General features: G+C 70.8%; 50 protein-coding genes, 1 tRNA gene, 5 pseudogenes and 1 riboswitch (1 of these 57 running past the window's edge). Of the genes and pseudogenes, 42 read left to right on the forward strand and 14 right to left on the reverse strand.

The genetic code is table 11. The features are described 5' to 3' along the window. The 5 genes from BLU79_RS44430 to BLU79_RS44450 form a co-directional block, all read left to right on the forward strand. A partial coding sequence (locus BLU79_RS44430; RefSeq protein WP_177001430.1) for a flavodoxin-dependent (E)-4-hydroxy-3-methylbut-2-enyl-diphosphate synthase occupies nt 1-725 on the forward strand: 725 nt, incomplete at its 5' end. 31 nt (nt 726-756) lie between these two features. After that, nucleotides 757-2,664: a 1-deoxy-D-xylulose-5-phosphate synthase gene (gene dxs / locus BLU79_RS44435; RefSeq protein WP_093911758.1), complete on the forward strand. Its 1,908-nt coding sequence runs from the start codon at nt 757-759 to the stop codon at nt 2,662-2,664. After that, complete coding sequence (locus tag BLU79_RS44440) at nt 2,661-4,046, forward strand: aspartate aminotransferase family protein (protein ID WP_093911759.1); 1,386 nt, start codon at nt 2,661-2,663, stop codon at nt 4,044-4,046. Before dxs ends, BLU79_RS44440 begins: the two co-directional genes overlap by 4 nt. A gap of 153 nt (nt 4,047-4,199) precedes the next feature. Then, on the forward strand, nt 4,200-4,829 hold the full coding sequence (locus tag BLU79_RS44445) for a helix-turn-helix domain-containing protein (protein WP_093911816.1): 630 nt from the start codon (nt 4,200-4,202) through the stop codon (nt 4,827-4,829). Then, complete coding sequence (locus BLU79_RS44450) at nt 4,826-4,945, forward strand: DUF6126 family protein (protein ID WP_037796732.1); 120 nt, start codon at nt 4,826-4,828, stop codon at nt 4,943-4,945. Before BLU79_RS44445 ends, BLU79_RS44450 begins: the two co-directional genes overlap by 4 nt. Before the next feature lie 27 nt (nt 4,946-4,972). Here the strand turns inward: BLU79_RS44450 and BLU79_RS44455 are convergent, their stop codons facing one another. Then, nucleotides 4,973-5,770 carry a tyrosine-protein phosphatase gene (locus BLU79_RS44455; RefSeq protein ID WP_093911760.1) on the reverse strand — a complete coding sequence of 266 codons (798 nt, stop codon included), beginning with the start codon at nt 5,768-5,770 and terminating at the stop codon, nt 4,973-4,975. A 180-nt stretch (nt 5,771-5,950) separates the two neighbouring features. On the opposite strand from BLU79_RS44455, the gene BLU79_RS44460 reads away from it, so the two are divergent. The 6 genes from BLU79_RS44460 to BLU79_RS44485 all read left to right on the forward strand — a co-directional run bounded on the left by BLU79_RS44460 (nt 5,951) and on the right by BLU79_RS44485 (nt 14,320). After that, the gene (locus BLU79_RS44460; protein ID WP_093911761.1) at nt 5,951-8,038 is read left to right on the forward strand and encodes an alpha-galactosidase; all 2,088 of its coding nucleotides are present in this window, start codon (nt 5,951-5,953) and stop codon (nt 8,036-8,038) included. A 283-nt stretch (nt 8,039-8,321) separates the two neighbouring features. After that, a riboswitch (cyclic di-AMP (ydaO/yuaA leader) is annotated at nt 8,322-8,503 on the forward strand. Between the two features lie 4 nt (nt 8,504-8,507). Continuing rightward, nucleotides 8,508-9,473: a LysM peptidoglycan-binding domain-containing M23 family metallopeptidase gene (locus BLU79_RS44465; protein ID WP_093911762.1), complete on the forward strand. Its 966-nt coding sequence runs from the start codon at nt 8,508-8,510 to the stop codon at nt 9,471-9,473. Between the two features lie 222 nt (nt 9,474-9,695). Continuing rightward, complete coding sequence (locus BLU79_RS44470) at nt 9,696-10,778, forward strand: GDSL-type esterase/lipase family protein (protein ID WP_093911763.1); 1,083 nt, start codon at nt 9,696-9,698, stop codon at nt 10,776-10,778. After that, entirely contained in the window at nt 10,778-12,691 is a 1,914-nt protein-coding gene (locus tag BLU79_RS44475) for a rhamnogalacturonan lyase family protein (protein WP_177001431.1), read from the forward strand. Before BLU79_RS44470 ends, BLU79_RS44475 begins: the two co-directional genes overlap by 1 nt. Continuing rightward, nucleotides 12,675-13,391, forward strand: coding sequence for a DUF6250 domain-containing protein (locus BLU79_RS44480; protein ID WP_093911764.1), 717 nt, complete (start codon nt 12,675-12,677; stop codon nt 13,389-13,391). Before BLU79_RS44475 ends, BLU79_RS44480 begins: the two co-directional genes overlap by 17 nt. Nucleotides 13,392-13,501: 110 nt before the next feature. Next, nucleotides 13,502-14,320 (forward strand): SGNH/GDSL hydrolase family protein, encoded by an 819-nt coding sequence (locus BLU79_RS44485; RefSeq protein WP_177001432.1) that lies wholly within the window; start codon nt 13,502-13,504, stop codon nt 14,318-14,320. A 140-nt stretch (nt 14,321-14,460) separates the two neighbouring features. Here BLU79_RS44485 and BLU79_RS44490 read toward each other — a convergent pair whose 3' ends face one another. Both BLU79_RS44490 and BLU79_RS44495 read right to left on the reverse strand, forming a co-directional pair. Next, nucleotides 14,461-15,081, reverse strand: a complete 621-nt coding sequence (locus BLU79_RS44490) for a TetR/AcrR family transcriptional regulator (RefSeq protein WP_177001433.1) — start codon at nt 15,079-15,081, stop codon at nt 14,461-14,463. A gap of 71 nt (nt 15,082-15,152) precedes the next feature. Then, on the reverse strand, nt 15,153-16,331 hold the full coding sequence (locus tag BLU79_RS44495) for a Glu/Leu/Phe/Val dehydrogenase dimerization domain-containing protein (RefSeq protein WP_093911766.1): 1,179 nt from the start codon (nt 16,329-16,331) through the stop codon (nt 15,153-15,155). Nucleotides 16,332-16,520: 189 nt separating this feature from the next. Here BLU79_RS44495 and BLU79_RS44500 point away from each other — a divergent pair, with 189 nt between their 5' ends. Together BLU79_RS44500 and BLU79_RS44505 are read left to right on the forward strand one after the other, a co-directional pair. Continuing rightward, the gene (locus BLU79_RS44500) at nt 16,521-17,696 is read left to right on the forward strand and encodes an MBL fold metallo-hydrolase (protein WP_093911767.1); all 1,176 of its coding nucleotides are present in this window, start codon (nt 16,521-16,523) and stop codon (nt 17,694-17,696) included. A 53-nt stretch (nt 17,697-17,749) separates the two neighbouring features. After that, nucleotides 17,750-18,587 (forward strand): annotated as a pseudogene (locus BLU79_RS44505) (IS5 family transposase). 9 nt (nt 18,588-18,596) lie between these two features. Here the strand turns inward: BLU79_RS44505 and BLU79_RS44510 are convergent. Further along, entirely contained in the window at nt 18,597-18,827 is a 231-nt protein-coding gene (locus BLU79_RS44510; protein ID WP_093911768.1) for a bacteriocin immunity protein, read from the reverse strand. Between the two features lie 58 nt (nt 18,828-18,885). On the opposite strand from BLU79_RS44510, the gene BLU79_RS44515 reads away from it, so the two are divergent. Continuing rightward, a complete protein-coding gene (locus BLU79_RS44515; RefSeq protein WP_256333726.1) occupies nt 18,886-19,260 on the forward strand; it encodes a transposase in 375 nt (124 codons plus the stop codon). Here the strand turns inward: BLU79_RS44515 and BLU79_RS44520 are convergent. Continuing rightward, a complete protein-coding gene (locus tag BLU79_RS44520) occupies nt 19,250-19,834 on the reverse strand; it encodes a DinB family protein (protein ID WP_093911770.1) in 585 nt (194 codons plus the stop codon). The two genes, BLU79_RS44515 and BLU79_RS44520, sit on opposite strands and share 11 nt — an antisense overlap. A gap of 182 nt (nt 19,835-20,016) precedes the next feature. Next, nucleotides 20,017-21,330, reverse strand: a complete 1,314-nt coding sequence (locus tag BLU79_RS44525) for an MFS transporter (protein WP_093911771.1) — start codon at nt 21,328-21,330, stop codon at nt 20,017-20,019. A gap of 89 nt (nt 21,331-21,419) precedes the next feature. Here BLU79_RS44525 and BLU79_RS44530 point away from each other — a divergent pair, with 89 nt between their 5' ends. Continuing rightward, nucleotides 21,420-22,400: a winged helix-turn-helix domain-containing protein gene (locus BLU79_RS44530; protein WP_093911772.1), complete on the forward strand. Its 981-nt coding sequence runs from the start codon at nt 21,420-21,422 to the stop codon at nt 22,398-22,400. A gap of 9 nt (nt 22,401-22,409) precedes the next feature. On the opposite strand, the pseudogene BLU79_RS49595 reads toward BLU79_RS44530, so the two are convergent. Continuing rightward, nucleotides 22,410-22,736, reverse strand: a pseudogene (locus tag BLU79_RS49595) (IS5/IS1182 family transposase); the annotation flags it as partial. Between the two features lie 213 nt (nt 22,737-22,949). Further along, nucleotides 22,950-23,129, reverse strand: a pseudogene (locus BLU79_RS44540) (IS5/IS1182 family transposase); the annotation flags it as partial. Nucleotides 23,130-23,784: 655 nt separating this feature from the next. Here BLU79_RS44540 and BLU79_RS44545 point away from each other — a divergent pair. The 6 genes and pseudogenes from BLU79_RS44545 to BLU79_RS44570 all read left to right on the forward strand — a co-directional run. Further along, nucleotides 23,785-25,461, forward strand: a pseudogene (locus BLU79_RS44545) (ATP-binding protein); the annotation flags it as partial. A gap of 983 nt (nt 25,462-26,444) precedes the next feature. Next, nucleotides 26,445-26,879, forward strand: a complete 435-nt coding sequence (locus tag BLU79_RS44550; RefSeq protein ID WP_003996239.1) for a roadblock/LC7 domain-containing protein — start codon at nt 26,445-26,447, stop codon at nt 26,877-26,879. Between the two features lie 2 nt (nt 26,880-26,881). Further along, nucleotides 26,882-27,253: a DUF742 domain-containing protein gene (locus tag BLU79_RS44555; protein WP_093911774.1), complete on the forward strand. Its 372-nt coding sequence runs from the start codon at nt 26,882-26,884 to the stop codon at nt 27,251-27,253. Next, a complete protein-coding gene (locus tag BLU79_RS44560; protein ID WP_093911775.1) occupies nt 27,231-27,830 on the forward strand; it encodes a GTP-binding protein in 600 nt (199 codons plus the stop codon). Before BLU79_RS44555 ends, BLU79_RS44560 begins: the two co-directional genes overlap by 23 nt. Nucleotides 27,831-27,891: 61 nt before the next feature. Then, the gene (locus BLU79_RS44565; protein ID WP_093911776.1) at nt 27,892-28,470 is read left to right on the forward strand and encodes a GAF domain-containing protein; all 579 of its coding nucleotides are present in this window, start codon (nt 27,892-27,894) and stop codon (nt 28,468-28,470) included. 58 nt (nt 28,471-28,528) lie between these two features. Beyond that, on the forward strand, nt 28,529-29,122 hold the full coding sequence (locus BLU79_RS44570; protein ID WP_093911777.1) for a TetR/AcrR family transcriptional regulator: 594 nt from the start codon (nt 28,529-28,531) through the stop codon (nt 29,120-29,122). A 13-nt stretch (nt 29,123-29,135) separates the two neighbouring features. On the opposite strand, the gene BLU79_RS44575 is transcribed toward BLU79_RS44570, so the two are convergent. The 3 genes from BLU79_RS44575 to BLU79_RS44585 are packed head-to-tail and all read right to left on the reverse strand — an operon-like array spanning nt 29,136 to nt 31,296. Then, nucleotides 29,136-29,741 carry a GOLPH3/VPS74 family protein gene (locus BLU79_RS44575; protein ID WP_093911778.1) on the reverse strand — a complete coding sequence of 202 codons (606 nt, stop codon included), beginning with the start codon at nt 29,739-29,741 and terminating at the stop codon, nt 29,136-29,138. Beyond that, the gene (locus BLU79_RS44580; RefSeq protein ID WP_177001435.1) at nt 29,738-30,997 is read right to left on the reverse strand and encodes a YbfB/YjiJ family MFS transporter; all 1,260 of its coding nucleotides are present in this window, start codon (nt 30,995-30,997) and stop codon (nt 29,738-29,740) included. Before BLU79_RS44580 ends, BLU79_RS44575 begins: the two co-directional genes overlap by 4 nt. Beyond that, nucleotides 30,994-31,296, reverse strand: a complete 303-nt coding sequence (locus BLU79_RS44585; RefSeq protein ID WP_093911779.1) for a muconolactone Delta-isomerase family protein — start codon at nt 31,294-31,296, stop codon at nt 30,994-30,996. The genes BLU79_RS44580 and BLU79_RS44585 overlap by 4 nt, the downstream gene beginning before the upstream one ends. A gap of 135 nt (nt 31,297-31,431) precedes the next feature. On the opposite strand from BLU79_RS44585, the pseudogene BLU79_RS44590 reads away from it, so the two are divergent. The 11 genes and pseudogenes from BLU79_RS44590 to BLU79_RS44640 form a co-directional block, all read left to right on the forward strand. Further along, nucleotides 31,432-32,067, forward strand: a pseudogene (locus BLU79_RS44590) (LysR family transcriptional regulator); the annotation flags it as partial. Between the two features lie 236 nt (nt 32,068-32,303). Then, entirely contained in the window at nt 32,304-33,332 is a 1,029-nt protein-coding gene (tdh, locus tag BLU79_RS44595) for an L-threonine 3-dehydrogenase (RefSeq protein WP_093911781.1), read from the forward strand. A 54-nt stretch (nt 33,333-33,386) separates the two neighbouring features. Continuing rightward, complete coding sequence (locus tag BLU79_RS44600; RefSeq protein ID WP_093911782.1) at nt 33,387-34,580, forward strand: glycine C-acetyltransferase; 1,194 nt, start codon at nt 33,387-33,389, stop codon at nt 34,578-34,580. 36 nt (nt 34,581-34,616) lie between these two features. After that, a complete protein-coding gene (locus BLU79_RS44605; protein ID WP_093911783.1) occupies nt 34,617-35,519 on the forward strand; it encodes a LysR family transcriptional regulator in 903 nt (300 codons plus the stop codon). Between the two features lie 46 nt (nt 35,520-35,565). Next, entirely contained in the window at nt 35,566-36,153 is a 588-nt protein-coding gene (locus tag BLU79_RS44610) for a helix-turn-helix domain-containing protein (protein ID WP_093911784.1), read from the forward strand. After that, nucleotides 36,150-36,683 (forward strand): GNAT family N-acetyltransferase, encoded by a 534-nt coding sequence (locus tag BLU79_RS44615; RefSeq protein WP_256333722.1) that lies wholly within the window; start codon nt 36,150-36,152, stop codon nt 36,681-36,683. Before BLU79_RS44610 ends, BLU79_RS44615 begins: the two co-directional genes overlap by 4 nt. 30 nt (nt 36,684-36,713) lie before the next feature. Then, complete coding sequence (locus BLU79_RS44620; RefSeq protein WP_177001436.1) at nt 36,714-37,073, forward strand: MmcQ/YjbR family DNA-binding protein; 360 nt, start codon at nt 36,714-36,716, stop codon at nt 37,071-37,073. A 123-nt stretch (nt 37,074-37,196) separates the two neighbouring features. Continuing rightward, a tRNA-Pro gene (locus BLU79_RS44625) sits at nt 37,197-37,270 on the forward strand. Between the two features lie 242 nt (nt 37,271-37,512). Beyond that, nucleotides 37,513-38,946, forward strand: coding sequence for a tetratricopeptide repeat protein (locus tag BLU79_RS44630; RefSeq protein WP_093911786.1), 1,434 nt, complete (start codon nt 37,513-37,515; stop codon nt 38,944-38,946). A gap of 106 nt (nt 38,947-39,052) precedes the next feature. Then, complete coding sequence (locus BLU79_RS44635) at nt 39,053-40,972, forward strand: serine/threonine-protein kinase (RefSeq protein WP_093911787.1); 1,920 nt, start codon at nt 39,053-39,055, stop codon at nt 40,970-40,972. A gap of 118 nt (nt 40,973-41,090) precedes the next feature. Then, nucleotides 41,091-41,879, forward strand: a complete 789-nt coding sequence (locus BLU79_RS44640) for an FHA domain-containing protein (RefSeq protein ID WP_093911788.1) — start codon at nt 41,091-41,093, stop codon at nt 41,877-41,879. A 15-nt stretch (nt 41,880-41,894) separates the two neighbouring features. On the opposite strand, the gene BLU79_RS44645 is transcribed toward BLU79_RS44640, so the two are convergent. Beyond that, a complete protein-coding gene (locus BLU79_RS44645) occupies nt 41,895-43,877 on the reverse strand; it encodes a serine/threonine-protein kinase (protein ID WP_093911789.1) in 1,983 nt (660 codons plus the stop codon). A gap of 224 nt (nt 43,878-44,101) precedes the next feature. Between BLU79_RS44645 and BLU79_RS44650 the strand changes: the two genes are divergently transcribed. The 6 genes from BLU79_RS44650 (at nt 44,102) to BLU79_RS47970 (ending at nt 51,610) form a co-directional block, all read left to right on the forward strand. Next, complete coding sequence (locus BLU79_RS44650) at nt 44,102-44,884, forward strand: polysaccharide lyase family 7 protein (protein WP_093911790.1); 783 nt, start codon at nt 44,102-44,104, stop codon at nt 44,882-44,884. 70 nt (nt 44,885-44,954) lie between these two features. After that, nucleotides 44,955-46,067, forward strand: a complete 1,113-nt coding sequence (locus BLU79_RS44655; protein WP_093911791.1) for a serine/threonine-protein kinase — start codon at nt 44,955-44,957, stop codon at nt 46,065-46,067. Between the two features lie 114 nt (nt 46,068-46,181). Next, nucleotides 46,182-47,402 carry a hypothetical protein gene (locus BLU79_RS44660; RefSeq protein WP_093911792.1) on the forward strand — a complete coding sequence of 407 codons (1,221 nt, stop codon included), beginning with the start codon at nt 46,182-46,184 and terminating at the stop codon, nt 47,400-47,402. A 57-nt stretch (nt 47,403-47,459) separates the two neighbouring features. Then, entirely contained in the window at nt 47,460-47,987 is a 528-nt protein-coding gene (locus BLU79_RS44665; protein ID WP_093911793.1) for a hypothetical protein, read from the forward strand. A gap of 21 nt (nt 47,988-48,008) precedes the next feature. Continuing rightward, entirely contained in the window at nt 48,009-50,507 is a 2,499-nt protein-coding gene (locus BLU79_RS44670) for an Hsp70 family protein (protein ID WP_093911794.1), read from the forward strand. Between the two features lie 23 nt (nt 50,508-50,530). Further along, nucleotides 50,531-51,610 carry a tetratricopeptide repeat protein gene (locus BLU79_RS47970; RefSeq protein WP_143052587.1) on the forward strand — a complete coding sequence of 360 codons (1,080 nt, stop codon included), beginning with the start codon at nt 50,531-50,533 and terminating at the stop codon, nt 51,608-51,610. Between the two features lie 8 nt (nt 51,611-51,618). On the opposite strand, the gene BLU79_RS44680 is transcribed toward BLU79_RS47970, so the two are convergent. Then, complete coding sequence (locus tag BLU79_RS44680; protein ID WP_256333724.1) at nt 51,619-53,388, reverse strand: ATP-binding SpoIIE family protein phosphatase; 1,770 nt, start codon at nt 53,386-53,388, stop codon at nt 51,619-51,621. A gap of 20 nt (nt 53,389-53,408) precedes the next feature. Next, entirely contained in the window at nt 53,409-54,053 is a 645-nt protein-coding gene (locus tag BLU79_RS44685) for a class I SAM-dependent DNA methyltransferase (RefSeq protein WP_256333727.1), read from the reverse strand. A 260-nt stretch (nt 54,054-54,313) separates the two neighbouring features. Between BLU79_RS44685 and BLU79_RS44690 the strand changes: the two genes are divergently transcribed. From BLU79_RS44690 to BLU79_RS44705, 4 genes are all read left to right on the forward strand, one after another. Beyond that, complete coding sequence (locus BLU79_RS44690; protein WP_093911797.1) at nt 54,314-55,402, forward strand: S-(hydroxymethyl)mycothiol dehydrogenase; 1,089 nt, start codon at nt 54,314-54,316, stop codon at nt 55,400-55,402. Further along, on the forward strand, nt 55,402-56,031 hold the full coding sequence (locus BLU79_RS44695; RefSeq protein WP_093911798.1) for an MBL fold metallo-hydrolase: 630 nt from the start codon (nt 55,402-55,404) through the stop codon (nt 56,029-56,031). The genes BLU79_RS44690 and BLU79_RS44695 overlap by 1 nt, the downstream gene beginning before the upstream one ends. A gap of 195 nt (nt 56,032-56,226) precedes the next feature. Continuing rightward, nucleotides 56,227-56,589, forward strand: a complete 363-nt coding sequence (locus tag BLU79_RS44700) for a bifunctional 3-phenylpropionate/cinnamic acid dioxygenase ferredoxin subunit (RefSeq protein WP_093911799.1) — start codon at nt 56,227-56,229, stop codon at nt 56,587-56,589. Then, a protein-coding gene (locus BLU79_RS44705; protein ID WP_093911822.1) for an NAD(P)/FAD-dependent oxidoreductase crosses the window boundary here: on the forward strand, nt 56,586-57,671 show its 5' portion. It continues 78 nt past the right edge of the window; 1,086 of the gene's 1,164 nt are visible here — the first part of the coding sequence; its start codon is at nt 56,586-56,588; its stop codon lies off the right edge, out of view. Before BLU79_RS44700 ends, BLU79_RS44705 begins: the two co-directional genes overlap by 4 nt.

Raw genomic sequence — 57,671 nt, forward strand, 5'->3', positions numbered from 1 at the left:
CGCTGGACCGGCGTCTGCTGCAGAAGTACGGCAAGGCGACGCCCGAGGCCCTGGTCGAGTCGGCCCTGTGGGAGGCGTCGCTCTTCGAGGAGCACGACTTCCGGGACATCAAGATCTCGGTCAAGCACAATGACCCGGTCGTGATGATCGAGGCGTACCGCCAGCTGGCCGCGCAGTGCGACTACCCCCTCCACCTCGGTGTGACGGAGGCGGGCCCGGCGTTCCAGGGCACGATCAAGTCGGCGGTCGCCTTCGGGGCGCTGCTGGCGCAGGGCATCGGCGACACGATCCGCGTCTCCCTGTCGGCCCCGCCGGTCGAGGAGGTCAAGGTCGGCATCCAGATCCTGGAGTCCCTGAACCTCAGGCAGCGCGGCCTGGAGATCGTCTCCTGCCCGTCCTGCGGCCGTGCCCAGGTCGACGTCTACAAGCTGGCCGACGAGGTCACGGCCGGCCTGGAGGGCATGGAAGTGCCGTTGCGCGTGGCCGTCATGGGATGTGTGGTCAACGGCCCCGGCGAGGCCCGCGAGGCGGACCTCGGCGTCGCCTCCGGCAACGGCAAGGGCCAGATCTTCGTCAAGGGCGAGGTCATCAAGACCGTCCCCGAATCCAAGATCGTCGAGACGCTGATCGAAGAGGCGATGAAGATCGCCGAGCAGATGGAGCAGGACGGGGCCGCATCGGGCGCCCCCGCCGTCACGGGGAAACCGGCAGTGACGGTGAGTTGAACCAAGGCACGGACCGAGAGGGGGCCCGAGCGTGACGATTCTGGAGAGCATCCGGGGACCACGCGACCTGAAGGCGCTGTCCGAGGCGGAACTCGGTGAACTGTCCGACGAGATCAGGGAGTTCCTGGTGCACGCGGTCGCCAGGACCGGCGGACATCTCGGGCCCAACCTGGGGGTGGTGGAACTCTCCATCGCACTCCACCGGGTCTTCGAGTCACCGGTCGACCGCATCGTCTGGGACACCGGTCACCAGAGCTACGTACACAAGCTTCTGACGGGACGTCAGGACTTTTCGAAGCTGCGGGGCAAGGGCGGCCTGTCCGGGTATCCCTCGCGCGAGGAGTCCGAGCACGACATCGTCGAGAACAGCCACGCCTCCACCGCGCTCGGCTGGGCCGACGGGCTCGCCAAGGCCCGTCAGGTGCAGGGGGACAAGGGGCATGTCGTCGCGGTGATCGGCGACGGGGCGCTGACCGGCGGCATGGCCTGGGAGGCGCTCAACAACATCGCGGCGGCCAAGGACCGGCCGCTGATCATCGTCGTCAACGACAACGAGCGGTCGTACGCGCCCACCATCGGGGGCCTCGCCAACCACCTGGCCACCCTGCGCACGACGGACAGCTACGAGAAGGTCCTGGCCTGGGGGAAGGACGTGCTGCTGCGGACCCCGCTCGTGGGCAGCACGATCTACGAGTCCCTGCACGGGGCGAAGAAGGGGTTCAAGGACGCCTTCGCGCCGCAGGGCATGTTCGAGGATCTCGGGCTGAAGTACGTCGGTCCGATCGACGGGCACGACATCGGGGCAGTCGAGTCCGCCCTGCGCAGGGCCAAGCGCTTCCACGGGCCGGTGCTGATCCACTGCCTCACGGAGAAGGGGCGCGGCTACGAACCCGCCCTCGCCCACGAGGAGGACCACTTCCACACCGTCGGCGTGATGGACCCGCTGACCTGCGAGCCGCTCGCCCCCTCGAACGGGCCGTCCTGGACCTCGGTGTTCGGCGACGAGATCGTGCGGATCGGCGAGGAGCGGGAAGACGTCGTGGCGATCACGGCGGCCATGCTGCATCCCGTCGGTCTTGGCAAGTTCGCGGAGCGGTTCCCGGACCGGGTCTGGGACGTCGGAATCGCCGAGCAGCACGCGGCCGTGTCGGCTGCCGGGCTCGCCACGGGCGGGGTGCATCCGGTCGTCGCCATCTACGCCACGTTCCTGAACCGCGCCTTCGACCAGTTGCTGATGGACGTCGCGCTGCACCGCTGCGGAGTGACGTTCGTGCTGGACCGCGCCGGCGTCACGGGCGCCGACGGGGCCTCCCACAACGGCATGTGGGACATGTCGATCCTCCAGGTCGTGCCAGGCCTCAGGATCGCCGCCCCGCGCGACGCGGACCAGCTGCGGGCGCAGCTGCGCGAGGCCGTGGCCGTCGACGACGCGCCGACGCTCGTACGGTTCCCGAAGGAGTCGGTCGGGCCGTCGATCCCGGCGGTCGACCGGGTGGGCGGGCTGGACGTGCTGCACCGGGACGCGGGCGAACCGGACGTCCTGCTGGTCGCCGTCGGCGTGATGGCTCCGGTGTGCCTCCAGGCTGCCGAACTGCTGCAGGCACGCGGCATCAACTGCACCGTCGTCGACCCCCGTTGGGTCAAACCGGTCGACCCCGCGCTCGCGCCCCTCGCCGCACAGCACCGGCTGGTGGCCGTCGTCGAGGACAACAGCCGGTCCTCCGGAGTCGGCGCCGCCGTGGCGCTGGCGCTGGGCGATGCCGAAGTCGACGTGCCCGTACGGCGGTTCGGCATCCCGGAGCAGTTCCTCGCGCACGCCAAGCGGGGCGAGGTGCTGGCCGACATCGGGCTCACGCCCGTGGAGGTCGCCGGACGGATCAGCGCGAGCCTCGCCCTCAAGGAGGCCGAGGTCGTGTCAGTCAAGGAGAAGGCCGAATGACCACGGAGTTCGACCTCGGCAGACTCCTCGCCGAGCGCGGAGCCGAGCGCTACGAGCTGCACAGCAGGTACCTCAACCACCAGCTCCCGCGCATGCTGCACACCATCGGCTTCGACAAGGTCTACGAGCGGGCCGAGGGCGCCTATTTCTGGGACGCCGACGGCGACGACCACCTGGACATGCTCGCCGGATTCGGGGTGATGGGGCTGGGGCGCCACCACCCCGTCGTCCGCAAGGCGCTGCACGACGTCCTCGACGCCTCCCTCGCCGACCTCACCCGCTTCGACTGCCAGCCGCTGCCCGGGCTGCTGGCGGAGAAGCTGCTCGCGCACAGCCCCCACCTGGACCGGGTGTTCTTCGGCAACAGCGGGACGGAGGCGGTGGAGACCGCGCTGAAGTTCGCGCGGTTCGTCACCGGGAGGCCGCGGATCCTGTACTGCGACCACGCCTTCCACGGGCTGACCACGGGCTCCCTGTCCGTGAACGGCGAGTCCGGCTTCCGGGACGGCTTCGCCCCGCTGCTGCCGGACACGGCCGTCCCGCTCGGCGATCTCGACGCCCTGGCAAGGGAGTTGAAGAAGGGGGATGTGGCGGCGCTCATCGTCGAGCCGATCCAGGGCAAGGGGGTGCACGAGGCCCCGCCCGGATATCTGCGGGCCGCCCAGGAACTGCTGCACCGGCACAAGGCGCTGCTCATCGCCGACGAGGTGCAGACGGGTCTTGGCCGGACCGGCGACTTCTACGCCTACCAGCACGAGGACGGTGTCGAGCCGGACCTGGTGTGCGTGGCCAAGGCGCTGTCCGGCGGGTATGTGCCGGTGGGCGCGACCCTCGGCAAGGACTGGATCTTCAAGAAGGTCTACTCGTCGATGGACCGTGTACTGGTCCACTCGGCGAGCTTCGGGTCCAACGCGCAGGCCATGGCGGCCGGGCTGGCCGTGCTGTCCGTCATCGAGAACGAGCAGATCGTCGCGAACGCGAGGGCGACCGGGGAGCAGCTGAAGTCCCGGCTCGCGGCGCTGATCGACAAGTACGAGCTGCTCGCCGACGTCCGCGGCCGGGGCCTCATGGTCGGCATCGAGTTCGGCCGTCCCGACTCACTGAAGCTGCGCAGCCGTTGGGCCATGCTGCAGGCCGCGCGCAAGGGCCTCTTCGCCCAGATGGTCGTCGTACCGCTGCTGCGGCGGCACCGGATCCTCACCCAGGTCTCCGGCGACCACCTGGAGGTGATCAAGCTGATCCCGCCGCTGATCATCGGGGAGCGGGAGGTGGACCGGTTTGTGGACGCCTTCACGGATGTGATGGATGACGCGCACAGTGGCGGCGGGCTGATGTGGGACTTCGGGAAGACACTGATCAAGCAGGCGGTCGCCAACCGGTGAGGGCCGGGTAGCGGGTCCTGGCGCGCCCGCGGTCGTAGCATGCCTGCTTTTGCCTCTGAGGCAAGAAATTTGCCGCAGAGGCAAGGCTGCGGCTGAATGGAGCGCATGAGCTCTCCCGAGACCGAGCCACGGCCGGGGGCCGAACGGCCGCCCATGGCCGAGCCGGAGCCCGATGCCGAGCCGACGGATGGGCCGGCCGAGGCCCTGCCCGTCGTCGCGCCCCAGCTCCGTGCCCTGCGGCGCCGTGCCTCCCTCACCCTGGAGGCCGCGGCGCGTGCCGCAGGGCTGTCGCCCGCCCATCTCTCCCGACTGGAGACCGGGCAGCGCCAGCCCTCGCTGCCGATGCTGCTCGCGCTCGCGCGTATCTACGGTACGACCGTATCCGAGCTGCTCGGCGAGACGGTGGCCGACCGGGACGCCGTCGTGCGGGCCGCGGACATGGAGCCGACCGCGGCGGGCGGTTGGACGTACTGGCAGGCGGGCGCGCCCGGGCGCGGGATGCAGGCCCTGCGCGTCCATGTGCCGTACGGCTCGCAGGGCGACATCGTGCGCGTGCATCCCGGTGAGGAGTGGCTCTACGTCCTCGAAGGGCGGCTGCGGCTGCGGCTCGGGGACACCACGCACCGGCTCGCGCCCGGCGACAGCGCGCACTTCGACTCGCTCACCCCGCACCGCATCGCCGCCCTGGACCGGGGCGGGGTCGAGCTCCTCTTCGTCCACACCCTGCTGCAGAGCCCCACGGCCACCCTGTGCCTGGGCCCCACCCCTGGAGAGATGCCATGAGCGACCTGGAGGAGAAGTTCCCGCGTGCCCTGTGGGTGCGGCTCATCATCTATATCGCGGTGGGGCATGTCTTCGCCGCCTTCATCTACCTGCTGTTCGAGGTGGGCGCGAAGTAGCCGTGGGAAGCCAGGCGGCGGTCCGCGTCAGTCGAGCAGCCGCTCCCGCAGTAGCTCCCGGGCCTCCGGGGCGATCCGCAGCCCCTGCTCCAGGTAGGTGTCGACGCCGCCCCACGTCTCCTCGATCGTCTCGAAGGCCGCCGTCAGATACTCGGCCCGTGCGTCGAACAGGGGGCTGAGCAACTCCATGACCTCGGGGGAGTAGGCCGAGGCGTCGCCGCTGCTGCGGTGCACCTTGTAGCGGCGGTGCTTGGCGTTGGACTCCAGGTAGTCCGCGATGATCGCCTCGCGCTCGACGCCGAGGGCGAGCAGCGTCACGGCGATGGACAGCCCGGCGCGGTCCTTGCCGGCCGCGCAGTGCATCAGTGCGGGGACGCTGTCCTCCACGAGCGCGTGCAGCACCAGGGAGTGCTCGGCGGTGCGCTCCTTGATGATCGTGCGGTACGAGGCGATCATCCGGCCCGCCGCTTTGCCGTCGGCGAGGATCTCCCGCAGCTGGTCGATGTCGCCGTCGCGGACCATCCGCCAGAACTCCGCGCCGTCCGCGGGGTCGCTCAGCGGCAGGTTCACATTGCGCACGCCCGTCAGCTCGACGTCCGGCCCTTCGAGCTTCTGGTCCGCCGCGTTGCGGAAGTCGAAGATCGTGTGCAGGCCCAGGGAGTCGAGGAAGGAGGCGTCCTGCTCGGTCGCGTGCGCGAGATGGCCGCTGCGGAACAGCACTCCGTACCGCACCCGCCGTCCGTCCACGGTCGGCAGGCCGCCCACGTCGCGGAAATTGCGGACTCCGGCCAGCTCGGGCTCGGTCGACGGGATCTGCTGCGTCACGGGGGCTCCTCCCAGTCGGCCCCGCCGGCGCGGCTCGACGGTGCCGCCGACGGGGTGCGCTCTCGACCATACGACATGGATTCCTGGGGCAATGAGTTATCCACAGGCGTTGCATCGGAGGCCCGTGCCCCTTGATGATGTTGGTGCTTGAGTGGACCTGTTCGAATATGTGAGGGCCTGATGCTGGAGATCTCCGACCGCGGACGCACCTGGGTTCTTTCCGGGCCGACCAGCAGTTACGCCCTCCATCTCACGGAGGCCGACGAACTGCTGCACCTTCACTGGGGCCCACGGATCGCGCTAGCCGACGCCGAGGAGCTGGCCGCACGCCCGCTGCCGGAGTACCGGGGCTTCGAGTCGCAGCTCGACGGGCACGAGGAGTACCCGGTCGAGGGCGGCCCCCGCTTCGTCCGGCCGGCCCTGTCCGTGCGCACCGAGGAGGGGCGCGGCACCGAGTGGACCTTCGAGGCGTACGAGTCCGGGGGCGCCGAGGGCGCCCAGGGCGAGGAGCTGCGGCTGCGGTTCCGGGACGGCGGGCTGGCCATCACGCTGCACTACCGGATGCGCGACGACGTCGTGGAGCGCTGGGTGACCCTGGACAACCAGGGGCCCGACCTGGAGCTGCTGCGCGCCGACTCCGCCGCCTGGACCCTGCCCGACCGGGAGGACTGGCGGCTGTCCCAGCTGCACGGACGCTGGGCCGCGGAGTCCCGGCTGACGCGGTCGTCCCTCACCTACGGTGAGAAGGTCATCGGCAGCCGCCGCGGCCACACCGGGCACCCGCTCCTGCCATGGGTCGCGCTCGACACCGACGCCACCGAGGAGCGCGGTGAGGTGTACGGCTGCGCCCTCGCCTGGTCGGGGTCCTGGCGGATCGCGGTGGCCCAGCTGCCGGACGCGCGCGTGCAGATCACCGGTGGGGTCGGGCACGACGACTCGGGTCTGCTGCGGCTGGCGGCGGGGGAGTCGTTCGTGACGCCTGTCTTCGCCGGGTTGTGGAGCGACGGCGGCTTCGGGGGCGCGAGTCGGGCCTGGCACGCCTACCAGCGCGCGTATGTGATCCCGGACGCCGATCGGGACCGGCCCGTGCTCTTCAACTCCTGGGAGGCGACGGAATTCGACATCTCCGAGGAGCAGCAGGGCACCCTCGCGCGGCGGGCCGCGGCGATCGGCGTCGAGCTGTTCGTCGTCGACGACGGCTGGTTCGGGGCGCGCACCAGCGACCGCGCCGGGCTCGGCGACTGGACACCCAACCCGGACCGCTTCCCGTCGGGCCTCAAGCCCCTCGCCGACTACGTGCACGCTCTCGGCATGCAGTTCGGCATCTGGGTCGAGCCGGAAATGGTCAATCCGGACAGCGAGCTGTACCGAGCCCACCCGGACTGGGCGCAGTACCAAACGGGGCGAAAGCGGACGGAATTCCGCAATCAACTCGTACTGAACCTCGCTCGCGACGACGTCCAGGACTATCTCTGGAAGCGGCTGGACGGGCTCCTCTCCAGTGCCCCGATCGACTACGTGAAGTGGGACTTCAACCGCTGCTTCAGTGATGCGGGCTGGCCCGGTGAGCCGTATCCGCAGCGGCTCTGGGTCGACCATGTGCGCGCCTTCTACACTCTGTTGGACCGGCTGCGGGCCGCCCACCCGGGCGTCGCCTTCGAGTCCTGCTCGGGTGGTGGCGGCCGGATCGATCTGGGCGTGCTGAGCCGTACGGACCAGGTGTGGACCTCCGACAACACCGACCCGCTCGACCGGCTCGCCATCCAGGACGGCTTCAGCCAGATCCATCCGGCGCGGGTCATGGCCGCATGGGTGACCGACAGCCCGAACACCCAGCTCAACGGCCGGGTCAGCTCGCTCCGGTTCCGGTTCGTGAGCGCCATGGCAGGGGTGCTCGGCGTCGGCGGTGACCTGACGCAATGGGCCGAGGAGGAGCTTGCCGAGGCGCGGGAATGGGTGGAGCTCTACAAGGAGATCCGGCCCCTCGTGCAGCGCGGGGACCTCTACAGGCTGCGGCCCCCGAGGGGCGGGCTGAGCGCGGTGCAGTACGTGCTCGGCGACGAGACGGTCGTCCTCGCCTGGCTCCAGGCGCAGAGCTACGGCGAGGCCGTGCCGGCGCTGCGGCTGCGTGGACTCGATCCGGCAGCATCGTACGAATGCCGCGAAACGGGCGAAGTTCACCGAGGTGCCGTTTTGCTGCATCACGGACTTCGCGCCGATTTGCGCGGTGACCTCGATGCGACGGTTATCCGCCTGCGTCGCATCTAGGGTTTCTGTCCGAATTGGCGCCTTCATTCCAACTCGCTCTGAAGCAAAGGGAGCTGGAGCGGTGTCACGTGAGGAGCGTCATATTCGTGACCGTGCGTCGCTCGTCATGTTCACGTAATTCACATGCTTTTCAAGGGGTTTTGAGTCGGGCGACGTACCCATAATTCACGCAGGGTCACCGGTAATTCCCACAAGGGATCAACAGGAACGCATTCGGACGGAACCTCTCACTTGTTCCCATGCGTCTTCCTCGCTTACGTTCGCCACCAATCCGGACGGACGCCTAATCCTGCCGCCGACTGGATCCCGCGCAAACTCACCCGTGTACGGCAGGAGCGGGGGACCCACAGGTAGAACCGCCTGTTCCGGTCTCCGGAACGGCTTGGGGTCAAGTCGCGTCCCCACGCGACCGGGCATCTCCAGCCCGCACCCGACAGCTCACCTCGCAGGCGCCGGAGAGGAATTCGCCATGCCCGCGAAGGGTAAGCACCGCCGCCCGAAGTCCCTGCGCTTCACCCGCTCCATAGCCGTCGCCGGAACCGGCGGAGCCGCTCTCGCTCTCCCGCTCATCGGGGCCACCGGCGCCCACGCCGCTCCCGTGCAGTCCGTTTCGGAAAAGGCCGTTCAGACTCTGCCTGCCGCCGACAAGAAGGTGGCCGAGAAGAAGGCCGCCGAGAAGAAGGACGCGGACCGGAAGACGGGTACGCGGACGTATTCGGTGAAGGTCGGTGACTACCTTTCGAAGATCGCGAACGAGCAGAACGTCAGCGGTGGCTGGAAGAAGCTCTACGCCGACAACCGTGAGGCCGTCGGCGAGGACCCGTCGCTGATCCACCCCGGTCTGAAGCTCAGCATCGGTGGCAAGAAGGCCGCGACGAGCGCCCCCAAGTCGCCGTCCGCTTCCTCGCCTTCTTCCTCCTCCTCTGCGCCGTCGAAGTCGTCCGCGGATGCGTCCACGGATTCGTCCGCCTCGAAGTCCTCCGCGTCGACGACGACCAAGGCTGCCCAGAGCGCCGACACCACCAGCGGCTTCAGCGCCCCCCTGTCCACGGCCGCCGTCGGCACCGCGTACAAGGTGGCGGGCAGCATGTGGTCCAGCGGCTACCACACCGGCGTCGACTTCTCCGCCGCGACCGGTACCCCGCTGAAGGCGGTCGGCGCGGGCACCGTCGTCTCCGCCGGCTGGGGCGGCGCGTACGGCAACCAGGTCGTCATTCAGCTCGCCGACGGCTATTACGCCCAGTACGCCCACCTTTCCTCGCTCTCCGTCTCGGCCGGCCAGACCGTGACCGCGGGTCAGCAGATCGGCCTCTCCGGTGCGACCGGCAACGTGACCGGCCCGCACCTGCACTTCGAGATCCGCACCACGCCGGACTACGGCTCGGACGTGGACCCGGTCGCCTACCTCCGCTCCAAGGGCGTCGCCATCGGCTGACCCTCCGCCGACTGCCTCGTCTGACGCACGACCGAAGGCCGGACCCCGATCCCCGGGTCCGGCCTTCGGTGTGTTCGGGTGCGTCTGTTCATGATCGCGACATTGCGATCTTGTGGCAGGCGTGTCCGGAGCGTCGACAGTGCGGGGAGAGTGAGGACACAGTGGTCTCCGTAGCGCTGCAAGCGCTTTCCATGCAGCTTTTCATGGCCTACGGAGGTCCCCGTGCCCGGCGTCGACCGACGCACTGTCAGCAAGGGCAGACACACGTTCCTGACGGCGGTGTTGGTCTCCGGGCTGGTCGCGGGCGGTGTGCAACCCGTCATGGCGTACGGCGACCCGAATCTCGTCAGGCCGGATGACGCACGCTTCATCTACGAGGGCCACTGGGGCCGGAGCTCGGAGGCTGCGACCACGATCAACTCCGGCTCCCGGCTGAGCTTCCGCTTCACCGGCGAGAGGGTCCACGCTCTCTTCGACGTCGCGTCGATCACCGTGCCCGCGCAGATCTACGTCTCGGTCGACGGCGGTCCGAAGCGGCTGTACGCCGTCGACCGGAGCGACCTGGAGATCGCGGCGGAGGGGAGCGGCCCGCACCGGGTGGAGATCTCCGTCAAGGACGTGTTCTCCCGGGTCAACCGGTGGACCCCGCCGCTGGAGACGGGTGTCGTTCTGACCGGCCTGCGACTCGAAGGCAGAGGGCGTCTGCTGCCCCAACCCGCGCGCCAGAAGCGGACCTTGGCCTTCTACGGCGACTCCATCACCCAGGGCGTCATGGCCCTGTGCGAGGTCAACACCTCCGACTGCGCCGACGGTACGGCCGCCTACCCCACCCTCGTCGCCGACGCCCTGCGCGCCTCGCTCACCCAGGTCGGCTTCGGGCGACAGGGCGTGATCCAGACCGGCAACGGCGGAGTGCCGGCCGCGCAGGACGCGTACGGCTGGAACTACGCGGGCTCCAAGGCGGATCCGGACCTCGAGGCCGACGTCATCGTGGTCAACCAGGGCACCAACGACGCGGTGTACGGCTCCGCCGAGTTCCGTGCCGCCTACCGCGCCTACCTCGACAGGCTGCGGTCCGCCGCGCCGCACGCCCGGATTCTCGCGCTGCGCCCCTTCAACGGCACGCACGCCGACGACATCGCCGCCGTGGTCGACGAACTCGCCGACCGGAACGTCGAGTTCGTCGACACCACGGACTGGCTCTCCCTGTCGGGCGGGGACTTCAACGGGACCGTCCACCCCAGCGTCCAGGGCCACCGCAAGGTGGCCGACCGACTGATCGCCCTTCTCGCAAAGGAGCTCTAGTGCACGCCAACCGACAGTTGCACGCCAACCGACGTCGAAGAATCGGCGCCGTCGCCGCGGCGGCCCTGCTGGCCGGGCTGTTCTCCGCGCCCGCCGGTCACGCCGCCGAGCCGCGCCGGACCGTGGAGAACCTCGACCGCGGACTGGTCGCCGTACCGTCCGGCGAGGGCACCTTCCTCAGCTGGCGCCTGCTCGGCACCGAGTACGCGCGGCACGGCAATGCCATCGCCTTCAACGTGTACAAGAACGGGCGCCGACTGAACCGGGCGCCGGTCATCAACTCGACGACGTACCAGGACAACACCCGCGGTACGGGCACCTACACGGTGCGAGCCGTGATCAACGGCCGGGAGAGAAAGGCGAGTTCGTCCGCCCTCGACTTCTCGCGGGGCTACGCCGAGATCCCGCTCACCACCGCCGACGGTTACAGCGTGCAGCACGCCTGGCCCGGCGACCTCGACGGCGACGGACGCTACGAACTCGTCGTAAGCCGCCTCTCCCAGGCCCGAGACAAGCCCGACCTGCTGGAGGCGTACACCCTCACCGGTGAGCGGCTGTGGCGCGTGGACCTCGGACCCGGCTCGTACACCCAGGCGGGCGGCAACGGCGCCAACGACCCCGCGCCCGCCGCGATCAGCGGTTCGACGGCGATCGGCGGATACCGCAACGACGACAACGTCACCGTGTACGACCTCGACAGCGACGGGAAGGCCGAGGTGCTGGTGCACACGGCCGACGGGACGACCTTCGCGGACGGGGCGACGGTCACCGCCTCCTCGCCCGCGAATCAGTTCGTCTCGGTGATCGACGGCGCGACGGGTACCGAGCGCGCCCGGCAGCCCGTCCCCGACGACTTCGTCGCGGACGGCCCCTCCGGCGGTCACTTCGGCATCGCCTATCTCGACGGCCAACACCCGAGCCTGGTCACCAAGTTGGTCACGCGGGTCGGTGCCAAGCGCGGCGCCTTCCGGATCCTCTTGCAGACCTGGGACTTCGACGGCACGGACCTGACCCGCCGTTGGAAGTACGTCGTTCCGTCCGGCAGCGGCGCGACCGGCTTCCACCAGATCCGCACCGTCGACGTCGACCAGGACGGCACGGACGAGATCGCCGACGGCAACTACGTCGTCGGCAGCGACGGCACCCTGCGCTACGTCGTCGACGGCGCCGGACACGGCGACCGCTTCCACATCGCCGACCTCGACCCCGACCGCCCCGGCCTGGAGGGCTTCGCCATCCAGCAGGCGGAGCTCGGCGTCCTACCGAAGTTCCCCTGGTACTACTACGACGCCGACACCGGAGAGCGCCTGGTGACCGGGCAGCATCCGGCGGACTGGGAGAACGACACCGACATCGACGTCGGCCGCGGCAGCACCGGCGACATCGACCCGGACCACCCCGGCTACGAGTACTGGACCTCCACCGCCGACGTCACCGCTCCCGGTGCGGGCGTCTACAACGTCCAGGACGGCAAGGTCTCCACGACCACGCCGAGCGTCAACTTCCGTATCTGGTGGGACGGAGACAAGGCGTCAGAACTTCTCGACTACACGCACGTCGAGAAGTGGAACCCGGCCACCCAGTCCAGCGCGAAGATCTTCAACCCGTCCGGTGTCGTGTCGGGCGCCCGCAACGCCACCCCCTTCTACGGCGACCTCGTCGGCGACTGGCGCGAGGAGATCCTCGCCGAGACCGCCGACCACACCGCCCTGCGCCTCTACACCACCACCGAGCCGACGAAGACGCGCCTCTACACGCTCGCCCAGAACCCCGAGTACCGCCTCGGCTGGACCGTGCGCGGCTATCTGCAGTCGACGTACACCGACTACTACCTCGGCACCGAGACCCGTCGCGTGCCGAAGCCCTCGATCACCCTCCCGGAAGGAGCCGTCTCCCGTGACGACCACGCGTAGAGCCTTCGGAGCCCTCGCCGCCGGCGCCGCTCTGGCCGCCCTCGCCCCCGCGACCACCGCGAGCGCGACGCCCCGCCATCGCCGGCTGATCGCCCACGACGACTTCCGGCACGGGCTCGGTCAGTGGGCCGTCGAACTCGAGAAGGGCGGCAGCGTCACCGCCGTGCGCGGAGTCCTGGAGGTCGACGTGCCCGCGGGTGCGACGATCTGGTTCAAGAAGCGGCTGGAAGGCCCGTACGTCATCGAGTACACGGCCACGCCCATATCGGCGGGCGGCGTCAACGACCGCGTCTCCGACCTCAACAACTTCTGGAACGCCACCGACGTCCGCTCCCCGGACGACCTCTTCGCCACCCAGCGGGGCGGGGCACTGGCCGAGTACGACTACCTCAGAACCTACTACGCCGGCTACGGCGCCAACACGAACACCACGACCCGGCTGCGCCGGTACGTCGGTGAGGCCGGGGTCCGTCCGCTGATCTTCGACTACACCGAGCCGCTGCTCGTGGCGAACGAGCCCAACAGGGTCCGGATCGTCTCCGACGGTCCCACCGTGCGGTGGTGGAACAACGGGCGGCTCGTCTTCGACTACACCGACCCCGAGCCGTACACCGGTGGGCACTTCGCCTTCCGGACCACATGGAGCCATTTCCGGTTCAGCGGCTTCCGGGTGTGGCGGTTGAGCCCACAACACCCCTGATCAGAGGCTTATTCCGGGTTTGGTCAACACTTTAGGAGTGGCTTATCTCACCGCCCGTCAACCCTTCCTTACGGTCGCGTAGGTCACATTCGAAGGTGAATCATGCCGGTGTGGCAGACGATTCGAAGAGTGACAGCAGATCAGAGATCGGGTCGTACGTTGCGGTGGGGGACAGCTTCACCGAGGGCGTCGGCGACCCCGGCCCCGACGGGGCGTTCGTCGGCTGGGCCGACCGGTTCGCGGTACTGCTCGCGGACCGGCGGCCCGAGGGCGACTTCGATTACACCAACCTCGCCGTGCGCGGCAAACTGCTCGACCAGATTGTCGAGGACCAACTTCCGCAGGCCGTCGAACTGGCCCCGGACCTGGTCTCCTTCTGTGCGGGCGGCAACGACATCATCCGGCCCGGCACCGACCCCGACGAGGTGGCCGAGCGCTTCGAGCGGGCGATCACCCGGCTCACCTCAGCGGTCGGCACCGTCATGGTGACGACCGGATGCGACACCCGTGGCGTGCCCGTGCTGAAGCATCTGCGCGGCAAGATCGCCACCTACAACGGTCATGTGCGGGCCATCGCCGACCGGTACGGCTGTCCGGTGCTCGACCTGTGGTCCCTGAAGACCGTCCAGGACCGTCGGGCCTGGGACGGCGACCGGCTCCACCTCTCTCCGGAAGGGCACACGCGCGTGGCGCTGCGCGCGGGCCAGGTCCTCGGCCTGGACATCCCGGCCGACCCGGACCAGCCCTGGCCGCCGCTCCCGCCCCGGGGCACCCTCGAGATCCGCCGGGACGACGTGCACTGGGCGCGTGAGTACCTGGTGCCGTGGATCGGGCGGCGTCTGCGCGGCGAGTCGTCGGGGGACCATGTGACGGCCAAGGGCGCGCTGTCGCCGGACGACATCAAGATGCGGATCGAATCGGTGGCTTGAGGCTCCTGCGCGCCGGCGGTGTGGGTCGTGCCCTGTTCGAGGGGGCGTGGCCCACACGGCTGTCATGAGCGGGACGCGGCCGTCATGAGCGGGATGCGGCTGTCATGAGCGGCAGACCCACCGCTCGGCGCCAGGCGACCTCACCGGGCGGACGCGGTCAACGCCTCCCGCTCCAGCCCCAGTTCCCGGGCGAGCGTCTCGTCCACCCACTCCTGGGCACGCGCGCGTGACACCGCGCCCGGGTACGACGTCAGCTGCACGGCGAGCCCGTCGAGGAGGGCCGTGAGGTGCAGGGCCGTGCCCGCGGGGTCCGGGCACCGGAACTCGTCCGCGGCCACGCCCTCCGCGATGACCTCGGCGATGGCGGCTTTCCAACGCCGGTCGAGGTTCCGTGTGACCTCCTGCAGGGCGGGCTCGCGCAGGGCCGCCGCCCAGCCCTCGATCCACAGCCGCCAGCCCTTGGCCTGGCCGGTCGGCGCGTACCAGCGCACGGCCGCCCGCAGTCGTCGTAGCGCCGTGGTGCGGCGGCCGAGAATCCTGCGCAGACGATCCAGGTCGCCCTCGGCCGCATGGGTGAACGCGGCGGCGACCAGCTTCTCCTTCGTGGCGAAGTGATAGAGCACCAGCGCGTTGCTCACCCCGAGTGCCGAGGCCACGTCGGCGATCCTGACCGCCGCCACGCCCCGCGCCTCTATCTGCTCGACGGCGGCCCGCAGCAACTCCTCACGCCGCTCCGCCACGCTCAACCGCACTCTTGTCACTCCGTCACCCTAAGGCCTGACCGCGGGCCGTTCCCTGGCCGCAGCAGGGCGGAGCCTGCGTCCGCCGGCCGTCACCGGTGCTGGCCGAACCGCTCGGCGATCATCAGCAGCCGGTCCGCCGCGAGGGCGTGTGCGGCGGCGCGGGGCGTCGTGCCCTCGGTCTCGGCGCGGGCCAGGGTGCGGTCGGTCAGGGCGCGCATCGAGCGGCGTGTGTGGGTGAAGGCCTCGTCCGCGTCGGCGCCGATGTCGCCGAAGAGCGTCCACCACCACCAGGCGTTCGTGGCCGAGTTGACCACGACGTCGGGCAGTACGGTGACGCCCCGCGCCGCCAGCAGTTCCTCGGCCTCGGCGCGTACGGGCATATTGGCGGCCTCGGCGATCCAGCGGGCGGTGATCCGTTCCTGGTTCGTGGCGTCGATCGTGTACGACACGGCCGCCGGAACCAGCACCTCCGCCTCGGCCGCCAGCCAGGCGTCGCCCGGCAGTTCACGGTCACCGGGGCGCAGCGCGGCGCGGTCGACCGTGCCGTAGGCGTCCCGTGCCGCGAGCAGGGCCTCGATGTCGAGGCCCGCCGGGTTGGCGATCGTGCCCTTGATGTCGGCGACCGCCACGACCGTGAGCCCTGCGCGCGTGAGGAAGCGCGCCGTCGCGCCGCCCATGGTCCCGAGGCCCTGCACGGCGACGCGGGTCCTCCAGTACGGCACACCGGCCCGGTCCAGGGCCATGAGCACCGACTCGGCCACCCCACAGCCGCCGACCAGCTCGTCCAGCCCGATGCCGTCCACCTGGACCGCGAACGCGTCCGCGAGCCGCCGCCGGGCGCCCGCCTCGTCGTCGAGCAGCGGATACACGGCCTGGATCGACGAGACGAGCCCCGCCTCGGCCGCCGCCCGGTCGACCACGTCCTGGGCGAGACCGAGGTCCTCGCCGGTGGTCCAGAAGCTCTCGATGTACGGCCGCATCGTCTGCAGGTAGCGCACCAGAAGCCCGTACGCCTCCGGATCCCGGGGATCGCAGTCGATGCCGCCCTTGGCGCCGCCCAGGGGGACGTACCGGGACTCGGGGTTGTAGTGCAGGGCTTCCTTCATGCTCATGCCGCGGGCGAGCCCGGCGACCTCGTCCAGCGTGCAGCCCGGCCGCATCCGCAACCCACCGCTGGACACACCGCGTACCAGCCGGTCGACGACCAGGAAGCCCTGGCGGCCGGTGATGTGGTCGGTCCAGGTGAGCGACAGGAGTGGGGTGGTCATGGGGTCTCCGGTGGGGATGGGGGCCGCGTGCCGCCCACGGCTACTGAACGATGGGTCAGTATCGGAGGGAAGACGGGAACATGTCAACGTACTGAGGGGATCTTCAGCGGCGGGCTGTGCCGGGCGGCGTCGGGGCTGTCGGAGGGGCCGACCATAATGGAAGCCTCACCGACTCCACCTGGAGGTACCGTGGCCGGTTTCCGTTTCCCGAGCTCCGGGCTCCGCGCCCTGCGGCCCGAGGCCTTCGGCGTGGATCCGAGCGGTGAGCGCATGGCGCGCATCCGCAGATCGCCGCACTTCAGGAACGGGGTCTTCCAGAACCCCGGGGGCGAGGCCCGGACCCGGCCCTCGGGGTCGATGCTGGAGTTCGCCAAGGTCTTCTTCGACAGGGAAACCCGGCCCCACCGTGTCCCGCAGGGCACCGTGCCGGTGCACCCCACCACGTATGCCGACCTGGCGAAGCCGCCCGTCGGCGGACTGCGCCTGACCTGGCTGGGGCACTCGAGCATCCTCGCGGAGATCGACGGCCACCGCGTGCTGTTCGACCCGGTGTGGGGCGAGCGCTGCTCCCCGTTCCCCTTCGCCGGGCCCAAGCGGCTGCACCCCGTGCCGCTGCCGCTCGCCGAGCTCGGCCCGGTCGACGTGGTCGTGATCTCGCACGACCACTACGACCACCTCGACCTGCCCACGATCAAGGCTCTGGCCGGCACGGACACCCTCTTCGCCGTGCCGCTCGGCGTCGGCGCCCACCTCGAACACTGGGGCGTGTCCGCCGACCGGCTGCGCGAGCTGGACTGGCACGAGGCCACGAAGGTCGGCGGGCTCACCCTGACCGCGACGCCGGCCCGCCACTTCTGCGGCCGTGGTCTGCGCAACACACAGCACGCCCTCTGGGCGTCCTGGGTCGTCGCCTCGGACAAGCACCGGATCTATCACAGCGGTGACACCGGCTACTTCGAGGGCTTCAAGGACATCGGCGCCGACCACGGCCCGTTCGACGCCACGATGATCCAGGTCGGCGCCTACTCGGACTTCTGGCCCGACATCCACATGACGCCGGACGAGGGCGTGCGGGCCCACCTCGACCTCCAGGGCGGCGACCCGGCCGCGGGCGTCATGCTGCCGATCCACTGGGGAACCTTCAACCTCGCACCGCATCCCTGGGCGGAGCCGGGCGAGCGGATGATGCGGGCCACGCACAAGGCCGGGGTCACGATGGCGGCCCCGATCTGCGGCGAGCCCTTCGAGCCGGCCACGGTGGCGCCTGTGACGCCGTGGTGGCGTGACGTGGCCGAGACGCCCGCCGAGGGGTGGCCGGCCTGGCCGCCGGTGGCATCGGGGGCGGACGATACGGCGGTCGTCTAGGAGCTGTCCGGGCGATCATGTGACTGCCCCGTGCCTGGGTCGTTGCGGCGAGCCTGGGGCGGGGCGATCTGACGGATGGCGAGTGGGAACGGTTGCGGCCGTTCCTGCCGGTGAGCAATGGACGTTGTGGCCGGTGGCTCGATCACCGGCAGGTGATCGACGCAATCTTGCACCGGGTGCGGACCGGCGTGCAGTGGCGGGATCTTCCCGAGAAGTACGGCCCCTGGAAGACCGTCCATGAACGCCACCGCCTGTGGTCGGCCGACGGCACGTGGGAGCGTCTGCTGCAGCAGGCCCAGGCCTAGGCCGACGCCGCGGGCGAGATCGACTGGGACATCTCGGTCGACTCCACCATCGTGCGGGCTCATCAGCACGCGGCCGGTGCCCGGACCGGACCGCCGCCGGCGCCCGCGTCAAAGGGAGCCGGAACGCAGAACACCAGGGCGAAACACCGTGGCAGAGCCTGCACACCCGGCTGGTGGAGGTGGTGCGGGAGGTGAGGGCCTGGGCCGCTCGCGGGGAGGATTCACCAGCAAACTCCACCTGAGCGCGGACGGTCGCTGCCGCCCGCTGCCCCTGGTCGTCACGCCAGGGCAGCGGGCGGACTGCACCCAGTTCCAGACGGTGCCGGCGAAGATCCCCGTTCCGCGGGTCGGTCTGGGCCGGCTGCGCACGAAGCCCGACAGCCAGGCCGTCCGCCTGCGCAAGGGCTCACGCGGCGGACGGCCACCCGGCTTCACCGAAGAGCGCTCCAAGAAGCGCAACACCATCGAACGAGCGATCAACAGGCTGAAGCAGTCCCGGGCCGTGGCCACTCGCTATGACAAGCGTGGCTACGCCTTCCTCGGCACCGCCACCACCGTGACTCTGCTCTTCTGGCTTCGGAGTTGAGCCGCTGGCTCACAAAGGGATCGGCCGGTACGCCAGAGCCTGATCGACTACCTCGTCGGCCGAAAGCTCCCGCTCCGGCGGCCAGAAGATCAAGTCGCCGACATAACCGGACGGGCATGCCAGAGCTCTGTCCAGTCTGTCCAGCCAGCCGTCCACCTCGTCGTCCGAGGCGTAGTCCGCGTCCATGATCCGCTGCACGAGCGCGACCGCCTCCGCGCGACCCATCTCCCTGACACTCATCACGCCCCTCCCGTAGAGACCCTAACGGGACGCGTGATCGACCGGACAGCTCCTGGCGATCTCCCGCCACGAGCCGGCCCGGGACGTGTGCCACGGCAAGCGCGGCACCATCCACCAGGTGTACCGGGACGGCGTGGAGGACCAGCTCGGCTCACTCAGCCTGGTCCTGAGCACCATCGTGCTCTGGACGACCGTTACGTCGACGCCGCCGTCGCCCAGCTACCAAGCCGAGGGCCACGCGATCCGCGAGGAGGACATCACCCGGCTCTCCCCTCTCAAGCACCGCAACCCGAACCTGCTCGGCCGCTACAGCTTCACCGCTTCGCCCTCGACCCCGGCCGCCGGCGCCCTGCGCCCGCTGAGCGACGCGGAGGCGCAAGCGCCGGTAGGGGAGCTGATGTCAGGCTGCCTGATATGTCCGACTAAGCCTTGATTGATGCGGCCGACCTGGCGGCCTGCTCGATCTTCGCGCAGTGGGCTGCACGGGCTTCCTCGTCGATCTGCTGCTCGTTTTCGGCGCGCACCCCGGTCCGGCCGTCGAGGCCCTCGCGCAGGATATCGGCGTGCCCGGCATGCCGGATGGACTCGCCGAGTACATGGATCATGACGGCGAACAGGTTCGTGTTGGGATAAGGCTCCGGCCACCACGGCACGTGGCCGGGGGCGTCGAGGGAAAGCTCGTCGATCGTCGTGTCCGAGTGTTCCCACGTGCGCCGGTAGAACCCGATGATCTGATCGCGGGTCTCGTCCTCGGCCGCCCACTGATCGCTGCCGTCGGAGTCCTGCCACCGGCACAGCGATTCCGGGGAAGGGCGGTCGAAGACCTCGCCGAAGTACCTGGCCTCGACGGTGGCCACGTGTTTGACCAGGCCGAGGAGGTTGGTCCCGGTCACCGTCAAAGGCCGGCGGGCGTCGTATTCGGACAAGCCATCGAGTTTCCAGAGAAGCGCCTCGCGGTCCCGCCGCAGTCTCCTGTGCAGGTTGTCCTTCGCGAATTCATCGATCATGCGGCATGAACCTTCCATGGGCTGTTCGTGTTCTCAAGATCCCGTACGTGGCCCGCAACGGCTGGCAGAGCCGAGGCTTAGGACTCCTCACACAATGAGCTAACGGGAATGACTGTCTGTCAGAGAGACGTGGGGTGGGGGTGGGGTGCGTGACGGCTCGCGGCAGACCCGACCTGCGACGGTTACTGCGCAGGAGAACTACACGCATGCTGTTCGGTGCCGTTCTCTGATCCCGTTGAGTAGTTCGGGACGGGGACCGGGGAGGTGGGCGGGTGCCAGGTGAGAATCCAGCCGGCGGTAAGCACCGCCGCGCCGCCTGCCAGGGCGATTGCGCCGCCTGTTCCGATGCCTGCGGCCACCGAGCCGAAGCAGGCCGGCCCGACGCCCTGCAGCGTCATGCTGCCGGAGCCGAGCAGACCGAAGGCCTGGCCCTGACCATCCTTCGGCAGGGCGTCCAGGAACGGCCGTTGCAGGCCGAGACCGTAGGCCAAGCCGAAGCCGCAGAGCAGCAGCAGACAGGACGAGACGCCCACTCCGGGCTCGGTGGCGAAGCCGACCAGCGGCAGTCCCGTCAGCGCAGTCAACGGGACTACCAGTCGCTCCCGGGTGGGTGGCCGTAGCAGTCGACCCACCAGCAGGTCACCGACAAGCATGCCGACCGGCAGACAGCCCATCAGCACTGCGTACCAGCCGGGCGCGAAGTGGCGTCCTCCCGCGTAGGCGACGATCAGACCTTCCGCGCCCGCCACGAACGCGGGCGGTAGCCACTGGGCCAGCATCAGTCGTCGTACCGTGTGTCCGCGCAGCAGCAGGCCGGCACCCTGCAGGCTTGCCCGGACGGCCCCGCCATCGCCCCGTGCGCTGCCGGGTGTGCCGCCGAACTCTCCCAGCTCCAGCCGGGGTAGCCGGATGCGGATAGCGAGCGCGCAGCCGAGGTAGAGGGCGGCGCTTACCGCGAGCGCCCGGTGCGGGCCGAGTACCGCGACGACCGCACCTCCCAGCGCCAGACCGAACAATTGCGCACCAGAGGACGCGATGTTGTTCAGTGAACGGCCCAGTACATAGGCGTCGCCCTTTAGCCACTGCGCGACCAGCCGACTCGACGCGCCGCCGAACACCGGTGTGGCGAGGGCGACCAGCGCCACGACACCGAGGCTTGCCGCGATCGGCATCCGCACCAGGGCGAGCAGCAGGGCGGCGGCGCACTCCAAGGCGTAGCCGCCGGCGATGAGCGCGCGGGGCGGCAGTTGGTCGGCCAGTGAGCCCAGCAGCGAGCCGAACAACTGCGGGAGAAAGCCGATGCCGAAGGCCAGTGCGCTCAACAGCGCGGAGCCGGTGGCCGCGAAGACCAGCACCGAGAACGTGGTGATCCGCAGCGAGCCCGCAGTGATCGCGACGGCGCGGGTCGAGAAGAGCAGCCGGAATCGCGGCTCGGCCAGCACCTCCCGGTAGGTGGCACGGCGGTTGCCCTGCGCGGATTCGGCGGTTGGGGTCATGACGCCGAGCCTCGCCGTGTGCCCACTCCACTCACCAATGATTCGTCGCTGGACGAATCGGAACAGACGTCCGGCGGTAGCATCGCAGGGTGCTCCGCTTCGAAGTCTCCGTCGAGGACCTGCTGCGCAGCCGCTTCGGACTGTCGCCCGCGATGGACCTCTGCTTACTGCTTCGCTCGCTCGCCGGCCCAAACCGGCCGCTGCCGCGAGCCTGGGCGACCCGGCTCCTGCCGGCCTTTGAACGGCTTCGCCGCGAGACCGAACTGGACGCCGCCCTCGCTCTGCACACCCCGCAATCCGGACCGAACTTCGTCGCCCCGCCCCCGCGCGGCCTCAACCAGACCTGGGCAGACGACCTGGCCATGATCCGGGCCACACCGCTGGAAGAGGCCCGCCATGAATTCGCCACCACCGCGACCGGCCCGTCCGCCCATGATCCCCGCGTACGCGCAGTGCTGGACTCCACGGACGCCGTCTCCAGGATCGCCGAGGCGATGGACCAGGCGTGGCACGAGCTGCTCGCCACGGACTGGCCGCAACTGCGAGCGATCTGTGAGCGCGATGTCGTGCACCGGGTGGGTGTGATCGGCGAACACGGATGGGCCACGACCATCGAGAGCCTGCACCCGAGCATCGCCTGGCGCGCCGGCGGTATCGAGATCGGCTTCTTCCCCTCAGTCGGAAACGTCCGCCTCGCCGGCGACGGGCTACTGCTGATCCCTTCGGTCTTCGTCGGGAATATCGCCGCCCACCTGGAAGACCCCTGGCCCAGGACCTTGGTCTATCCTGCCCGCGGCACCGCCGCCCTGTGGGGCGAACAGGCGACCGTCCCCCAACCGGACGCACTGACCGCTCTGGTCGGCCGGGCCCGAGCCCGGCTGCTGTTGGCGCTGGACGCCCCGGCCAGTACCAGCCACCTCGCCCGAAGCCTCGCCATGGCACCCGGCGCGGTGGGAGACCACCTCGCCATCCTGCGAGGCGCGGGGCTGCTCGTCCGCGCCCGGTCCGGACGGTCGGTGCTCTACCGGCGCACCCCGCTCGGCGAGGCGCTGGTCGCCGGTTCGGGCTGAGGGCTCAGATCAGCACCGTTGTTTGAGGCGCCGCCGGCAGATGATTGCGCAGCCGAGGGTGAGGAAGGCCTGGTGGATGTCGGCGCGGATTTCCCAGCGGATACGCAGTCGGCGGAACCAGCGCAGAAGTGCGCAGGCCGCTTCGACGACCCAGCGGTTCTTGCCCAGGCCGCTTCTGTGCCCGGTGCCGCGTCGGGCGATGAGCGTGCGGATGCCCAGCTCACGGACCTGGCAGCGGTAGACGTTGTGGTCGTCACCGCGGTCGGCGTAGAGGACGTCGGGGTGCTGACGGGATCGTCCGCGCTTGCCGCGGATGGGCGGTACGGCTTGGATCAGGATCCCTGGCTCACCTCGTCAGCCGGTGACGCCGTGCTGGAGCTGCTTCTCGGCGCAGAGCAGGTGGCGGCCGCTGACAAGTCGGGTTGGAGCCAGCCGCACATCGGGCAGACAGCTCTCGTCGTAGTGGACGCGGGCACCGGACCTCCTCCACCTGCCGGGTGTGCAGGCTCTGCCACGGTGTTTCGCCCTGGTGTTCTGCGTTCCGGCTCCCTTTGACGCGGGCGCCGGCGGCGGTCCGGTCCGGGCACCGGCCGCGTGCCGATGAGCCCGCACGATGGTGGAGTCGACCGAGATGTCCCAGTCGATCTCGCCCGCGGCGTCGGCCTAGGCCTGGACCTGCTGCAGCAGACGCTCCCACGTGCCGTCGGCCGACCAAAGGCGGTGGCGTTCTCGGCATCCGTCAGATCGCCCCGCCCCATGCTCGCAACAATGACCCAGGCACGGGGCAGTCGCATGATCGCCCGGACAGCTCTAGAGCGCGTCTCCTGTCTGCGGGCTGCCGAGGAGCGGCCCGCAGGCGCGCGCGGGGCACCGTTTCGCGCCCCTGCACGTCCTTGGGCGCGGGGTGTAGGGGAGTGCGTGGGGGCGCGCGTGCGACACGGTGCGCCGCTACAGGCGGTGACGTTCTGGGGATCGGCGCACCGGGCGCGCGCAGTGCTGAAACGTCCCGGCCGGGGCGGTCGGGGATGCGGAAGCGAGGCATCGATCAGGGGCGGGGCACGGAAAGTGCCCCGCCCTTGAAGTTTTCTTCGTGACCACTTCTGACCAGGTCCGATCGTTCCAGTGCTCCATGCGGGCGAACGGTGGAGCTGGTTATCGGTCTGTCGTACGAGGCCTCATACCAGAGCGGGACGCTACCTGCCGGACTTTGTCAACTGCCCACCGCACATGATGCGGAGGCGACTACTGTCAGTGTCCGTCGGGCGACGCGGAGCCGAATTTCCTTCGGCTCTGTCGACCGACATCGCGATGGCGCATGCCCCGGGCCGCGCAGACCGCGCGCAACCCCAAGGCTCCCGACCGACGGACCAGTACGAGGACCCCGATGTCTCAACTCCGCGCCCCGGCCGCACGCGCAGACCGCCGTGAGGGCGGGCGGCACGGGCGCCCGGCTGCCCGCACCGCACCCGCGCTGCCCGAGACCCACATACGGCCCCAACTGCTGCGTCTGGCCGTGCTGCCACCCATCGCGGTGGCGCTCAGCGGCTGCGCGGCCGTGCTGTTCGTCGTGCGCACCACCGGAGCACGGCCGAGCCTCACCCTGTGGGCCGTGCTCACCGGGGCGGTCTCGGTGACCCTCGCAGGCATCCTGATCGCGGCGGTGGCCGCCAACCGCACCGCCAGGTCCGTGAGCGACCGCATCGGCGCCCTGCGCCGCAGCAGCGCGCGCGGCGAGGCCGATCTGCGGGCCCTCGTCGAGACGTTGCGGCGCGGTGACGGCCCGCCGAAGCGCAAGTCGCGCAGCGGTCCGCCCGACGGCGCCGACGACTTCGAACTGCTCGCCGCCGACCTGTCCCGCGCCCACGAAGGCGCCGTCACCGCCGTCGTCCAGGCCTCCCAGCTCTCCAGCCAGGCCGGCAGCGAACAGAAGCTCGAGGTCTTCGTCAATCTCGCCCGGCGCCTTCAGTCACTGGTGCACCGCGAGATCTCGATCCTCGACGAGCTGGAGAACGAGATCGAGGACCCCGATCTGCTCAAGGGCCTCTTCCACGTGGACCACCTCGCCACCCGCATCCGCCGTCACGCCGAGAACCTCGCCGTGCTCGGCGGCGCCGTCTCCCGCCGGCAGTGGAGCAATCCCGTCTCCATGACCGAGGTGCTGCGCTCGGCCATCGCGGAAGTCGAGCAGTACTCGCGGGTCAAGCTCGTGCCTCCGATCGACGGCACCCTGCGCGGACACGCCGTCGCCGACGTCATCCACCTGCTGGCCGAACTCGTCGAGAACGCCACGGTGTTCTCCGCCCCGCACACCCAGGTGCTCCTCCGCGCCAACCTCGTGACCTCCGGTCTCGCCGTCGAGGTCGAGGACCGCGGGCTCGGCATGCCCGTCGCCGAGCAGAACCGTATGAACGCCCTGCTCGACGACCCCGACCAGGTCAACGTCGCCAGCCTGCTGGCGGACGGCCGAATCGGGCTGTTCGTCGTGTCCCAGCTCGCCAAACGGCACGGCATCCATGTGCGGCTCCAGACCAACATCTACGGCGGCGTCCAGGCCGTACTCGTCGTGCCGCAGGGGTTGTTGGGGACGGAACCGGGGGCTGGGGCCCGTGGAGGCTCGGGGCGGGCGCCGGAGCCGCAGGAGCCACAAACAGCGACTGGTACGGCCGTACCGCCGCACTCCTCGTCGCAGGCACGCCCGCAGCAGGCACCGGTGCCGCCTCAGCAGCATCGGCAGCCCATGTCGGCCCCATCGTCCGCATCGGCGGGCGGGCAGCGAGGTGCTGCCGAGGCGTCGCCGGGGACACCTCGGCGACCGCATCCGCAGTCGCAGCCCGGCGTCAGGGGCGCGGCCCCGATGCCCAACGGCACCGGACCGGCGCCGCTACCGATGCGCGGTGCCGGTGACGGGCGGGCCAACCCGGCGGACGCCGTGCCCGGCATCAGGCCCGGTGAGCGTCGGATCGTCGCGGAGAACACGGTCGCACCGCCGACCCCGCGCACCGGCACCGTCCGCGGCACCATGGGCAAGCCCCAACTGCCACGACGCCGGGCCCAGGAACACATCGCGCCCCAACTCCGGGACGCCCCCGCACCGCGCCAGGAATCCGACCACCTCGCCGGGCACGACCCGGGGCTGATGGCGGCGTTCCAGCGGGGCATCGGGCTGGCGGAGACGCAGCAGCACATGGAGACGCAGCAGCACATGGAGGCTGCGCACATGGATGCGGCGGGTGTGGACGCTGGGCATGCGGATGCCGGGCACCTGGACGTCGGGCATACGGATCCCCAGCACATGGGTGGCGGCCATATGGCTGGTGGAGCCACGGAGTTGGGGCGCATGGAACCCGGACGTGGGGGGCCGGGGCGCATGGGCGGCGAGCACATGGATGCGGGGCACATGGGCCTGGGTCACATGGACACTCCGCACACATCGTCGAGCCACGTGACGCACACGGTGTCAGGCCACATGGGCTCGGGCCACGCGACGTCGGGCCACACGTCGTCCGCCCACATGGTCTCGGGCCACATGGACGGACGCCACTGGGACGCAGGCCACATGGACTCGGACCACACCACCGCCACCTCGTCCCCCACCACGCGTCCGGCCACCTTCTCCTACATGACCCCACCACACACGACCTCCGACACCACGTCGCTCACCCCGGAACCGACCCGCCCGGACCCCACACCCCCCGAGTCCACCCGCCTGGAGTCAGCGCGCCCCGCGCCGATCCGGCTGGAGCCGACGAGCCTCGACATGGGTGGCCCAACGCCCCCACGGCTGCGCCCGACCTCCCTGGATGCGCTCCACACAGACGTCACCCCCATGCCCACCAGGCCCCACATGGACGTATCGCCCATGGACCAGGCCCACATGACCGAGACGTACCCCGGGTCCGCGCCCGGCAGCGACCGCACCACCCGGCACGACGGGAGCGCACCAGCCGGATGACCACGCCCCTGACCAGCTCGAAGTCCGCCTGGGAGGCCACCCCCACCCCCAGCGCTCCCGCAGACCTTCGTACCTCAAGGAGTCGATCCATCATGGCGAGCGAAGCGCCGACCGCTCATGTGTCCGATCTCGACTGGCTGATGAGTGGCCTCGTGCAGCGCGTACCGCACACGACCAGTGCGGTGCTCCTCTCCTGCGACGGGCTCGTGAAGTCGGTTCACGGCCTCGACCCGGACAGCGCCGACCACATGGCCGCCCTGGCCTCCGGTCTGTACTCCCTCGGCCGCAGTGCCGGAGTCCGTTTCGGCGACGGCGGAGACGTCCGCCAGGTCGTCGTCGAGCTCGACTCGACCCTGCTGTTCGTGACGACGGCCGGCTCCGGCACCTGCCTCGCCGTCCTGGCCGGCCGGGAGGCCGACGCGGCCGTGCTCGGCTACGAGATGGCGATGCTCGTCAAGAGCGTCCGCCCCTACCTGGTCACCGCACCCCGGCAGCACTCCGTCGAACCCTCGGCGATGAGGCCTTGAACGTGACGGCGGCCGGCGACGGGCCCTGGCTCGACGACGCGGCCGGACGGCTGGTGCGCCCCTTCACGGTCAGCAATGGCCGTACCCGGCCCACCATCGCGCTCGACCTCATGTCGCAGGTGATGGCCACCGGGGCGACCCCCCTCGGCTATCTCGGGCCCGAGCACGAGCAGGCGCTCGACCTGTGCCGCGCCCCCGTCTCGGTCGCCGAGGTCGCGGCCCACCTGAAGCTGCCGGCGGCGGTCACCAAGGTGCTGCTGTCGGACCTCGTCGACGGCGGGGCGCTCACCACCAAGCCCCCCGAGTTCCACCACAACCCGACAGACCGGGCTCTTCTGGAGGCAGTGCTCGATGGACTACGACGACAGCTCTGACCCCTTCCCCACCGCACTGAAGATCTTGGTGGCGGGAGGGTTCGGGGTCGGCAAGACGACCTTCGTGGGCGCGGTGAGCGAGATCGCGCCGCTCAGTACGGAGGAACTGCTCACCACGGTCAGCGCCGCGACCGACAGCCTTGAGGGAGTCGAGAACAAGGTCGAGACGACGGTGGCCATGGACTTCGGCCGCATCACGCTCGATCCGGAACACGTCCTGTACCTGTTCGGCACGCCCGGGCAGGAGCGGTTCTGGTTCATGTGGGACGAGCTCTCCGAGGGCGCCCTCGGAGCGGTCATCCTCGCCGACACCCGGCGGCTGGAGGACTGCTTCGCGGCCGTCGACTTCTTCGAGCAGCGCGGCCTCGGTTTCATCGTCGCGATCAACGACTTCGACGGCGCCTACCGGTACGACCCCGAGGAGGTCAGGGCCGCCATCGACCTCGATCCGGAGATCCCCGTCGTCCGCTGCGACGCCCGGATCTCCAGCTCCGGTGTGCAGACCCTGCTGACCCTCGTACGGCATCTCATCGCCCACACCCCGGCACCCGCGCCCAGCCACGGCGCCCACATGTGACACCCGCACACCCCAGGACGGAGCCGCATATGACCTACGCCCACGGCGACGGAATCCACGCATGAGCTATGGCCCACCTCGCCCAGTCGCCCGCCTGCTGCTCACTCCCGAGGACAAGGAGGCCCCCGCCCGTGCCCGGCGACTGCTCCGACTGGGTCTGGGAGAGCAACCGGACCCGGCCCTCGATGTCTTCGCGGACCATCTCGCCGAGCTCACCGGTGCGCCGTACGCCATGGTCAACTTCGTCGGCGAGAACCGGCAGTTCTTCGCCGGGCTGCATGTGCGGCGGGCCATCAGCCTTCAGCGGGCCGACGACTCCAAGCCGGAGCTGGGCCGCCACATGGAACGCGACCATGGGTTCTGCCCCCATGTGGTCGTCCGGCACAAGGCGCTGGTCCTGGAGGATGTCCGCGACTATCCGCGGTTCGCGGGAAACCCGATCGTCGACGAGTTCGGTATCCGCTCCTATCTGGGCGCTCCGCTCATCGACTCCACGGGGATGGCGCTGGGCACGGTGTGTGTCGTCGACGTGGAGCCACGGCCGTGGGGCAGGGCCGGCCTGGAGACCATCAAGGCGTCGGCCGCGGAACTGGTGGTGCGGCTGGAGCGGCGGGCGGCGGACGGGCTGCCGTTGCTGTGACGGCGGGTAACGTCGGCGCAACTAGCCGACCGGTCTAGTACCTAAGTACACTGGCTTTGTGGGACGAACCAGTGACGCCAAGCAGAAGATCCTCGGTGCCGCCCGCTCGCTGATCGAGAGCCGTGGTTACTCGGCGCTGGGCGTGGCCGAGATCTGCAAGGCCGCCGGGGTGCCGAAGGGGAGCTTCTACTACTTCTTCGAGTCCAAGGAGTCTCTCGCGCTCGCCGTCGTGGACGAGCACTGGGCCGCGCAGCAGCGTGACTGGGTGCGCGTCCTGGGCGGCGAGGCGGAACCCCTGGAGCGGCTGCGGCAGTTGTTCGAGGAGACGGAGGCCGGTCAGCGTGCCGTCCAGGAGGGCTGCGGCACCGTGTCGGGCTGCCTGTTCGGGAACCTCACCCTGGAACTGAGCAACCAGACCGAGGCTGTCCGTAGCCGGCTGCAGGAGATCTTCGACGCGCAGATCGACATGGTTGAGGCGGTCGTCGCCGAGGCCCGCGAGCGTGATGACATCACCGTGACCGACACCCGGGAGGCGGCGCGGGCGGTGGTCGCCCAGCTGGAGGGTCAGGTGATGTTCGCCAAGCTGTACAACAGCACCCAGCGGCTCGGCCCCCTGTGGGACAACTGCCTGGCCCTGCTGGGCGCCCGCTGACCGCCACCTGCTCCTAGAAGCCGCGCCAGACATTGTCGAACGCGGCGTCCTCGATCGCCCTGCGTTGCCGTACGGCCTCCAACTCCATCACCGCGTCACCGACCGCGGCCAGCACGGTCGTGACCGTGTCATCAGTGAGCGCTTCGGTGTCGTCGGCCGGTTCGTCGCCGATCCCGGCGGCGGCAGCCAGGGTGGTGAGGACGGGCTCGCCCGCCGCCCACCGCTCCTCGGCCCGGCGCCGGGCCGCCGAGTAGGCAGGCTCCGTCTGCTCGGTCCGCAACGGATTCCGGCGACCCCGCGGCCGGGTCGTCAGCCCGATCCGCTCCAGGTCGTCGACGTAGGCCGAGGACAACCCGCGGCCCCTGCGCCACAGCCAGTCCTCGACCGACTCGTACGGCTCCTGTCGTACGAGTGCCGCGGCGGCCTCGTCCAACAGACGGTCGTCGGTCGGTGCCTGGGCGTTGGGCACGATGTGGTCGTCGTCGAGGTCGAGGGCCCGAGCCTCGATGAGGTCGAACAGTTCGGCTCCGGCGAGTGCGAGGGACAGTTCGCCCTGCGCGACCGGCTTGTCCGTCGCCACGATCAGGGCGACGATCGCGAGGTCCTGTGCGGTGGTCATGAGCGGCTCCACGTCAGTCGGCCGAGTGCGGGGGCGAGCGCGTCGGAGCCGGCCGCTGCGGGCCGGGCGTCCTCGGTCGATTCTCGCCGCCGGACGGGGGCTTTGTGTCCTACTACGACCATGTGGTGTGGGAAGCCGATCCGCAGGACGGCGGCGGCCACGGCCGCGGTGAGGACCACGAGGGCGGCCAGGAGCAGGGCCTGCTGATAGCCGTGCCGGAGCAGCGGGGCGACGACCAGCGGGCCCAGGATCTGGCCGACGGAGTATCCGGCGGTCAGCAGGGCGACCGAGCGGGGGAATCTCAGATGGGCCCCCGTGGCCAGGGCGATGGTGCTGACGCCAAGGAAGGTGGCGCCGAACAGGACCGCGGAGGCGAGGGCAGCCGCTGTCCCGCCGATCACCGCGGGCAGTGCGATGCCGACCGCCTGGAGCGCCAGCGCGGCGATCAGCAGGTCCGGGCGGGACCAGCGGCGCCCCAGCCGCGCCCACAGCGCCGAGGACGGTACGGCGGCCAGCCCCACGAGCACCCAGGCACCGCTCCCGACCCAGCCGGGGGAGCCCTGACCGATGGTCGCCACCAGGAAGGTCCCGGCGACGATATAGCCGATGCCCTCCAGGGTGTAGCTCGCGAACAGGGCACCGAACCAGCGATGTGTTCGGGCCGCCGGAGCACCGGATCCCGGGGAGCCTGCGGGCGGTGCTTCAGGGCGCAGGTTCCACGAACCGGCCGTGAGCACCGCGGCGAGCGCGGCCGAGGCCCACCAGGCGGCCCGCCAGTCGGCGACGGAACCCAGACCCAGGACCAGCAGGCCGGAAAGCGCGATGCCGGCGCCCACGCCACCGAAGGCCCAGCCGGGCAGGTGCCGTGGGTGTTCCCGCAGGTGGTGGAGGAGGGAACCGGCCGCTACGACGAAGATCAGGGCGCTGGCCACCCCGGCCAGCAGCCGTAGTGCGCCCCACGTGGAGGTGCTGTGAGTGAGGGGCATCGCGGCGAGAGTCCCGGTCAACGCGAGCAGGGAGCCGCGCAGGACGGTACGCGAACGGATCAGCTTGGGGAGCAGGATGCCCGCCAGGGCGCCGAGGAGGTAGCCGACGTAGTTGGCGGTGGTCAGGTTCGCTCCCGTGCCGGCGGACAGGCTCGCCCGAGCGTGCATCAAGGGCAGGATCGGGGTGTAGACGAAGCGTCCGACCCCCATGCCCGCGGCCAGGGCGGCAGCGGCTCGGGCGACATGGGGCCAGGGGGAGGATGTGGTCATCGGGCGCCGTCGGCCCGGCCCGGGTCGTTGGGGTGGGACTCCAGCAGGGTGACGGCGAGGATCATCCACGGGCGCAGCGGCAGCGTGCCGAGCACCTTCTCGTGGAGCTCCTCCTCGTCGGCGGCCCGCCACACGCCGATGCTGCGCAGCTCGCCCACGGGGCGCCACAGCCGCGCCAGACGGCCGTCGGCGGCCAGCTCCGCGGCGCGGACGGCCTCGGCGGCCCGCCGCCGGTCGACCTCGTCCTGGCTGGTGCCCTCGGGAATGGTGGTGGTGATCTCGACCAGGAACTCGCGCATGGCCTCTCTCCGTTCGAACGCCGGCTGCGGTGCTCCGCCCCCGGCTCTGTGCCCTCAGCCTGCGCCCGCCACCAGCGCGAATGCCACGACCGCTGCCCTCGCTGCTGAGAGGCGCAGCCTCCCAGCGCGCGTAGCATGGCGCGCGTGGAGCTGCGTCAACTGCGGTACTTCGTCGCGGTCGCCGAGGAACTCAACTTCGGCCGGGCCGCCGAGCGGCTGCTCATCGCGGGACCCTCGCTCTCCCAGCAGATCAAGGCGCTCGAACGGAACCTGGGCATCCGGCTGTTCGACCGCGACCGCCGCTCGGTCTCCCTCACCCCGGCCGGCGCCGCCCTGCTCCCGCACACCAGGGCTCTGCTGGAGCAGGCCGACGACCTCAAACGCCGGGCCGGCCGGCTGTCGGGAACGGAGTCTGTACGGCTCGGCTACGTCAACTGGCTTCCTCCGGACCTGACTTCGCGTACGGCGGCGGTGGCCCGTGTGCATGTCGACGCGTGGGTCGCGCCCTCGCACACACAGGCCGTCCGGGTCGCCGACGGCAGCCTGGACCTCGCCGTGTGCTGGGTCCGGACCCAGGACCTGAAGCGGCACGGACTGCGGGGCAGACTCATCGGCGCCGACCGGCTCTACGCCGTCGCCATGGGCGCGGATACCAGCGACGTGGCCGCCGGTGACACCGATGTGCTCATCGACGACGACATCACCTCCTGGCAGTCATGGAACGCCTACGCCGAGGAGCTGACCGGGACCACCGGCGCCCGCGCCGTGCGCGGGAGGTGTCGTACGAGAGGTGCCACCGCTCGATCCGGACCTGATCGCGTACCTCGACGGTGGGCAGCGGGCGCCCGAGCCGAGCGCGTGAAGGAAAGCTGTGGCGCCGCTTAAGAAAACCTCGATGGACCAGGACGCCGCCGTACGGCAGATTGCTACGCGATTCCACTCCTCTCCCCGGCTGCGGGCTGCTTCGGCATGCCCATGGCCGGGACTCACCCTCAGGAGCCGTAGCGTTGAAGGCGCTGGTCAAGGAGAAGGCGGAGCCCGGGCTCTGGCTCGTGGACGTCCCGGAACCGTTCGTCGGACCCGGCGACGTACTGATCAAGGTGCTGCGCACCGGCATCTGCGGCACCGACCTGCACATCCGGGCCTGGGACGGCTGGGCGCAGCAGGCGATCCGCACCCCGCTGGTGGTCGGGCACGAGTTCGTCGGCGAGGTCGTGGAGACCGGCCGGGACGTCACCGACATCGCCGTCGGTGACCGGGTCAGTGGCGAGGGCCACCTGGTGTGCGGGAAGTGCCGCAACTGCCTCGCCGGGCGGCGGCACCTGTGCCGGGCCACCATAGGGCTCGGCGTCGGACGCGACGGTGCCTTCGCCGAGTACGTCGCCCTGCCGGCCGCCAATGTGTGGGTGCACCGTGTGCCCGTCGACCTCGACGTCGCCGCGATCTTCGACCCGTTCGGCAACGCCGTGCACACCGCGCTGTCGTTCCCGCTGGTCGGCGAGGACGTCCTGATCACCGGCGCCGGCCCGATCGGCCTGATGGCGGCGGCCGTGGCCCGGCACGCGGGGGCCCGCAACGTCGTGATCACCGATGTGAGCGAGGAGCGGCTGGAGCTGGCCCGCAAGGTGGGCGTGAGTCTCGCGCTGAACGTGTCGCAGTCGAGCATCGCCGACGGGCAGCGCGAACTCGGTCTGCGCGAGGGCTTCGACATCGGTCTGGAGATGTCCGGCCGCGCCGAGGCCATGCGCGACATGATCGCCAACATGACGCACGGCGGCCGGATCGCCATGCTCGGCCTGCCGGCGCAGGAGTTCCCGGTCGACTGGGCCCGCATCGTCACCTCGATGATCACCATCAAGGGCATCTACGGCCGTGAGATGTTCGAGACCTGGTACGCGATGTCCGTGCTGCTGGAAGGCGGCCTCGACCTCGCCCCCGTGATCACCGGCCGGTACGGCTACCGCGACTTCGAGGCGGCGTTCGCCGACGCGGCGAGCGGCCGTGGCGGCAAGGTCATCCTCGACTGGACCGCGTAAGCCACAGGCGGCCGTAACCACCTTTCCGCGCAAGCACCTTTAGGAGCTTCCCTCATGTTCGACTCCGTGCGCGACGACCTGCGCGCCACCCTCGACGAGATCCGCGCCGCCGGCCTGCACAAGCCCGAGCGCGTGATCGACACCCCGCAGTCCGCGACCGTCAATGTCGCGGCCGGTGGCCGTCCCGGCGAGGTCCTCAACTTCTGCGCCAACAACTACCTGGGCCTCGCCGACCACCCCGAGGTGATCGCCGCCGCCCACGAGGCGCTGGACCGCTGGGGCTACGGCATGGCGTCGGTGCGCTTCATCTGCGGGACACAGGAGGTGCACAAGGAACTGGAGGCCAGGCTCTCCGCGTTCCTCGGCCAGGAGGACACGATCCTGTACTCCTCCTGCTTCGACGCCAACGGCGGCGTGTTCGAGACGCTGCTCGGCCCGGAGGACGCGGTGATCTCCGACGCCCTCAACCACGCGTCGATCATCGACGGCATCCGGCTGTCCAAGGCCCGCCGCTTCCGGTACGCCAACCGCGATCTGGCGGACCTGGAACGGCAGTTGAAGGACGCGTCGGACGCCCGGCGTCGACTGATCGTCACGGACGGCGTCTTCTCCATGGACGGCTATGTGGCCCCGCTGCGCGAGATCTGCGACCTCGCCGACCGCTACGACGCCATGGTCATGGTCGACGACTCGCACGCCGTCGGCTTCGTCGGCCCCGGCGGCCGCGGCACCCCCGAGCTGCACGGCGTCATGGACCGCGTCGACATCATCACCGGCACCCTCGGCAAGGCCCTCGGCGGTGCCTCCGGCGGCTACGTCGCCGCCCGCGCCGAGATCGTCGCCCTGCTGCGCCAGCGCTCGCGGCCGTACCTCTTCTCCAACACCCTGGCCCCGGTGATCGCGGCGGCCTCCCTCAAGGTCCTCGACCTGCTGGAGTCCGCGGACGACCTGCGCGTCCGGCTGGCCGAGAACACGGCGCTGTTCCGCCGCCGTATGACCGAGGAGGGCTTCGAGATCCTCCCCGGCGACCACGCCATCGCGCCCGTGATGATCGGCGACGCGGCCAAGGCCGCCCGGCTGGCGGAGCTGCTGCTGGAGCGGGGCGTGTACGTGATCGGCTTCTCGTACCCGGTGGTGCCGCAGGACCAGGCCAGGATCCGCGTCCAGCTGTCCGCCGCGCACTCCACGGACGACGTCAACCGTGCCGTGGACGCCTTCATGGCGGCGCGGGCGGAGCTGGAGGGCTGAGTCGGAGCGCACGGGGCATTTGAGACAATCGATCGCATGATCGAAGCGCGGCGGCTCCACATCCTCCGTGCGGTGGCCGACCACCGTACGGTGACGGCGGCTGCCGCCGCGCTGTATCTGACCCCGTCCGCGGTCTCCCAGCAGCTGGCCGCGCTGGAGCAGGAGACGGGCCACCGGCTGGTCGAGCGCAGCGCCAAGGGCGTACGGCTGACCCCCGCCGGCGAGATCCTGCTCAGCCACACCAACGCGGTCCTGGCCCAGCTGGAGCGGGCGGAGGCGGAGCTCGCGGCCTACAGCTCCGGTGCGGCCGGCACGGTCACCGTCGCCGCCTTCGCGACCGGCATCGCCCAGGTCGTCGCCCCCGCGGTGGCCCGCCTCGCCGAGTCGGCGCCGGGCATCCGCATCCGGGTCCAGGACGCGGAGGGCGACGCGAGCCTGCCGATGGTGCTGGACCGGCAGGTGGACGTGGCGGTCGCCGTCGAGTACCGCGGGGCGCCTCCGGCCGACGACCCGCGCCTGACCCACGTACCGCTGTACGCCGAGCCTTTCGACGCGGTCGTCCCGGTCGCCCACCGCCTGGCCGGCACCGCCGAGATCCCCCTCGCCGACCTGGCCAAGGACCCGTGGATCGGCCCGTACCCCGGCAATCCCTGCCATGACGTGGTGGTCCTGGCCTGCGAGAACGCCGGCTTCCAGCCCCGTCTCGAACATTCCTCGGACGACTTCCGCGCGGTCGTCGCCCTTGCCTCGGCCGACGCGGGGGTGGCGCTGGTGCCGCGCTCGGCGCTGCGCGGCATGGACCTCGCGGGCGTCGTCGTACGACCCGTGGACGGGGTGGCGCCCACACGCCGGGTCTTCGCGGCCGTACGCCGAGGGGCCGAGCAGCATCCGCTGATCCGGCCGGTGCTGGAGGCGCTGGGGCAGGCGGCGGGGGAGTGAGCCTCCCGTAACGCTGCCGTCTCATATTTGGGATAGCTTCCCGAATATGAAACAGACGGCAGGGGGCGGCGAAGCCCCGGACACGGTCGACACCCGCCTCGGAGCCCGCCTGGCCGAGCTGCGGGCCGAACGCGGCTGGTCCCTGGGCGAGTTGGCGGAACACAGCGGTGTGAGCCGCTCGACCCTGTCCCGCGCCGAGCGGGCGGAGATCAGCCCCACCGCCTCGCTGCTGAACCGCCTGTGCCACGTCTACGGCCGGACCATGTCCCAACTGCTCAGCGAGATCGAGTCCGAGCCGGCGCTGCTGGTGCGGGCGGCCGAGCAGCCGGTGTGGGAGGACCGTTCCTCCGGGTTCGTACGGCGATCCGTGTCACCGCCGCACACCGGACTGCGCGGCGAGATCATCGAGGGCCGGCTCGCGGCGGGCGCCGACATCGCGTACGACCGGCCGCCCGTGCCCGGGCTGGAGCAGCACATCTGGGTGCTGGAGGGGGCGCTCGACGTGACGATTCAGGAGGTCGAGCACCGTCTCGGTGCCGGGGACTGTCTGCGGATGCGGGTGTGGGGTCCGACGAGGTTCCGGTGCCCGGGGTCCGAGGCGGTGCGCTACGTACTGGCGGTGGTGCTGCCGTGATCGTGAAGCGACTGGATGAGAGCCAACTGCACGACATGGCAGGCGAGTTGGCCGATCTGTTGGTCGACACCGTGGAGGGAGGTGCCTCCGTCGGGTTCCTCTCCCCGCTCGACCGTACGGCGGCCCTGGCCTGGTGGCAGGAGCGCGTGGCCGCCGTCGCCGCCGGGCAGCTGGCGGTGTGGGCGGCGCGTGAGGGGGAGCGGACGGTCGGCACGGTCGGCCTGGCATTTCCCGACAAGCCCAACAGTCGCCACCGGGCCGAGCTGGTCAAGCTGATGGTGCACCGGGACGCACGCGGGCGGGGCCTCGGCCGCAGGCTCCTCGCGAGCGCGGAGGAGGCCGCGATCGGCGCGGGCGTCACCCTCCTGCACCTGGACACCGAGACCGACAGCCCCGCCGAGGGGCTGTACGGCTCGGCCGGGTGGACCCGGGCCGGGGTGATCCCCGACTTCGCGGCGAGCCCGGCCGGGGTGCTGCGGCCGACGACCCTCTACTACAAGCATCTGGGTGCAACCGCTCTCACCAGGTGATTGTCAGTGGCAGCCGCTACGGTGCCTTGCATGCCGGATGCCGAAGACGTACGCCGTATCGCCCTGTCCCTGCCGGACACGACGGAGAAGATCGCGTGGAGCATGCCCACGTTCCGGGTCGCGGGCAAGATGTTCGCCACGCTGCCGGAGGAGGAGACCTCCATAGCGGTGCGCTGTCCCAAGGAGGAGCGCGACGAACTGGTCCTGGCCGAGCCGACGAAGTTCTGGATCGCCGACCACGAGGCGCAGTTCGCCTGGGTGCGGGTCCGGCTCGGCGCCCTGGAGGACGAGGGCGAACTGCGCGACATCCTGGCCGACTCCTGGCGCCAGGCGGCGCCCACGCGCCTGCTGGACGCGTACCCCGAGTTGGGCCTGCCGGACGGGGAGTGATCATCCGGCCCGCACGGCGAGCGGGATCACCCGCCGGACATAAAGGAGTGCGCGACCACCGACCCGAGTGCGGTATTGTTTCCATGCGCGTTCGGCCGGGGGAAACCCCAGGTCAGACCGCATCGGGACGTGGCGCAGCTTGGTAGCGCACTTGACTGGGGGTCAAGGGGTCGCAGGTTCAAATCCTGTCGTCCCGACTTGCTGAGGAGCAGGTCAGAGGCCGTATCGGAGCATTCCGATACGGCCTTTCGGTTGTTCGGAGCCAGGCCGGATCCGCGCGGCGAGCGGATGCGGACCAGTGGCGACGTCGGTCACAGGGACTCCAGGGCCTCGGGAGCGGTTCGGGTTGTTGCCCACCGCCGGGCCTTCGGGACCCGTCCCGAGCGTGGGGGCGCACCATGCGGGCGTCGGACCCGTTCCGCGACCGGGGGAGACCAGGATGAACGACCGGACGCCCGCTGTACCCGCCATGCCGAACTTCGCACCTGACGACGTCAGGCCACACGACCCGCTGGCCGTCGCCCTGGGCAATGCCTCGCTGCTCGGCGTCGGCTATCTGATGCTGCGGCGGCGCCGGCTCGCCCTCGCCGTCGTGGTCGTGACCGTCGTGCTGGTGTCCCAGGTCGTGTCGACGGCCGACTCTGCGTACGAAGTCGCCGTGCTCGTGTGGTGGGTGGCCGTCATCGGCCACGGGTGGTTCCTGGCGCGCAGCGGCGGGGGCGTGGGCGGAGCCAGGGGCTCGGTGGGTGGTCGGCGTCTGGTCGTGCTCGGCGTCACACTGCCGGTGCTGCTGGCCGTGGGGCTTCTGCGGTTCGACGCCTCCAGGATCGGGCAGAGCGTGGCCGACGCCCGCGAACGCGGCGACTGCACAGGGGTGTTGAGCGCCCAGGACGAGGTGTGGCTCGGGCACCGCATCGCCGACGCGCCGCTGAGCGCCCGCGGCGACGACGTCGTACGGGCATGTGAGCGGCTGCGCATCGCCCGGACCGAGTTGGCGACCGCGCTGACTGGGGACACGGATGCCCTGAAGCATGGCTTCGGCACACTCGCCTCGGTCCTCGCGAAGCCCGGCAACGAGCAGATGGTCGAGACCACTCTCGACGGATTCCTGCGCGGCCTGCCCACGAAGGACTCCTGCGACACGGTCACCGTCACCGACTGGCTGTACGACCGCAAGCGCAGCGACGACGTACTGGACCGGTCCGCGGACACGGCCGAACGGACCGCGCCCGCCGCGCTGATGGGGTGCGGCGACGACCTGATGGCGGACGACAGCTGGGAGCAGGCCCGCACGCACTACCAGCAGCTGCTCGACCGGTACCCCGACGACGACCTCGCGGACCGGGCGCGGAAGGGAGCCAGGCAGGCCACGCTGAGCATCGAGCTGGCCCACGTGCGCAGCCTGCTCACGGAGCGTACCGACGGGCAGCCCGAGTACTGCTCCAGCCCCGCGAAGTACAGCGGTGCCAAGCCCCTCGGCAAGGGCGCGAACCGCGCGCTGTTCTACCCCGACGGCGAGTACGCCATCGACCACTCGGAGAAACTCCCCGGCTCCTGGAAGGCCGATGGCCCCAGCGACGCCGTCCTGGTGGTCTGCATGGGCGAGACGACGTTCGGAAGCTCCGTCGAGACCTGCTCCTACTACAAGAGTGGGTCCTCCGGCGCCGTCTCGAACGTGACCTTCTACAGGATTGCGATCCCGGTGAAGGTGTACGAGTTGCGCACGGGAAAGCTCGTCGCCAACCGCACGATCCAGATCAACGGCACGAGCTGCCCGGGGTCCATCTACACCTCCGCGGACTCGACAAGCGAGTACGTCGTGGAGACCAAGTCCGCTGTGCGGTCCGCCTTCCGGCCGCTCGTCGTCCGGTGAGCCGCGGTCCGGGAGGGCTCCCGGGTGGGGCGAGTGAGCATGGGGGCGGCGACCGCCAGGCGCTGCGGTGACCGGTCCGCAAGCGCGGCCGAGGAAGGAGGCGTTGGTGGCACGGGAGGAACGGGTCATCGCCGGGCGGTACCGGCTGGGTCAGCGGCTGGGCTCCGGCGGCGGGGGAGACGTCTGGCTGGCCGAGGACGAGGAGCTTCGGGTCCGGGTCGCGGTCAAGGAGATCGACGTACCGCGCGAGCCGAAGGGGTCCGGCGACGACTCCGCCGACCGGGGCCGCAAGGAGGCCCTGAAGGCGGCGCAGTTGCGTGAGCACCCGAACGTGATCACGGTGTACGACGTGGTGGAGGACGACGGCCGCCCGTGGATCGTGATGGAGTACCTGCAGGGCACGCGGGACCTGCGCGCCGTGGTGAACGAGCGCGGTTCGCTGCCCAGCGACGAAGTGGCCGGGATCGGGGCGGCCGCCCTCGACGCCCTGTGCGCCGGGCACCGGCTCGGCATCATCCACCGCGACGTGAAGCCGTCCAACATCCTGCTGGCACCGGATCATTCGGGCGCCGCCGACCGCCGGGTCCTGCTCACGGACTACGGCATCTCGCTGTGGCCCCGGGAGACCCGGGTCACCCAGAGCGGCATGGTGGTCGGCACCCCGGGCTTCCTGGCGCCGGAGCGGTTGTCCGGCGGCGAAGCGACGCCCGCGACCGACCTGTTCTCGCTGGGCGTCACGCTCTACTTCGCCGTCGAGGGCACCTCCCCGTTCGAACGGGACACCCTCGACGCCTCCCTCATAGCAGCCCTGACCAGCGAACCCGACGTGCCGCAACAGGCGAGCGATCCGCTGAGCAGCGTGATCATGGGGTTGCTCGCCAAGGACCCGGCGGAGCGCATACAGCCGAAGGGGGCACGCGAACTGCTCGCCGAGGCCATGGGAGCCGGACCTGGACCTTCCGGTACGGCACTTCCCGCGCTCCCCGGGGCCGCCCGGGAGCCGGCCGATTCCGGGGCCGCGACAGGTTCCGGCGACGCGGGCACCGCGACGGAACCTGCCCGTTCCGCGCAGTCCTGGAAGAGGCGCCTGCCCCGCGCCCGGAGCGCGACCGGCGCCGCTCCCCCTTCCTCCGTTCGGCGAACGCCCGTGCTGGTGGCGCTCGCCGCCATACTGGCCGGAGCCGGCGGATTCGCTCTGGGTGCCGCCACCCACCACGACGATCGGGCCGAGGCGAAGGGACCGCAGGCCGTCGGCACGAAGGTGGCCGCGACGCCCTCCCCGACCCCGTCCCCGACCGTGACCCGCAGTGCGTACCCGTACGGCAGACAGGTGGGGTTGCGTGACGGGCTCATGCCGGGGCAGTGCGTCAACGCCGACTGGAAGGACGGCGAGTACAAAGGGCGGCCCGGGGTGAAAGTCGTCAGCTGCTACGACGACGATCCCGAGGGCCAGGTCATCGCCACCGTCGCGGCCGACGACGCCATGCGGGCGTCCGGCGCGGAGTCGGTACGGGACGAGTGCACCCGGCGCACGGCGGACCTGCGCAAGTCCATGGCCGACCCGGTGCTGTACGTCCTGACACCGGAGGCGGGACAGAGCGATCCGCCGGTCTCGGCCTGTCTGGTCTTCCTGAAGCACGCCACCCTCGGCGGCCCGCTCGGCGACTTCCGCAAGTTCGGTGACGAGGTGTACATCACGCAGCAGGGTCCGGGCGACTGCGTCACCTCCGTGGAGGACGAGGGCGGCGAGATCACCGACACCTTGGTGAGCTGCGAGAAGCCGCACCACGAGCAGGTCGTCGGCTGGGCCTGGGCCTCGGGTGACGGCTCGGCGGACAGCGTCGACACCGATGGGCTCTGCGAGGAGAAGTACGGCGTTGACCTGGCCCGTGGCCAAGGGCACGAGATGCGGGGCTGGCGCTCCTCCGACGAGGAGTGGGAGGCCGGATTCCGCTACGTGCTGTGCAGCGTGGGCCGGGAGGACGGCGGGAAACTTCCCGGGGGAACGCTGAAGTCCGCGTACTGAGTCTGCTGCCCCTCGACCCGTTCGGGAGGGGTCCCGCGAGGGAGGCGGAGACTGGTCGGTACGCGCCACCCTGAAGTCCTCGCACCACCGAGCAGTCCACGAACCGAGGAGACCAGCGATGCCCCTCTCCGCCAGCCTTGCGCGTGGTGTCGCGCCCGCCACGCCCGGGACCCTGCACGCCCGCACGGTCACCGGAGAGCTCAGCGCACCGCCCCACCAGGGGCTCACGGTCCGCTTCGGGCGCGGTGAGAAGCCGGAAGTGGACCTGGGGGTCGGCGTGGACGACCTGAGGGTGAGCCGACGGCACGGTGAACTGACGTACCTTCAAGGGCTGTGGTGGCTGCGCAACACCGGGCAGCAGCTCGTCCGGCTGCCCCGCGGCCGGATGATGCACCTCACCACCGAGCCGATCCCGCTCGCCACCGGCTACACCCCGCTGTTCGTGAAGGGCTCCGGCTACCGTGAGCACCTGGTCGAGCTGTATGTGTCGGGCCACGACGACCAGGGGCCGGTGTCGCGACGGCGCGCCGAGACCGTACGACCGGAGACCTGGTCGCTGGACGACGACGAGCGGCTGCTGCTGGTGGTCCTCGGTCAGCGGTACCTGCTGTACGAGGAGGACCCACGCCCTCTGACGTACCGTCAGACGGCCGAGCGGCTCGCCTACCTCCGTCCGGACGCCAAGTGGAACGAGCGCAGGATCGAGTTCCGCATCGAGGCCGTACGCCGTCGGCTGCACGGCACGGGCTTCAAGTACCCACTGTTGCACGACAAGGCCGAGGGCCGACCCGCCGACAACAGTCTGCTGCACAACCTGATCCGGGGGCTCGTGGAGTCGACGACCCTCGTGCCGCCGGACCTGGAGCTGATGGAGGACGAGGACGACTGGCCGGACTCCGGGCTCTGAGGCACAGCTCTGGTGTCAGCGTGCGCGGAGTTCCGCGGCGGCGGAGGCCGCGAGGTCTTCGGCCATGGTGCAGAGCTCGTCCGTCGGCCGGTGCCCGCCGATTTCCAGGCGGACCATCTCGGCGGCGGTCTCGGCGTCCCGGCCGCTGTACCTGCGGTACTCGACGAAGGCCGTACAGGTGTCGCCGTCGTCGTTCGGTTCGATGATCGTGCGGTATCCGCTGAGTTCGACGGCGGTGGCGCCGTCCTCCGCGGACTTGGGCTGGTCGCGGAAGAAACTCACCTCCGCATCCAGCTCGTCCACATCGCTCGACCACTCGCAGCTCCAGTCCGCGACACCGACCTCCGGCACGTCGACCTTGAGGCCCGGAACGACGGAGAGCGCCTTGGCGTCGAGCAGTTCGCAGGCGTTCGCCCAGGCCAGCGACGCGCGCGGGTAGGCCGGTGAACGGCGGCGGAGCTCACCCTGGTTGAGGACCTCGGCCGCGCTCGTGGCGGCCTTCTCGGCGACCGTGCACAGGGTCGCGTTGCCGCCGACCACGGAGCCTTTGCCCATGTTGACGCGGACCCCGACCAGGGTGTCCTCGGTGTCGCCGTCGGACGTCAGCAGCAGGTTGCACTCGTCGCTCTCGGCCTGCTCATCCCGGATGCCGATCCGCCCGACGGTGCGCGAGGGCGTCGATCCCTCGGGTGGCGAGCCCCGGCGCAGGCTGATCGAGACGTCGATCCGGGTCTTGTCGTCGATGCTCACGAGTACGTCGCATCGGTCGAAGTTCCCGTAGTCGACGTCGACCACGACTTTCCCGTCGCTCTTCCCGTCACCGAACTGTTCGAGAGCGGCGGGGTCGGTCAGGGCACACACGTCGGCCGTGTGCGGGTCGCCGATCAGGGCCCGCGGTTCGCCGTCCGAGGCGTCCTCGTCCAAAGTGCTCTGGCCGGGCCTGGGGGTGGCCTTCCCGTCGTCGCCGTAGTCGGGAATGACGGCGAGGCCCAGCGCGAGTACGGCGGTGATGCCGAGCGCGGCGGCGATCAGCGGTCGGCGGCGCGGGCGGCCGGGGACGGTGGGTGCCGGGTCCCTGGGGGGCGTCGGGTCGGACCCGGCGACCTCCTCCAGGAGCCGCTTGACCTCGACGGCGTCGGGGCGTTGCCGGGGGTCGCGTTGGAGCATGGCGGTGAGTACGGGGTACAACGGGCCCACGGCGGCGGCGTCCAGCTCGACGACGCCCTGCTCGGCCTTCCAGTACCGCAGCCGCTCGGCTTCCTCGCCGTCCGTGTCTGTCCCGGCGGGGCCGGCGGCCTCGTCGTCGAGTGCGTCACCGCGCGGCGGCGCGCCGGTGACCAGTGCGTGGAGGGCGGCGGCGAGGCAGAAGACGTCCGAGGCCGGCCGGGGGACGTTGCCCCGGGCCAGTTCGGGGGCGGCGTAGTCCGGTGTGAAGCTGTACGGGCCGTTGACGGTGATGGTCTCGGTGCCGCCGACCCGATAGGCGGCACCGAAGTCCAGTAACTTCGCGGCCCCGTGCCGAGTGACGCCGATGTTGGCGGGCTTGACGTCGCAGTGGACGATGCCGGCCTCGTGCAACGCGGCCAGCGCGTCGGCGAGTTGGGCACCGATGCGGGCCGCCCGCTCGGGGGAGACCGTCGGCTCGCGGTCCAGGCCGCCGCCGAGGACGTACTCCATGACGAACCAGTACGTCTGTGACCCGGCTCCGCCCTTCGGCCCTGCCTCTGCCCTGTCCTTCGACACGGCACCGTCCTGCGCCACGGTCACGACGTCGAACAGGGTCACCACGTGCGGGTGGTCGCGGAACTTGGCCATGGCGCGCGGTTCGCCGAGCAGCCGCCGCACGGCGGTCTCGCTCGCGCTGTCGGTCCGCTCCGGTTTCAGCGCGACGTCCTGGCCCACCACGGTGTCGTGGGCCAGCCACACATCGCCGCCTCGCCCTGTGCCGATGACCTCCTTGAGGACATAGCGGTCGGCGAACTGGTCCCCGGAACGCACGGATCTTCCCCCTCGGTCGAGTCCGGAACGCACACGGCCCTGGGCCGTACGTACAGGTCGAACCTACTGCGTACGGCGGACCGTACGCAGTCTCTACCCAGAGCCTCCATCAGTCGCACTCATGCGCGGAAATAGGGGGATCACGGGCTACGGGACCCCTCCCGCCAGGGGCGCCTACGGTACGCGTCTGTACCGACCGTCAACCCGACAGGAGGAGTCCCTCCATGCCCAGAACGCGGACCCTTGTGCTGGCCGGCATCACCGCGGCCGTCTCGACCGTCACGCTCACGCTGTCCGCCCACGCCGGCGCGGCGACCCCGAACGGACGGCCGGCCGACCGGTGCACGCACCCCGCCGAGGCCCTCGATCTGACGAACTGGAAGCTCACGCTGCCGACCGGTGACGACGAGGACCCCACCGAGATCACCCAACCCGACCTGGCGACCTTCTCCGCCGATCCCTGGTTCCGGGTGGAGACGGACTGCGCCGCCGTCAGATTCCGGGCCGCCGTCAACGGCGTGACGACCGGAGGGTCCAGCTACCCGCGCGCCGAGCTGCGGGAGATGACCGACGACGGCGACGACGAAGCCGAATGGTCCACCACGGACGGCACCCACACCCTCGTGGTCAGGGAGGCGTTCACGGCACTGCCCGAGGAACGGCCGTGGGTGGTCGGCGCGCAGGTGCACGGCGGGGACGACGACGTCACCGTCTTCCGCCTCGAGGACAGCAGCCTCTACATCACCGACGGCGACGAGCGCCATCACCACCTCGTCACCGACGACTACGAGCTGGGCACCGAGTTCGAGGCCAAGTTCGTGGCCGAGGACGGAGAGGTCGACGTGTACTACAACGGCCGGCGGCAGACCACGATCTCCCACGACGGCGACACCAACTACTTCAAGGCGGGCGCCTACACGCAGGCCAACTGCGACAACTCCGAGCCGTGCGACGACGACAACTACGGCGAGGTCCGCATCTCCCGCATCAAGGTCACCCACTCCTGACGGATTCGGGAGGGGTCCCGGCAGGTGCGTGCCACCGTGACGATGACCGAGGGCACGGAAGGGGCGGCCGATGTCGGGGGACACGACGAGCGCGGAGGGGACTCTGCTGACGAGGGGGCAGCGGATCAACTCCGCGCTCGTCGTGGACCGTCGGCTGGGGGAGGGCGCCTTCGCCGAGGTGTACCGGGTACGGCACCACATCCTCGGCTGGCAGGCGCTGAAGCTCTTCAAGCACGTGGCCTCGCTGGAGGCGACGTCCAGGATGTTCGACGAGGCCCGCATCCTCTCCACCCTGGGACACCCCAACATCATCCGGGTGTTCGACGCGGGCACCGTGCAGACGTCCGAGGGCGTGCGCGGCTACATCACCATGGAGTACGTCGCGGGCGGCAGCCTGGAGCGGCTGGTCGCCTCCCACTCCGGGGCGGTACCGGTCGGCGAGGCCGCGGCCGTGCTGCGGCAGGCCGCCGAAGGGCTCGCCGTCGCTCACGAGCGGCAGCACCCCATCGTGCACCGCGATCTGTCGCTGGCCAACGTCCTCATCACCTACGACGAGTCCGGGCTGCGGGTGAAAGTGAGCGACTTCGGCCTGGCCAAGGAGACCGACCCGGGCACCATGGCGGCCAGCGCCCAGGGGACGGTCGCCTATATGCCGCCGGAGGTGCTGCGTCGCGGCACGGGCTACTCGTGCGCGGGGGACGTGTGGGCGCTGGGCACCATCGCGTACTTCCTGCTCACCGACCACTTCCCGTACGACGGCGGCGATCCGGTGCAGTCCTTCTCCTTGGAGAGGTTCAAGCGCCCGCTGCCGCCGCCGAGCACCTTCAACGACGACGTGCGACCGGAACTGGACAGCCTGGTCACGGACATGCTGCGGACCGACCCGGCCGACCGGCCCGCCACGGCCCGCGAGGTCGCCGAACGGGCCGTGTCCCTGCGGCCCCCGCCGGGCGCGCGGCCGGCACGGCCCGGTTCTGCGGCCGTACAGGGGGCGGCCGAGTTGCGCTCCGGCGAGCAGCGGTCGGTCGAGGAGCAGATACGGGCAGCCGTCGAACTCTCCCGTAAGCCGGGCCGACTGGCCGACGCCGCCAACCAGCTGGAAGAGGCAGTAAGCCGCCATCCCCGGCTTCGGGAACGGCACCTGGCCCGGCTGATGACGTGGCGCCGGGGGGTGGTCATGTGAACGGGCCCGACACACAGGCAGCGGACACATGGGCGGCGACCACATGGGCGTCGGCCACATGAGCAACGGACGCACGAGCAACGGGCATACGGGCAGCGGACGTATGGAGAGCGGATGGACAACACGACTGCGGGTGGCCGGATGGGTGAGCCGTCCGCTGTTCGACCCGGCACCGGAAACCTGTCCCGCTTCGCGGACCTGGCCGGGACGCGGCTGTACCGGGACAACGCCTTCGCCGTCACCGGGCTCCCGGTGGACGCGCGAGGACGTGCCGTGCGGCAGCACAGACAACGGCTGGAGGCCCGGCTCGCGGTGCAGGACACCCTGCCCGCGGACCCGGAGTCGCCCCTGGCGGGCGGGCACCGCAGGGACGAGGTCCGGGCCGCCTTCGAGGAGTTCCAGGATCCACGACGACGGCTGGTCGACGAGCTGTTGTGGCGGTGGGGCGAGCCCGGCCCCGACTGCGGCTGCCCTCCGTCCGTGCACGAGGAGCACGACGACGCGGTGCGCTTCCACGCCATGGCGTTGGAAGCGGAGGCCGGAGGCGGTCACACCAGCACGGACGGACGGGACAACCTCTGGCGGGGCGCGGCCGGCGGCTGGGGACTGCTGTTGGAACGCCCCGAGTTCCGGCACCACATAGCCCACCGGATCATGGTGTTGGACGATCCGAGGCTGGGCGAGCACTCGGCGGACGACTTCCTCGCCGCGCTGCCCCGCCTCCTCGTCTCCCCCTTCCGCGAACTCGCCGCCGACCCGGAATTCCGGCCGCGGCTCGCCGGGGTCTGCGCGGGCTGGGCGGAACACGAGGCGTTCGCGGGGCTCTTCGCCGAGCTGTTCGAGGAGACCGTGGAGGAGACGGTCGAGGAGATCTCCGACGGTCTGCTGTCCGCGAAGCGGCACCAGGAGGCCGGACGGTACGGGGATGCCGTTCTGGCCATGCGGAGACAGGTCCTCCCCACCTTCGAACGACTCGGGGACTTCCGGGCGTTCATCTCGGACTGGCGGTACGAGGAGGTCGCGCACATCGTCGCGGTGGGCCTGAACAACCTCGCGGTGGCGCTCGCCGACCACCACCTGTACAAGCGGCCGAGCGCCAAGCAGCGGCAGACGATGGTCGAGCTCACGGAGGCGGCGTACGAGATCGCCCCGGACCGCGACGTGGCGGGCATCGAGGCCAACTGGGACGCCATCCACTCGCAGTTCGGGGAGTACGCCCGCTCCGTCGACGCCGGGGGCATCAGCGACCTGTGGGGCGGCCTGCGACTGAGCTGCTTCCTCGTCTTCCTCGTCATGGTGCTCCCCGCCCTGATCGCGTACTGGGTCAACAGCTGAGTCGCCGGTGCCCCACGAGGACGGCACACCAGAGGACGGCACAAAAGGAGGACAACCATGCACCGCCCGGTGACTCCCCAAGTACGGGACGCGCTACGCCAGTTGAGGCATCCCCCGGAGTTCCGCATCGCCCGCCCGCCGCTTGAGCCGGCCCACGTCGAGTGGGCGGCGGCTTTGCTCGCTGAGGTCGAGGCCGCCGAGGCCCTCGCGGAGCGGGTCCGCACCCCGGAGGGCGCCGGGACCGACGCGTTGCTCGGGGCCGCCGTCGGTATCTGGCGCGCCCTGCGCAAGCTCGACCAGGGAACCGGCCCGCTCTCGGCCGCCGATCTGCGGCAGGTGCGCCGCCAGGTCCACGCGAGCCGCCAGGCGCTCCTCGACGACGGGCTGGAGATCCAGGAGCACGACGGCATGCCGTTCGACTCCGGGCAGTCCCTGGAGGCCCTGGTGTTCCAGGACGAGCCGGGACTGGACCGCGAGACGGTGCTGGAGACCGTACGGCCGTCGGTCTACTTCCGCGGCGAACGCATCCAGATGGGCCAGGTCGTCGTCGGCAGGCCCGCGCCCGAGCAGACGCCCGGCACGTGAACGACCAAGGAGACCACGACCATGCGCGAGACCATCGACTTCGGAATCGACCTCGGCACCACCAACAGCGCCATCGCGGTGGCGGAGGACGACGGCGTACACGTCATCAAGAACAACGACGGCTGGGACTTCACGCCGTCCGCCGTGTGGCTGCCCAAAGAGGGGGTGAGCCATGTCGGCAGGCGGGCCCGGGAGCGCACGGAGAACGATCCGGACAACGCCTACGCCGAGTTCAAGCTGGAGATGGGGGCGGCCGGCGCCAGGCGGCACTTCCAGCGCGCGGGCGTTTCGCTCACCCCCGAGGAGCTCTCCGCCGAGGTGCTCAAGTCCCTGCGCCAGGACGCCGCGTACGAGTACGGGTACCAGCCGGAGGCGGCCGTCATCACCGTCCCGGCCTCCTTCGCGCTCAACCAGAACAACGCCACCAGCACGGCCGCCGCCCTCGCCGGGCTGGGCGAGCACTGCCCGCTGGTGCAGGAGCCGACCGCGGCCGCCATCGCCTACGGCGTGCAGGACGTCTCCGAATCCGCCCACTGGATGGTGTTCGACCTGGGCGGCGGCACCTTCGACGCGGCCCTGATGAGCAAGCGCGACGGCGAGCTGCAGCTCATCCAGCACGCCGGTGACCCCTATCTGGGCGGCAAGCTCATCGACTGGGCCCTGGTCGACGACCTGCTGGTCCCGGCCGTCCGGCGCGACCTGGGCCTGCCGGACTTCGCCCGCAACAACGCGCGCTGGCGCAGGAGCTTCGCCAAGCTCAAGCTGGAGGCCGAGAACGCCAAGATCGCGCTGTCCCGAACGCCCTCGGTGGAGATCTCCGTCGACCTCGACGACGGCGACGGCGGCACCGAGCCCTTCGAGTACGTCCTGACCCGGGGCGCCCTGGACGACCTGGCGCTGCCCTTCTACACCCGCGCCATCCGGCTCTGCCGTGACGCGCTGGCCGAGAGCTCCCTGCGCCCCGACCACATCGACCGGCTGCTCCTGGTGGGCGGCGCGACCCTCAGCCCCGGCCTGCGCGAACTGCTCGCCGACCCGGTCGAAGGCCCCGGCATCCCCCTCGACCACAGCCAGGACCCCACCACCGTGGTCGCGCGCGGCGCCGCCGTGTTCGCCCGGACGATCCGGCTGCCCAGGAAGCCGCAGCAGGCCGCGCCGGGCGAGTTCGCGATCGACCTCCACTATCCGGCGCAGTCCGTCGACACCACCGGCATCCCGGTCTCCGGCAAGGTCAGCAGCGGCAGCGCGGTGGACTGGACGCGGTACACCGTCACCCTGAGCAACCCCGACGGCCGCCCGCCCTTCCGCGGTCCGCGCACCGAACTCGGCGCCGACGGCACCTTCTACACCGAGGTGGCCATCGACGCCGACACCCGGTCCCGCTTCACCGTGGAGCTCACCGACACCGCGGGCACCCGGCGGAACCTGGCCGGGGACACCTTCTCCATCAGCCACGCGGCCGTCGTCCCCGGCGACGCGGTGCTCACCGGCACCCTCGGCATCGGCAAGGCCGACGGCACCTTCGACCCGCTGCTGCGCAAGGGCACCACCCTGCCGGCCCAGGTGACCAAGCCGTACCGGACGACCATCCCGCTGCGCCGTGCCCAGCCGGACGCCGTCATCCGCATCCCGCTGCTGGAGGGCGAGCGCAGGCGCGCCGACCGCAACACCCGGGTCGGGCTGATCGAGATCCGCCCGCGCGACATCCGGATCGACCTGCCCGCCCAGAGCGAGGTCGAGGTGACGTTCGAGATCCAGGCGAGCAACCGGGAGGTCCTCGTCACCGCCGACATCCCGCTGCTGGAGCAGCAGTTCGAGGCGACGATCAACCGCTCCGAGCTGCTGGCGCCCGAACACGCCGAGCTCGTGGACCGCCTGCACGATCTGGAACAGCGGGTACGTCTCCTGCAGGACCAGGCGGAGGACGTGTTCTCGGACCAGGCGCGGGAACAGCTGGAGGACCTCTCGGAGCAGAAGACCCTCCCGCAGCTGCGCAAGGAGGTCGACGCGGCGGCCGTCGACACGGGTGCCGCCGTCACCAGCGAGCGTCGCATCCGCGATGTGGAAGCCCAGCTCGACGACATCGAGCAGGCGATCGAGATCCCCGGGCTGCAGCGCGAGCTGTGGGATCTGCTCAGCTCCTGCGAGGACGTCGTCGAGCAGGTCGGCGGCGGCGCGTCGGACCGCCGGGAGCTGCAGAGCCTGCGCGACCGGGCCGGTTCGCTCGGCGACGACGCCTCTCCGGCGGATCTGCGGCGGCTCATCAAGCGGGCCGGGGACTTCCACGTCGAGTTGCTGCGCCGTACCGACCAGTGGGAGTACGTGGTCTTCCACGCGTTGGTCGAGATGCGCGACGACATGTTCTCCCGCGCACAGGCGGACGCCGCGATCCTGGAGGGTCGCCGTGCCGTCGCCGCGGGGAACCGCCGGGCCCTCGCCGGGGTCAACGAGCGGCTGCGCCGACTGCTGCCGCCGGGGGCCGTGGATGAGGCCGAGCGGCTGTCCGGCGGCATCAACTAGTCGGCGGGGAGAAGGAGTTGAAGGTGCCCACATCCCGAATCCCGACGGGCGTCCCGTCCGGCTCAATCCTGTCCGCCGGCCGGGGCGCGACGGACGGCACGGCGGCGGACGCCACAGAGCCGGGTACTGCTCAGTCCGACGGCGCGGGGTCAGGTCGTACGGTGTCCGCAGGCGTCGGCTCCGGCGGTACGGCGTCCGTAACCGCCTCCCTCCGCGTCGGACTGCTGGTCTCGCGCGCCCGGGCGGCGGCCCGCTCCGGTGACATGGACGGTGCCCTGCGGCTGTTGCACGACGCCGATGATCCCGGCGCCGCAGACCATCCGGACGTCCTCGATCTGCTCGCCCGGGTACACGCCCAGCGCGGAGACCTGGCCCGGGCGGCGGAGTACTGGCGCCGGGTCCAGGAGCAGCGGCCCCAGGATCCGGCCGCGTCGGCCGGACTGGCGAGGATCGACCGGCTCGGCGGCCGCGGCCCACGGGCGGCGCTCGCCCGGCACCGCGCCGGTACGGCCCTGGCCGCCGCGGTCTGTGTGGTGGCCGCGATCACGGCGGGCACGGTCGCCCTCATGGACACCGCGAGCGGTCGGCCGGAGCGGCCGGGCTCCACGCAGGCCGAGTCGGCCGAACAACTGGCCCGGCAGCTCGACGCCGAACGCAGGGCCGAGCAGGCACAGGAGCGGGACCGGGAGGCGGCGCGCCGGGCGGAGGCGGCGGCGGACCTGGCCGCCGCGCTGCGGGCACCGGGAACGGAGCCGGTCGTGCGCGGGGCTTCCGTGGAGGTCGCCTTCGCGGACGGGCTCTTCTCCGAGGGCGCCGAGCTGACGCAGACCGGCGCCGATCGACTCGCCGTTCTCGGTGAGCGTCTGGCGGGTCGGAACGTGCGCGTGGAGATCCACGGCCACACGGCCACCGTCCCCGGCGCTCCGACCAGCGGTGGCTCGGTTCTCTCCCTGTGGCGGGCCCTCATCGCCGCCCGCGAACTGAGTGCCGCCAGTGACAAGCCGCTGACGGACTTCACCACCGCGAGCGCGGATCAGCGCGACGCCCCGTACCCGAGCACGGCGAGGAACCGGACGGTGAGCGTGACGATCACTCCCGAGTAGCCCGCCCCTCAATCGGCGTCCCCGTCGGCAGGCAGCCGGTGCTCGAACCACACCACCTTGCCGGTGCTGACCCTCGTCACCCCCCAGCGCTGGGCCAGCTGGTCGACCAGGAACAGCCCTCGGCCGCCCTCGTCGCTCAGCCGGGCATGGCGCATCCTCGGGACGATCGGGGAGTCGTCCTCGACCTCGCAGCGCAGGACGTCCGTGCGCAGGAGACGCAGGACGATCGGTCGGGAGGCGAAGCGCACGGCGTTGGCGACCATCTCGCTGACCAGGAGTTCGCTGGATTCCGCCAGGTCGTCGAGGTCCCAGTCGTGCAGGGTCCTGCGGGTCAGGCGGCGGGCCTGGCGCGCGTTCTGCGGGCGCGGGGCCAGGTACCAGTACGCGACGGTCTCCGGCAGCAGGCCCTTGAAGCGAGCGGCGAGCAGCGCGACGTCGTCGTCCCGGTCTCCCGGCCCCAGCGTGCCGAGCGCCTGGTCGCAGAGCATTTCCAGCCCCGGAGGCGTGGATTTCGCGGCGGCTTCCCGCAGCCGTGCGCTCAGTCGCTCCACCCCGGTCAGGACGTCCGAGTCGCGGGACTCGACCAGCCCGTCGGTGTACAGCAGCAGCGTCGCGCCGGCCGGCGCGGGCATCTCGGTGGACTCGAATCCACCGCCGCCCACCCCGATCGGCGCCCCGGGCGGCACCTGTACGACCTCCGTGCGGCCGTCGGGATGCAGGAGCACCGGTGGCAGATGGCCGGCGTTGGACACCAGCAGCCGGTGCAGCACGGGGTCGTACATGGCGTACAGGCAGGTCGCCGTGTGCTCGCTGCCCAGGCGCTCCGCCTGTTCGTCGAGGTGGTGCAGGATCTCGTCCGGCGGCAGATCGAGCCCGGCCAGGGTCTGCACGATGGTGCGCAACTGGCCCATGATCGCGGCCGAGGTCATGGAGTGGCCCATCACATCGCCGATGATCAGCGCGACACGGTTGCCGGGCAGCGGGATCGCGTCGTACCAGTCGCCGCCGACCTGCGCGGTCCGCGAGGCCGGCAGATAGCGGCTGGCCAGCAGGACTCCGGCCGGCGCGGGCAGCGACGGCGGGAGCATCGTGCGCTGCAGCGCGTCGGCTACGGACGCCTCGCGCGCGTACAGCACCGCCTTGTCGATGCCCAGCGCGGTGTGTGTGGCGAGCTGGGAGGCGACGAGCAGATCGTCCTCAGAGAAGTCCGGGCGGTCGGGTTCGCGCAGGAGGACGACGCTGCCCATGACCTGGTGGCGGCCGTGCAGCGGGGCGACGATCAGGCGTCGTCCGAGCCCTGGTGCCGGGGAAGCGGTGTCGGTCTCCAGCAGCTCTGACGCGGCGGACGCGGTGTCCGGGGTGTCCGCGAACACTGGACGCCCGGCGTCCAGCAGCTCGGTGAGCGGACCGGCGGCGGAGGGGTGTACGACCTCCGCCGCCCGGACCGGGTCGGGGGCCGGTGCGAGGGGTCCGGAGCCCTGCGTGGCGGGCCGGCGCGGTGCCGCGCGGTCCGTGGTGTGCAGGCGCAGGATGCCGGGGGCGGCGTCCGTCTCGGCGCCGACCGGGAGCGGAGCGTACAGATGGACGAACGCCGTGTCGGCGAAGGCCGGGACGGCCGCCCGGCACAGCTCCTCCAACGTTTCGTCGAGGTTGATGCCGCGGGCGATCTGGCGGGTCGCGGCGTCGAGGTACCGGAGTCGGTCGGTCTGCGGCTCGGCGACGTCCGCACCGGCCGCCTGCCCGCCGGTGCCCCGATCGGCTCCGAGATCCTTCGTCACCCGTGTCCTTCCGTGTGTCGTCAGGTGCGCCGCCTGCAGCGCAGGAAGATCTGTACCTCGGGCGGGACATCCGCGCTCGACGGGGCGTAGGTGTACGACGACTCCTCGACGATCTCGAAGTCCGCAGCCTCGACGACCTCGCGCAGTTCGTCCCCCAGATAGCCGGAGACCCGGATGGTGCTTCCGATGAACGGGATTGAGAAGTCGTCCACGTCCGCCTCCACCATCGACAGCGCGAACAGGCCGCCCGGAGGCAGCAGGTGGTGGACGGTTCGCAGCGTGAGGGGTATCTCGGCGCGCGGCAGCATCAGCAGCGAGAAGAAGGCCGCCACCGCGTCGAAGCGGCCGAGGTCCCGGGGGCCTCCGGGCCGCAGATCCGCGATGTCCGCCTGGTGGAACACTCCGGTGGGCACGTTGTCGCGGGCGAGCGCGACCATTGTCTCCGACAGGTCGACACCGACGACCTGCAATCCCGCCTTCGCCAACTGGAGCGCGGTCGGGATTCCGGTGCCGCACCCCAGGTCCAGCACACGGGCGCCGGCCGGCAGGGACCGGATCAGCCACTCGGCGGACGTGACCTGCCCTTCCTTGTGCGGGAAGGCCTCGTCATAGCGGTCGCCGATGGCGTCGAAGGCCTCGGCCTGGCCGGTGCGGTCGAGCGGCATGCTCTCGTAGCCGAGCTTGTCGCCAGGAGTGCTCACTGGGAATCTCCTTTGAAACCTTATGGGCGATTTTTTCATAGTTACCCAGACCTGGCGGCGAACGGGAACGGGTGACCCACCGTGGCCTGAACGCGGCCACAGTACGGTGCGCGTCGACTCCTTGACCGCCGGTTCGCGCTCAAGGATGCTGTGTTGCGACACGTGAGATGCGTGCCGTAATGAGCAACATCAGACTCAGGTCTCATAGCAGCCGAGGAGTGGCCATGACGCACCAGGTCCGTGCTGTCGTCGCGCAGGGCAAGGGCGCCCCCGTCAGCCTGGAAACGATCATCGTGCCCGACCCCGGCCCGGGTGAGGCGCTGGTGAAGATCGAGGCCTGCGGGGTCTGCCACACCGACCTGCACTATCGGGAGGGCGGCATCAACGACGACTTCCCCTTCCTGCTCGGGCATGAGGCGGCCGGTGTCGTGGAGTCGGTGGGGGAGGGGGTCACCGATGTCGCGCCGGGTGACTTCGTCGTCCTCAACTGGCGTGCGGTGTGCGGTCAGTGCCGTGCCTGTCTGCGCGGGCGCCCCTGGTACTGCTTCAACACGCACAACGCCAAGCAGAAGATGACCCTCGCCTCGACCGGGCAGGAGCTGTCCCCGGCGCTCGGCATCGGCGCGTTCGCGGAGAAGACGCTGGTGGCGGCCGGACAGTGCACCAAGGTGGACCGGGCGGCGTCGGCGGCGGCCGTCGGGCTGCTCGGCTGTGGCGTGATGGCGGGCATCGGCGCCGCCATCAACACGGGCAACGTCGGACGCGGTGACAGCGTGGCCGTCATCGGCTGCGGTGGAGTCGGCGACGCGGCGATCGTCGGGTCGAACCTCGCGGGTGCGGCGAAGATCATCGCGGTCGACATCGACGACCGGAAACTGGCCACGGCCAGGAAGCTGGGCGCGACCCACACCGTCAACTCCAAGGAGAACGACGCCGTCGAGGCGATCCGTGAGCTGACCGGCGGCTTCGGTGCCGATGTGGTGATCGAGGCGGTCGGCCGCCCGGAGACCTACCAGCAGGCCTTCTACGCGCGCGACCTCGCCGGCACCGTCGTCCTCGTCGGCGTACCCACCCCGGAGATGAAGCTAGAACTGCCGCTGCTGGACGTCTTCGGCCGTGGCGGGTCCCTGAAGTCCTCCTGGTACGGCGACTGCCTGCCCTCCCGCGACTTCCCGATGCTCGTCGACCTCTATCTCCAGGGCCGGCTCGACCTGGACGCCTTCGTCACGGAGACCATCGCGCTGGACGAGGTCGAGAAGGCCTTCGAGCGGATGCACGGCGGCGATGTCCTGCGCTCGGTGGTGGTCCTCTGATGGCCGCCCGCATCGAACACCTCGTCACCTCGGGGGCGTTCTCCCTGGACGGCGGCACCTGGGACGTCGACAACAACGTGTGGATCGTCGGCGACGACCACGAGGCGATCGTCGTCGACGCCGCACACGACGCGGTGGCCATCGCCGAGGCGCTCGGTGGGCGCACGCTGCGGGCCATCGTGTGCACCCACGCCCACAACGACCACATCGACGCCGCTCCCGACCTCGCGGCGCGCACGGGTGCCCCGATCCTGCTCCACGCCGACGACCTGCCGCTGTGGAAGCAGACCCACCCCGACCGGGCACCCGACGGCGAGCTGACCGACGGCCAGGTCCTCACGGTCGCCGGTGCCGAACTGACCGTGCTGCACACGCCGGGTCACGCGCCGGGTGCGGTCTGTCTGTACGCGCCGGCCATGGCGGCCCTCTTCAGCGGCGACACGCTGTTCGCGGGCGGGCCGGGGGCGACGGGACGGTCGTACAGCCACTTCCCGACCATCGTGGACTCGATCCGGGACCGGCTGCTGACGCTGCCGGACGAGACCGTCGTGCACACCGGGCACGGGGACACGACCACGATCGCCGCGGAGGCTCCGCACCTCCAGGAGTGGATCGACCGCGGCTTCTGACCGCTGCCGGGGGTCCTCGCAAGGCGCCCGTTCCCGCCTGTTCGCGCAGGTGGAGCGGGCGCTTCGAGCTGCCCGGAGGCCGATCCGCCGAGCCGTCCGAACCGGGCCTTTTGACGCCTTGACAACGGTTCGGAGCGGCCTCCAAACTGGCGTTGCGCTAACCGCAATCCGTTTCGCTATACGCACCGAGGTGTCATGATGATTCCCGCGTGCCGTCTCGCGGATCTCCCGCGAGGTGAGGCCTTCCGGCTCGACATCGACCCGCCGGTCTCGGTGTTCCACACCGACGACGGCGAGATCTTCGCCATCGACGACACCTGCACCCACCAGGACGCCTCGCTCGCCGACGGCTGGCTGGAGGGCTGCGAGGTGGAATGCCCGCTGCATGCCTCGAAGTTCGACCTGCGGACCGGTGCGGTCGACGCCCCGCCGGCCAAGCTCCCGGTCCGGACCCACGAGGTCGTCGTGCAGGACGGCATGATCTATGTCCAGCTGTCCATGGACGCCCCCAACCTGCCGCCGTGCATCGCGGCCCGGCTCGCCGGCGGTCCCGCGTGAGGACGGTCGCCGTGGTCGGCGCCTCGCTGGCCGGTCTGTCGGCGGCGCGGTCGCTGCGGAAGCAGGGTTACGACGGGCGGCTCGTCGTCATCGGGGACGAGTTCCACCGCCCGTACGACCGGCCGCCGCTGTCCAAGGAGTTCCTGGCCGGCACTCTCGGCGAGGCGGACCTCGCGCTGGAGAGCGACGGCGAGGACCTGGACGCGGAGTGGCTGCTCGGCGCCCGCGCCACCGGACTCGACCGCACCGAGCGCGCCGTCCGGCTCGCCGACGGCCGGGAGGTCCGCGCCGACGGCGTCGTCATCGCGACCGGCGCCGCGGCCCGCATGCTGCCGGGCACCGAGGGCCTCGCCGGGGTGCACGCCCTGCGCACCCTGGACGACGCCCGCGCCCTGCGCGACGAACTGGCCGGGGGTGGACGGCTGGTGGTGATCGGCGGCGGATTCATCGGCGCCGAGGTCGCCTCCACCGCCTACGCGCTCGGTCTCGACGTGACGGTCGTCGAGGTGGCCCCGACGCCGCTCGCCGGACCGCTCGGCGCGTCCATGGGTGCCGTCGTCTCCGGCCTCCACACGGACCACGGCGTACGGCTGTTGTGCGGCGTCGGAGTCAAGGGGCTGAGTGGGGAGCGGCGTGTGGACGCCGTCCTGCTGGAGGACGGCCGCAGCATCCCGGCCGACATCGTGGTCGTCGGCGTGGGGGCCCGCCCGTGTGTCGAGTGGCTTCAGGGCTCCGGCGTCGAGCTCGACAACGGCGTCAAATGCGGCGCCGACGGCCGCACCGGCCTGGCCGGTGTGGTCGCGGTCGGCGACTGCGCCAACTGGTACGACCCGCGCACCGGTGCCCACCGCAGGGTCGAGCACTGGACGGGCGCGCGCGAGCGCCCCGACGCCGCCGTCGCAACGCTGCTCGCGGGCGGTGCGGTGGAACCGGGTGTGCCCCGGCCGCCGTACTTCTGGTCCGACCAGTACGGCGTAAAGATCCAGTTCGCGGGGCACGCGGTCGGCGCGGACAGTGTGACGGTCGAGGAGGGCGCCGCGGACGACCGCAATGTCCTGGCCGTCTACCGGCGCGCCGGTCGG

The organism is Streptomyces sp. cf386 (assembly GCF_900103585.1).
Classification (GTDB): Bacteria; Actinomycetota; Actinomycetes; order Streptomycetales; family Streptomycetaceae; genus Streptomyces.

Coding starts and splice junctions, on each gene's coding strand:
- BLU79_RS44445 (WP_093911816.1), top strand. CDS start 4,200: ATGGCCGAGCCGGAGCCCGATGCCGAGCCGACGGATGGGCCGGCCGAG.
- BLU79_RS44495 (WP_093911766.1), bottom strand. CDS start 16,331: ATGACCACCCCACTCCTGTCGCTCACCTGGACCGACCACATCACCGGC.
- BLU79_RS44610 (WP_093911784.1), top strand. CDS start 35,566: ATGAAACAGACGGCAGGGGGCGGCGAAGCCCCGGACACGGTCGACACC.
- BLU79_RS44450 (WP_037796732.1), top strand. CDS start 4,826: ATGAGCGACCTGGAGGAGAAGTTCCCGCGTGCCCTGTGGGTGCGGCTC.
- BLU79_RS44620 (WP_177001436.1), top strand. CDS start 36,714: ATGCCGGATGCCGAAGACGTACGCCGTATCGCCCTGTCCCTGCCGGAC.
- BLU79_RS44560 (WP_093911775.1), top strand. CDS start 27,231: ATGGACTACGACGACAGCTCTGACCCCTTCCCCACCGCACTGAAGATC.
- BLU79_RS44665 (WP_093911793.1), top strand. CDS start 47,460: ATGCACCGCCCGGTGACTCCCCAAGTACGGGACGCGCTACGCCAGTTG.
- BLU79_RS44520 (WP_093911770.1), bottom strand. CDS start 19,834: ATGATCGATGAATTCGCGAAGGACAACCTGCACAGGAGACTGCGGCGG.
- BLU79_RS44460 (WP_093911761.1), top strand. CDS start 5,951: ATGCTGGAGATCTCCGACCGCGGACGCACCTGGGTTCTTTCCGGGCCG.
- BLU79_RS44575 (WP_093911778.1), bottom strand. CDS start 29,741: ATGACCACCGCACAGGACCTCGCGATCGTCGCCCTGATCGTGGCGACG.
- BLU79_RS44700 (WP_093911799.1), top strand. CDS start 56,227: ATGATGATTCCCGCGTGCCGTCTCGCGGATCTCCCGCGAGGTGAGGCC.
- BLU79_RS44440 (WP_093911759.1), top strand. CDS start 2,661: ATGACCACGGAGTTCGACCTCGGCAGACTCCTCGCCGAGCGCGGAGCC.
- BLU79_RS44585 (WP_093911779.1), bottom strand. CDS start 31,296: ATGCGCGAGTTCCTGGTCGAGATCACCACCACCATTCCCGAGGGCACC.
- BLU79_RS44630 (WP_093911786.1), top strand. CDS start 37,513: ATGAACGACCGGACGCCCGCTGTACCCGCCATGCCGAACTTCGCACCT.
- BLU79_RS44465 (WP_093911762.1), top strand. CDS start 8,508: ATGCCCGCGAAGGGTAAGCACCGCCGCCCGAAGTCCCTGCGCTTCACC.
- BLU79_RS44565 (WP_093911776.1), top strand. CDS start 27,892: ATGAGCTATGGCCCACCTCGCCCAGTCGCCCGCCTGCTGCTCACTCCC.
- BLU79_RS44690 (WP_093911797.1), top strand. CDS start 54,314: ATGACGCACCAGGTCCGTGCTGTCGTCGCGCAGGGCAAGGGCGCCCCC.
- BLU79_RS44650 (WP_093911790.1), top strand. CDS start 44,102: ATGCCCAGAACGCGGACCCTTGTGCTGGCCGGCATCACCGCGGCCGTC.
- BLU79_RS44510 (WP_093911768.1), bottom strand. CDS start 18,827: ATGAGTGTCAGGGAGATGGGTCGCGCGGAGGCGGTCGCGCTCGTGCAG.
- BLU79_RS44605 (WP_093911783.1), top strand. CDS start 34,617: ATGATCGAAGCGCGGCGGCTCCACATCCTCCGTGCGGTGGCCGACCAC.
- BLU79_RS44670 (WP_093911794.1), top strand. CDS start 48,009: ATGCGCGAGACCATCGACTTCGGAATCGACCTCGGCACCACCAACAGC.
- BLU79_RS44640 (WP_093911788.1), top strand. CDS start 41,091: ATGCCCCTCTCCGCCAGCCTTGCGCGTGGTGTCGCGCCCGCCACGCCC.
- BLU79_RS44695 (WP_093911798.1), top strand. CDS start 55,402: ATGGCCGCCCGCATCGAACACCTCGTCACCTCGGGGGCGTTCTCCCTG.
- BLU79_RS44600 (WP_093911782.1), top strand. CDS start 33,387: ATGTTCGACTCCGTGCGCGACGACCTGCGCGCCACCCTCGACGAGATC.
- BLU79_RS44580 (WP_177001435.1), bottom strand. CDS start 30,997: ATGACCACATCCTCCCCCTGGCCCCATGTCGCCCGAGCCGCTGCCGCC.
- BLU79_RS44525 (WP_093911771.1), bottom strand. CDS start 21,330: ATGACCCCAACCGCCGAATCCGCGCAGGGCAACCGCCGTGCCACCTAC.
- BLU79_RS44655 (WP_093911791.1), top strand. CDS start 44,955: ATGTCGGGGGACACGACGAGCGCGGAGGGGACTCTGCTGACGAGGGGG.
- BLU79_RS44660 (WP_093911792.1), top strand. CDS start 46,182: ATGGACAACACGACTGCGGGTGGCCGGATGGGTGAGCCGTCCGCTGTT.
- BLU79_RS44550 (WP_003996239.1), top strand. CDS start 26,445: ATGGCGAGCGAAGCGCCGACCGCTCATGTGTCCGATCTCGACTGGCTG.
- BLU79_RS44685 (WP_256333727.1), bottom strand. CDS start 54,053: ATGCCGCTCGACCGCACCGGCCAGGCCGAGGCCTTCGACGCCATCGGC.